The organism is Pseudoalteromonas sp. S16_S37, assembly GCF_014694405.1.
In the GTDB taxonomy this organism is placed as follows: domain Bacteria; phylum Pseudomonadota; class Gammaproteobacteria; order Enterobacterales; family Alteromonadaceae; genus Pseudoalteromonas.
The window spans coordinates 1-41,254 of record NZ_JAAUWV010000045.1; the positions used below are offsets into that span (position 1 = coordinate 1).

The 41,254-nt window shown below is 43.6% G+C and carries 30 protein-coding genes and 4 tRNA genes; 12 read left to right on the plus strand and 22 right to left on the minus strand.

Annotated elements, in window-relative coordinates; genetic code table 11:
* The first annotated feature begins 176 nt into the window (after window positions 1–176).
* Complete coding sequence (locus HC733_RS16665; RefSeq protein ID WP_203219216.1) at window positions 177–845, plus strand: hypothetical protein; 669 nt, start codon at window positions 177–179, stop codon at window positions 843–845.
* Between the two features lie 318 nt (window positions 846–1,163).
* Here the strand turns inward: HC733_RS16665 and nth are convergent, their stop codons facing one another.
* From nth to HC733_RS16725, 12 genes are all read right to left on the minus strand, one after another.
* Entirely contained in the window at window positions 1,164–1,796 is a 633-nt protein-coding gene (gene nth, locus HC733_RS16670; protein ID WP_190366144.1) for an endonuclease III, read from the minus strand.
* Between the two features lie 17 nt (window positions 1,797–1,813).
* On the minus strand, window positions 1,814–2,512 hold the full coding sequence (locus HC733_RS16675; RefSeq protein ID WP_190366145.1) for an electron transport complex subunit E: 699 nt from the start codon (window positions 2,510–2,512) through the stop codon (window positions 1,814–1,816).
* Window positions 2,509–3,147: an electron transport complex subunit RsxG gene (gene rsxG / locus HC733_RS16680; RefSeq protein ID WP_190366146.1), complete on the minus strand. Its 639-nt coding sequence runs from the start codon at window positions 3,145–3,147 to the stop codon at window positions 2,509–2,511. Before rsxG ends, HC733_RS16675 begins: the two co-directional genes overlap by 4 nt.
* Window positions 3,144–4,202, minus strand: coding sequence for an electron transport complex subunit RsxD (gene rsxD / locus HC733_RS16685; RefSeq protein ID WP_190366147.1), 1,059 nt, complete (start codon window positions 4,200–4,202; stop codon window positions 3,144–3,146). The genes rsxG and rsxD overlap by 4 nt, the downstream gene beginning before the upstream one ends.
* The gene (rsxC, locus tag HC733_RS16690) at window positions 4,199–6,715 is read right to left on the minus strand and encodes an electron transport complex subunit RsxC (RefSeq protein WP_190366148.1); all 2,517 of its coding nucleotides are present in this window, start codon (window positions 6,713–6,715) and stop codon (window positions 4,199–4,201) included. Before rsxC ends, rsxD begins: the two co-directional genes overlap by 4 nt.
* A gap of 9 nt (window positions 6,716–6,724) precedes the next feature.
* Entirely contained in the window at window positions 6,725–7,279 is a 555-nt protein-coding gene (rsxB, locus tag HC733_RS16695; protein ID WP_190366149.1) for an electron transport complex subunit RsxB, read from the minus strand.
* Between the two features lie 2 nt (window positions 7,280–7,281).
* On the minus strand, window positions 7,282–7,863 hold the full coding sequence (gene rsxA, locus HC733_RS16700) for an electron transport complex subunit RsxA (RefSeq protein WP_190366150.1): 582 nt from the start codon (window positions 7,861–7,863) through the stop codon (window positions 7,282–7,284).
* 195 nt (window positions 7,864–8,058) lie between these two features.
* The gene (locus HC733_RS16705) at window positions 8,059–10,002 is read right to left on the minus strand and encodes an EAL domain-containing protein (RefSeq protein ID WP_190366151.1); all 1,944 of its coding nucleotides are present in this window, start codon (window positions 10,000–10,002) and stop codon (window positions 8,059–8,061) included.
* A gap of 124 nt (window positions 10,003–10,126) precedes the next feature.
* Window positions 10,127–10,203 (minus strand) — tRNA-Asn (locus HC733_RS16710).
* A 28-nt stretch (window positions 10,204–10,231) separates the two neighbouring features.
* Window positions 10,232–10,308 (minus strand) — tRNA-Asn (locus HC733_RS16715).
* 18 nt (window positions 10,309–10,326) lie between these two features.
* Window positions 10,327–10,403, minus strand: a tRNA-Asn gene (locus HC733_RS16720).
* 20 nt (window positions 10,404–10,423) lie between these two features.
* Window positions 10,424–10,500 (minus strand) — tRNA-Asn (locus tag HC733_RS16725).
* 1,053 nt (window positions 10,501–11,553) lie between these two features.
* Between HC733_RS16725 and HC733_RS16730 the strand changes: the two genes are divergently transcribed.
* Complete coding sequence (locus tag HC733_RS16730; protein ID WP_190366152.1) at window positions 11,554–12,930, plus strand: MATE family efflux transporter; 1,377 nt, start codon at window positions 11,554–11,556, stop codon at window positions 12,928–12,930.
* Entirely contained in the window at window positions 12,930–14,942 is a 2,013-nt protein-coding gene (uvrB, locus tag HC733_RS16735; protein ID WP_190366153.1) for an excinuclease ABC subunit UvrB, read from the plus strand. Before HC733_RS16730 ends, uvrB begins: the two co-directional genes overlap by 1 nt.
* On the opposite strand, the gene HC733_RS23425 is transcribed toward uvrB, so the two are convergent.
* Window positions 14,939–15,070 (minus strand): hypothetical protein, encoded by a 132-nt coding sequence (locus HC733_RS23425; RefSeq protein ID WP_274602036.1) that lies wholly within the window; start codon window positions 15,068–15,070, stop codon window positions 14,939–14,941. The two genes, uvrB and HC733_RS23425, sit on opposite strands and share 4 nt — an antisense overlap.
* A 69-nt stretch (window positions 15,071–15,139) precedes the next feature.
* Between HC733_RS23425 and HC733_RS16740 the strand changes: the two genes are divergently transcribed.
* A complete protein-coding gene (locus tag HC733_RS16740; protein WP_238937591.1) occupies window positions 15,140–16,408 on the plus strand; it encodes a S41 family peptidase in 1,269 nt (422 codons plus the stop codon).
* Between the two features lie 185 nt (window positions 16,409–16,593).
* On the opposite strand, the gene HC733_RS16745 is transcribed toward HC733_RS16740, so the two are convergent.
* The 3 genes from HC733_RS16745 to HC733_RS16755 form a co-directional block, all read right to left on the minus strand.
* Window positions 16,594–19,260, minus strand: a complete 2,667-nt coding sequence (locus tag HC733_RS16745; protein ID WP_190366154.1) for an InlB B-repeat-containing protein — start codon at window positions 19,258–19,260, stop codon at window positions 16,594–16,596.
* Window positions 19,261–19,846: 586 nt separating this feature from the next.
* Entirely contained in the window at window positions 19,847–22,066 is a 2,220-nt protein-coding gene (locus HC733_RS16750; RefSeq protein ID WP_190366155.1) for a TonB-dependent receptor, read from the minus strand.
* Between the two features lie 570 nt (window positions 22,067–22,636).
* On the minus strand, window positions 22,637–24,964 hold the full coding sequence (locus tag HC733_RS16755) for a helicase-related protein (protein WP_190366156.1): 2,328 nt from the start codon (window positions 24,962–24,964) through the stop codon (window positions 22,637–22,639).
* Between the two features lie 104 nt (window positions 24,965–25,068).
* On the opposite strand from HC733_RS16755, the gene HC733_RS16760 reads away from it, so the two are divergent.
* Together HC733_RS16760 and HC733_RS16765 are read left to right on the plus strand one after the other, a co-directional pair.
* Entirely contained in the window at window positions 25,069–25,899 is an 831-nt protein-coding gene (locus tag HC733_RS16760; protein ID WP_190366170.1) for a M90 family metallopeptidase, read from the plus strand.
* A 107-nt stretch (window positions 25,900–26,006) separates the two neighbouring features.
* Window positions 26,007–29,183 (plus strand): amidohydrolase family protein, encoded by a 3,177-nt coding sequence (locus HC733_RS16765; protein ID WP_238937592.1) that lies wholly within the window; start codon window positions 26,007–26,009, stop codon window positions 29,181–29,183.
* A gap of 52 nt (window positions 29,184–29,235) precedes the next feature.
* On the opposite strand, the gene HC733_RS16770 is transcribed toward HC733_RS16765, so the two are convergent.
* The 6 genes from HC733_RS16770 to pspF are packed head-to-tail and all read right to left on the minus strand — an operon-like array spanning window position 29,236 to window position 35,595.
* A complete protein-coding gene (locus tag HC733_RS16770) occupies window positions 29,236–29,997 on the minus strand; it encodes an ATP-binding cassette domain-containing protein (protein WP_190366157.1) in 762 nt (253 codons plus the stop codon).
* Complete coding sequence (locus HC733_RS16775; RefSeq protein ID WP_190366158.1) at window positions 29,982–30,989, minus strand: peptide ABC transporter ATP-binding protein; 1,008 nt, start codon at window positions 30,987–30,989, stop codon at window positions 29,982–29,984. Before HC733_RS16775 ends, HC733_RS16770 begins: the two co-directional genes overlap by 16 nt.
* Window positions 30,989–31,882, minus strand: coding sequence for an ABC transporter permease subunit (locus HC733_RS16780; protein WP_190366159.1), 894 nt, complete (start codon window positions 31,880–31,882; stop codon window positions 30,989–30,991). The genes HC733_RS16775 and HC733_RS16780 overlap by 1 nt, the downstream gene beginning before the upstream one ends.
* Window positions 31,869–32,903 (minus strand): ABC transporter permease subunit, encoded by a 1,035-nt coding sequence (locus HC733_RS16785; protein WP_190366160.1) that lies wholly within the window; start codon window positions 32,901–32,903, stop codon window positions 31,869–31,871. The genes HC733_RS16780 and HC733_RS16785 overlap by 14 nt, the downstream gene beginning before the upstream one ends.
* The gene (locus HC733_RS16790; protein WP_190366161.1) at window positions 32,903–34,507 is read right to left on the minus strand and encodes an ABC transporter substrate-binding protein; all 1,605 of its coding nucleotides are present in this window, start codon (window positions 34,505–34,507) and stop codon (window positions 32,903–32,905) included. The genes HC733_RS16785 and HC733_RS16790 overlap by 1 nt, the downstream gene beginning before the upstream one ends.
* A 2-nt stretch (window positions 34,508–34,509) precedes the next feature.
* Window positions 34,510–35,595: a phage shock protein operon transcriptional activator gene (gene pspF, locus HC733_RS16795; protein WP_190366162.1), complete on the minus strand. Its 1,086-nt coding sequence runs from the start codon at window positions 35,593–35,595 to the stop codon at window positions 34,510–34,512.
* A gap of 186 nt (window positions 35,596–35,781) precedes the next feature.
* Here pspF and pspA point away from each other — a divergent pair, with 186 nt between their 5' ends.
* The 6 genes from pspA to HC733_RS16825 all read left to right on the plus strand — a co-directional run bounded on the left by pspA (window position 35,782) and on the right by HC733_RS16825 (window position 41,009).
* The gene (gene pspA / locus HC733_RS16800; protein WP_190366163.1) at window positions 35,782–36,444 is read left to right on the plus strand and encodes a phage shock protein PspA; all 663 of its coding nucleotides are present in this window, start codon (window positions 35,782–35,784) and stop codon (window positions 36,442–36,444) included.
* Between the two features lie 75 nt (window positions 36,445–36,519).
* Complete coding sequence (gene pspB / locus HC733_RS16805; RefSeq protein ID WP_194710083.1) at window positions 36,520–36,750, plus strand: envelope stress response membrane protein PspB; 231 nt, start codon at window positions 36,520–36,522, stop codon at window positions 36,748–36,750.
* Window positions 36,747–37,148, plus strand: a complete 402-nt coding sequence (pspC, locus tag HC733_RS16810) for an envelope stress response membrane protein PspC (protein WP_190366164.1) — start codon at window positions 36,747–36,749, stop codon at window positions 37,146–37,148. The genes pspB and pspC overlap by 4 nt, the downstream gene beginning before the upstream one ends.
* A gap of 71 nt (window positions 37,149–37,219) precedes the next feature.
* Window positions 37,220–38,626 (plus strand): YcjX family protein, encoded by a 1,407-nt coding sequence (locus HC733_RS16815; protein ID WP_190366165.1) that lies wholly within the window; start codon window positions 37,220–37,222, stop codon window positions 38,624–38,626.
* A complete protein-coding gene (locus HC733_RS16820) occupies window positions 38,623–39,678 on the plus strand; it encodes a TIGR01620 family protein (protein WP_190366166.1) in 1,056 nt (351 codons plus the stop codon). The genes HC733_RS16815 and HC733_RS16820 overlap by 4 nt, the downstream gene beginning before the upstream one ends.
* A 152-nt stretch (window positions 39,679–39,830) precedes the next feature.
* Window positions 39,831–41,009: a trans-sulfuration enzyme family protein gene (locus HC733_RS16825; protein WP_190366167.1), complete on the plus strand. Its 1,179-nt coding sequence runs from the start codon at window positions 39,831–39,833 to the stop codon at window positions 41,007–41,009.
* Window positions 41,010–41,254: the final 245 nt, after the last annotated feature.

Here is a 41,254-nt window from a genome sequence, read left to right on the forward strand (position 1 = left end):
TGCTTTAATTTGCTCTAATGATGTTGTGGTATTCATTGATCACACCTTAGTTGTTTAGGTTGCAATCAAGTATGCCGGATGGTTTTTACTTATTTGCGCTATCTTGCCGTAAGGTCACTTATAAACTGCCAAAGTGGGACAGCATAAGCTGTTAGCCATCAGAAGGAGAATCGAGTTTGCCTCAAGAATTGTATGTAATAAGCCTTGTTTTATCTTGCTTGGCGCTACTCGTCTCTGCGGCCACAGCGTGGCTGACATTGTTTCGCAAAGGCAAGCTGGTTATGACACAGCCTACATTCGTTTTCTTTGGCCCTGATGGTTCCCGATTTGACAGCCAGAAAAACAAAGTTTACTTGCGCACTCTGTTATATAGCACGGCAATAAAGGGGCAAGTTATCGAGAGCCTTCACATTGCTTTGCATCGCAATGAATCAAAGCAGAATTTCAACATATGGGTATATGGTGATAAAGGAAATCTGAAACGGGGAAGTGGCCTTTTTATACCTCAAGAGGGCGTCACTTACGATCATCACTTTTTATTGCCTGAGGATGGTGCCAACTTTCAGTTTTTGGCTGGCTCCTATAGTTTGGTGGTTTTTGCAAAAATGGTCGGTAATGCGTCTCTAAAACAGCTTTCATCGGTAAAGCTAAATATTTCTGAAGCGCAAGCTGAAAAACTTATAGAACCAAATACTGGAATTTATTTTGATTGGGGGCCTGACCAGCAGTCATACCATTCTTATATTGATAAAAGGCCAGAGCAAGAACCAGATTTGGAATCCCTGCTCGAAATAATGGCTAACAAGAAAATGCAGCCGCCGCAAAAAGCGCGCGGCTTATTTTAGCGTTACAGTTTTAGGTGAAATATTTGAATTTAGGTCACTGGAACAACGCGGTAAGTCGGGTTGTTTCTAAGTAAATTCATCATTTTTGTCGGATGGCGGCGCTGCGCGCCTTATCCCGACCTACGTCGATAGGTAGGTTGGATAAGCCGAAGGCGCCATCCAACAATCTGATATGTTACATATGACCATTAGTGAGTGCGTAATAAAGGAATTCGCCATCCGAAAATGGCACTAAAGTGCTAAAACGTTAACCTCACTGATTTAGTGTCAGCGCTAATAGTTTGCTTCTCACCTAACTCCAAACCCGCTAACATTTCGCTATTCTGTTTTCTCTTTAAACTCGCACAAGTCTTCAATCAAACACGAGCCACACTTGGGTTTACGTGCGGTACACACATAACGCCCATGTAAAATAAGCCAGTGATGTACGTCAACTTTAAACTCTTTGGGTACTACTTTTTCGAGCTTTTTCTCCACCTCAACAACATCTTTACCGGGGGCGAATTTGGTGCGGTTAGAAACGCGGAAGATATGGGTATCTACTGCGATGGTGGGCCAGCCGAATGCGGTGTTAAGCACCACGTTGGCGGTTTTTCGGCCCACACCCGGCAGGGCTTCAAGGGCTTCGCGGTTTTCGGGTACTTCGCTGTTGTGTTTTTCAACTAAGATCTGGCACATCTTATACACGTTATTGGCTTTAGAATTAAATAAACCAATGGTTTTGATGTAGTCGCGTAGGCCTTCGAGCCCGAGATCTAAAATACCTTGAGGGGTGTTGGCAACCGGGAACAATTTGCGAGTGGCTTTATTTACGCCCACATCGGTTGCCTGTGCAGACAAGGTGACGGCTACTAACAACTCAAACGGCGATGAGTACTCAAGCTCGGTTTCTGGATGCGGATTGTCATCGCGCAGGCGGGTGAGTATTTCAATACGTTTTTGTTTGTTCATAACTGCTTCTTTTTATTCTAGGTTAAGCTGGTAACACGGGCGCGAGGTGCTTTTTGTGGTTGTTCGCTCGGCGCGGCTTTGGCCTTTATTTGCGCATCAATCACGTTTTTAGCGGCGATCAATAGCCCCATGCCTAAGAACGCACCCGGTGGCAATATTGCGACCAAAAACTGGCTATCAAATTCAAATATTTCAACACGTAAGCTGGCAGCCCATGGGCCTAATAACAAGTCGGCGCCATCAAATAGAGTGCCTTGGCCTATCAGTTCGCGCATGGTGCCTAATACAACGAGCACGATGGCAAAGCCAAGGCCCATCATTACCCCATCCCAAGCACTTAGCAGTGCATTATTTTTTGAGGCAAACGCTTCAGCACGGCCAATAATGGCACAGTTGGTCACTATCAGAGGGATAAAAATACCGAGCGATTGATATAAACCAAATGTGTAGGCGTTCATCAGCAGCTGTATGATGGTTACAAACGCGGCGATGATCATCACAAATACCGGAATACGAATATCTTTAGGCACCCAATTACGCACCAGTGAAACGGTGACGTTAGAGCCTACTAACACCAGCAGGGTAGCAAGGCCCAAACCAAGTGCGTTGGTAATGGTGCTGGTTACTGCAAGCAGCGGACAGAGTCCTAAGAGCTGTACAAGCGCAGGGTTATTTGCCCACATGCCATCTTTGAATAAGGTTTTAAATTGACTCATTGCGACGCTCCATTACAGACGTTTTCACCTGCAAACAAGGTATTAAAGTTTTGCTGAGTATACATAACCGCTTGTTTTACTGAATTAACAACCGCTCTTGGCGTGATTGTTGCCCCTGTAAATTGGTCAATTTGGCCGCCATCTTTTTTCACTGCAAATTGCTTGGCGTTGCTATCGGAAATTGTCATGCCATTAAATGTGGTGATCCAATCAGACTTGGCTAATTCTACTTTGTCGCCTAGACCGGGGGTTTCTTCGTGGCGTGTTACTCGCACACCGGCAATGCTGCCATCTGCTTTAACCGCAGTTAATATATCAATATTACCACTGTAGCCTTTTGGCGTTATGTGGCGTACCAGCAATGCCGAGGGTTCACCCGCTTTGCTGGCGCGGTAAATAATGTGTGGGCCACCGGGGCCAAGCTCTGGTGCGTTGCTGGTGGTACAGTCTAAATACAGTAAATTATCATGTTCATCAGCATCGAGTACTTGACCAAGCAATTGCATTAAGTGCTGTTTTTCTTGTACGGCAATACGCTCGGCTGTCATTGATTGAACCAGTGCCACGGAGCCTGTGGTTGCTAAAGCAAATGCCATTAAAATCGCACCATTGCGATACATAGATTGCACTATCATTTTGCTGCTCCATGTCCGTAGGTTCTAGGTTGGGTGTAGTGGTCAATTAAAGGCACCGCCATATTCATGATCAACACAGCGAATGCAATGGCATCTGGGTAGCCACCATAATTTCTAATCACATACACGAGCACGCCAATACAAGCCCCATAAATTAGCCTACCTCGATTAGTGGTCGACGCCGATACAGGATCGGTGGCAATAAAAAATGCCCCCAACATGGTTGCACCGCTGAGTAGGTGAAAAATGCTCCCGCCGTGGGTGCCGGGGGCGATGATAAAACCGATGGCGGCGCAAAAGGCAAGGGCGGATAGCATGGCAACCGGGATATGCCAATTGATCACCTTGGTTTTTAACAGGAATAATCCGCCCGCTAAAAAGGCAAGGTTAACCCACATCCAACCAATACCTGCATACTCACCAAACTGTGGGCCTGACATGGCTTCGGTTACGGTGAGATTTTGTGATACCGCGGTTTTTACTGTGTCTAGCGGCGTGGCCATTGTGGTGCCATCAATACTTGTCATCGCGCTAATCAGACTTTGCCCAGCGCCATTCTCAGCAAAGAAAATCAGCGATAGTGTGTCGGCGACGCTGATTGGCTGCGACAGTAACTCAGTTGGCGCATTCCAGCTGGTCATTTGCACAGGGAACGAGATCAACAGCAATACATAGGCTGCCATGGCAGGGTTGAACACGTTAAAGCCAAGGCCACCATAAAGCTGCTTGACCATAGCAATGGCAAAGATGGTACCAATCACTACGACCCACCAGGGTGCTAATGGTGGAATACTCACGGCAAGCAAAACAGCTGTTAGCCAAGCGCTACCATCGCTTAAGCTTGGCCAAATAGGGCGGTTACGCAGTTTTAACATGCATGCTTCACTGACACTTGCGCTAATAAGCGCAATAAAAAGTTGCACGATAACGCCAAAACCAAAGAAGTAGCATTGAGCAATAATTCCCGGAATACAAGCCGCAATAACACTCAGCATCAATTTGCTGACATTTTTATGGCTGTGATTATGGGGCGATGAGGCCATGGTTAGTTTCATGACGGGTCATTTCCTTCTTGTTCTTTAGCTTGCTTTTTGGCTTTCGCTTTTGCAACGGCTGCTTTTATGGCTGCTTGGCGTTTTTGCTCGGGCGTTAGCGGGGCATTGTCGCTGGTGTCGTTATTATCAGTTGCTTTTTGTTGCTCGGTTGGTGCAGGGGCAGAGTCTGCATCTTGTGCATTTTCTTCGGCCTGCTTGGCGGCCTTTTTGGCTTTAGCACGGGCAATTGCAGCGGCTACGGCCGCTTTACGTGGATCGCTGTGTTCATCTGTGGGCGTTTGCTCAGCTTCTGCATTGGCATCAGAGGGTGCTTGCTCAGCTTCTGCGTTTGTATCTGATGGTGCTTCCTCAGTCTGCTTAGCGGCCTTTTTGGCTTTAGCACGGGCAATTGCAGCGGCTACGGCCGCTTTACGCGGATCGCTGTGTTCATCTGTGGGCGTTTGCTCAGCTTCTGCATTGGCATCAGAGGGTGCTTGCTCAGCTTCTGCGTTTGTATCTGATGGTGCTTCCTCAGCCTGCTTAGCGGCCTTTTTGGCTTTAGCACGGGCAATCGCAGCGGCTACGGCCGCTTTACGCGGAGCGCTGTGTTCATCTGTTTGAGCTTGCGAAGGCTCAACACTTGCCTCAGGCTCGTCACTTTGCTGCGCCGCTTTTTTAGCTTTAGCACGGGCAATCGCGGCAGCTACGGCTGCTTTACGAGGATCTGGCTTGGCATCCTCTAAGTTTGCTTGCTCATCTGGCGCTGTTTGTTCAGCTTGCTGTGCGGCTTTTTTGGCTTTAGCGCGGGCAATTGCTGCGGCCACGGCATCTTTTTTATCATCAGCCGTTTGCTCGCTATCTTGAGTATTTTGTTTTTGCTCTTTATACAGGCGTGCTTGCTCTTTACGTTTCGCGCGTTCTAGCGCTACTTCGCTATTGTCTGGTTCAAGTGAACCATCTGCCGCTTTTTTCGCTTTAGCGCGTTCAATTGCAGCTTGCACCGCAGACTTGTCGCCTTGCTTTTGTTTTACTCTTTCTAACGCATCTGCCACTTTGGCTTTTTCAGCATCTGGTTTTGCAGCTGTTACTGCCGAGCGTTTATGTCGGTTTTGTCGTTCTTGTTGCTCTCGCTCTAAGCGCTCTTTACGAGCTTCAAAACGTTCTTTGGCGCGCTCAGCTTTAATTTGGTCTAGTTTTTGTTCGCGGATCTCGGCTTTTGCAACACGATAATATTGCACTAACGGGATTTCGCTTGGACACACGTAAGAGCAAGCACCGCATTCAATACAATCGAACAAGTTATATTCTTCGAGCTTGTCAAAGTCTTTTGCTTTGGCAAACCATTGCAGCTGTTGCGGCAACAAAGTTTGTGGGCAGGCATCAGCACAGGCACTACAACGAATGCAGGCTTTTTCGTCACCGGGCTGCGCCAGCTCTTGGTTGTCAGGCGCTAAAATACAGTTGGTGGTTTTTACCACAGGAATGCGTACAGTTGGCAGGGTAAAGCCCATCATCGGCCCGCCCATCACAACACGCTGTTCAGCTACTGGCGTAAAGCCCTGACAATCAAGTAAATGCTTGATTTCGGTGCCAATCAGCGCCCATACATTTTGTGCTTTGTGAATGGTGTTACCTGTTACGGTTACAACCCGCTCAATCAGAGGTTTACCCTTGTAAACTGCTTCGCTAACCGCAAATAAGGTTCCCACGTTTTGTACTAACACACCAATATCGGCAGGAATGCCACCGCTGGGGACTTCTTTTGAGGTCAGTACGCGAATAAGTTGCTTTTCACCACCGGATGGGTATTTAGTCGGGATAGCGCGCACTAAAATTGTGTCGTTATGCTCACAAGCTTGCTTCATAGCAGCGACCGCTTGCGGTTTATTATCTTCAATACCTACTAAAACGCGCTTAGGTTTTAGCAGTTGTTGCATTACTTCAATGCCTTGCACTATCTCTTTGGCGTGCTCTTGCATTAATAAATCATCGGCGGTGATGTAGGGCTCACACTCCACACCATTGACAATTAGGTACTCAATGGGTTGATGGCTATCGGCTTTGATATAGGTTGGAAAACCAGCGCCACCCATACCTGCTATCCCCGCATTGTGCAAAACATCAATAAGCTGCCCATGAGTTAGACTTGCTAAGTCAGCAATTGGATGCAGTTCACACCATTTATCTTCACCATCGGGTATGATGATGATACTTAACTCTGGCAATGCCGATGGATGAGCTGAAGGCGCAGGAGTGACATCGAGTATTTCCCCCGAGGTTGGGGCGTGTACAGGCAATGACCAGTTGGCACTTGGCTTTGTCAGCGCCTGACCTTTTAGAACTTTATCGCCTTTATTTACCAGTAGCTGGCCATTGGCACCAATATGCTGTTTAAGCGGCAGCACAATTTTGTCGGGCAGAGGAAGTCGCGCAATCGGATGCTGGTTTGATAACGACTTTTGCTGAGGTGGGTGCACACCGCCCGGAAACTGCCACAGGGTGCCACGTTCAATTTGTTCAACTAACGAGTCCACTTAAACCTCTTAATCTATTTGCTTCACGGCGATGGCGTCGAGTTGCCATTTCCAAGTTTGCTTGGTTTGCTCAACAGGTAACATGTCTATACAGTCAACTGGGCAGGGCTCAACACACAAGTCGCAACCTGTACATTCATCATCTATTACGGTATGCATTTGTCTGGTTGCGCCGACAATGGCATCAACGGGGCAAGCCTGAATACATTTAGTACAGCCTATACATTCGTCTTCACGAATGTATGCAACTGTTTTAACTGGCTCTGCTTCTTCTCCGCCAGCCAGAGGTTTTGCCTCAACGCCCATCAGATCGGCAAGCTTTTTAACGGTCGCTTCACCACCTGGAGGGCACTTGTTAATTTCATCACCGTTAGCAATGGCTTCTGCGTAGGGGCGACAGCCAGGATAGCCACATTGCCCACATTGGGTTTGCGGCAAGATCGCATCCACTTGATCAACAATCGGATTGCTTTGTACACGGTATTTTACCGCGGCATAGCCTAAAATAAGGCCGAATATAAGCGCCAAAGAGCCAAGCGCAATTAAGGCATAAAACAAAGTCATGATTATAATTTCACTAATCCTGAAAAGCCCATAAAGGCCAATGACATCAAGCCAGCTGTGATCATGGCTATTGATGCGCCTTTAAAAGGGGTGGGCACATCGGCTGCAGCCAGTCGCTCGCGCATCGCGGCAAAAAGTACCAGCACCAAAGAAAAGCCAACGGCTGCGCCAAAGCCATAAACCGCTGAGCCAATAAATGTGTGGTCTTTTTTAATGTTGAGTAATGCAACACCCAATACGGCACAGTTGGTTGTGATAAGCGGTAAGAAGATCCCGAGCAGCCGATAAAGGGTTGGACTGGTTTTACGAACTACCATTTCAGTAAACTGCACCACCACCGCAATCACCAAAATAAAACTCATGGTTCTTAAAAAGGTGAGTTCAAGCGGCAGCAATATGTATTGGTTGACCAAATAGCTAGTTACAGAGGCTAAAGTCAGTACAAACGTCGTTGCCAGCGACATGCCAACAGCCGTGTCTAACTTGCCAGACACGCCCATAAAGGGGCACAGTCCCAAAAATTGCACTAGCACAAAGTTGTTTACCAGCACAGTACCGATAAGCAACACAATATATTCAGTCATTACAGCCCCTTTAGCGAAAAAACTGAGGTGTGATTTAGATGGCGGTGATTTTAACAATTTTGTTCACGAAGATCATAATAAAAATCGACGATTATAAATTACTTAACTATGCATAGTGCCATATTATGTTGACACCACAGCACAAAAACAAAGAAGGCCATTCAAGATGGCCTTCTTTATCGGTATTAAACACGGTTAAATCTCTTTTGGCTTTTCTATGTAGTAGCCTTGAACGCCATCTAGGCAGAGTGTTTCAACAATATGCTTTTCTTCTTGTGTTTCAACGCCTTCAGCAAATACATTAACACCAATGCGGTGCGCAAGGTCGACCATTAAGCGCATAAAGTATTGGTTGTTTTTGTCTTCTTCTAAACCGCGAGTGTAACTTGCGTCCATTTTGATAAAGTCTGGCTTTAAGTCTCTGAAAAACTTAAATGAAGTAAGCCCAACACCAAAGCGCTCTACAGTAATACGGGCGCCAACACGGTGTACCATATCAATAAAGCGTTTACTTGCTTTGATATTTTGCTGTAAACCAAATTCACTTACTTCAAACACTAACTTAGAAGCGATATTGGCATCTTTAAGTAATCGACGCTCTAACCAGATAACAAACTGGTCGCTATGGGCACTTGAAGCTGTAACGTTGATGCCAAAGTATTTTTCGGTGAAGTTGCGCGTTTTAATCAATTCAAGTGAAGTATCAATGATCAAACGGTCAATATCGATAGCCATCTCAAGCTTTTCAGCCATTGCCAAAAATGACGCGGTAGGCAACATTTGCCCTTCTTCGGTTTTAAAACGTGCCTGAATTTCTGCATATGCCTTGGTGTTTTTGCCAACCGGCATGATGTTTTGCATCATCAAAGCGACGCGTTTAGACGCAATGACTTCACTGATCACTTTACGCCAGTTTTGGTTACCAAAGCCCGCGCCAACATTATTAACTAAATCTGATTCGCGTTGAATATGCCAAGCATTTGCTTGCTTACTCTGTGCCATGCTCATTGCATTATCAACAACCGACAACAACTCACCCAACGGCTTACCAGTTTCGTAAGGAACAATACCCGTGTTGGCAACTGAGCTTAACTCTTGGTTTTGCTGGAACTGGGTAAAACGTGCTTGTAAGGTTTCACCAAAATGTTCGGCTTCTTTAGAAGGGACGTTTGGCAAGATAACGGCAAAGTCAGAGCTATTTAAACGAAAGGTTTGGCTGCCGGTATAGGTACCACTAACGTGTTTAATGATTTCAGATACAGACTTTATATACTCATCGCCTTTTTGATAGCCACGAGTTTGGTTGATGATCTGTAGCTCACTACAACGGATCATAGCTAAACTACCAAAGGTTTTTTTGGCGGCCGCTTCAATATGATGCTCGTAGTATTCAACAAACATATTACGGTTGCCAAGCCCAGTGATAACGTCTTTATAGGCTTCTTGTTTGATACTTTGTGCGGCGCTTTTGATATCGTGCTCTTTACTCTTTAAAAAGTGTGCAAGACGTTTGAAAGAGGGGGTGAGATCAGCGCCCAGCGATTGCATTTCTTCGGTATCAAACTCATTGTCAATATTGGCAGAGTTCTGATTGCGCGTGATGTACACATCTACGGCATCAGCAACTGTGGTGCTTACATTGCGGATCAGGCGTTGGTATATTGTCCGCATGTAAAAAATAGGAATAAAAGCGAGTAGGGCAGTAACTGCAAAGGTCAGTAACATGGCTTGCTGTAATAATTGACCTTGGCTTTGTGCATTTATTACAAACTCAATTTTTATATCTTTGCTTTTATTGACGGCAAACTGCGGACGTACCGCATTTATGTTCGATTCAATAATGCTACTAAAAAATGGTAAGTTAGTCGGTTGGCTGATATTTAAAATGGTCTCGCCATTAAAGTCACGCACGATAAAAGTTGAAAAGACCTTACCATCTGCAAGGGCGGTTTGAATATGTTGTGGCGTCACTTCAGCCATGGTTTTGTCTTGGATATATTGTGTGACAATAGATTGCGCGCTTTGCTGAGCTTTGCTCACAGCCGCATCAAAACTGGATGCGAAAAACAACACGCCGAGTAGGGAGAATACCAACCAAGAAAAAAATTGTAATAGTATGAGTTTTTTGAAACTAGCCATTATTCAGCCATTATTTTTTAATCTATCAACGGGGAAAAGTCGCTTTAAATCAAGCAATTTTATTTGTATTTAAGCAGTTGTAGGTTAGTTCAAAAGTGTTTGATTGTCTATCAAAATGTCATATTGGCTCCCCCTCCCCGACTCGAACGGGGGACCTGCGGATTAACAGTCCGTCGCTCTAACCAACTGAGCTAAGGGGGAACAATATATAAAGAAGGAAGTTGCAATTTGGCTCCCCCTCCCCGACTCGAACGGGGGACCTGCGGATTAACAGTCCGTCGCTCTAACCAACTGAGCTAAGGGGGAACAATTGCATAAACGATTTGGCTCCCCCTCCCCGACTCGAACGGGGGACCTGCGGATTAACAGTCCGTCGCTCTAACCAACTGAGCTAAGGGGGAATCGTTTTGATTAAGAAACTTGGCTCCCCCTCCCCGACTCGAACGGGGGACCTGCGGATTAACAGTCCGTCGCTCTAACCAACTGAGCTAAGGGGGAAGCGTGTGTCTCTCAACGGGGCGAAATATTAATGACCCCTTAGCAAGGTGTCAACCAATAAAATGACATAAAATTAAAAAACTGTCTTATTCGCTGCTTTTATATCCGATTTGTTGAAATTTATTGCAAAAATCCTCAGCTCGCCAGTAGGGGAGTAGTGCTTCTAAACTATCCTGACGAATATCTCTGAAGAATGTCCTGATGCTTAGATTTTAACTAAAACGTGTAATTATTGGTCTTTTGAGTCGATTATTAATCGAATAGCGTGTTTTATACACTTTTCTTTTTTGATCATAATTCCATAGACAAGATCGGTGCAGAAAGATCACCAAGCACTGCGTTAAATCTTTGCTCATTCTTGCCGAACAAGCGATTTTTGTGCGCGCACTCTTGGTAAAAAATGCATAGATTATCCTGCTAAATATAAAAAACAATTCAAAACAATGGCTTATGCTTTTATTTTGTTAATTGGAATAGGCGTAATAGTTTTAGGAACGCAATGATATAAGTTTATTGCGACCAATTTGTCTCGTTTTTGAGCAGTTCTGGTGCATGCGATCACACTGTCATTATCGACAGCTTGCAAATGATCGCTCGCTAGGGCCTTATTCTATTGGCGTTTATCGACTTATCCACGGAATCTGTGGATAACATTGTTTATTAATATTTAAGAAGTGTGTCAAAGCTATGAAAATAGAGCCCTGCGAGCATTTCAATATATTTTCTTGAATTATTTTTTATTAATAAAATCATACCGTTAATTATTGTGCATATAATTGGCGTGGATTTTGATGCAAGTGAACTTTTTATGACCAAAACGCCCTTTTGTTGTGCAAAAAAAATACGCTTGGTTGTTAAATATGTAACTAATTTGTCATTTAGGGGGCTTTTGTGCTTTTTTGAGCCGTATCTCGGTCTATTCAAAGCTAACTAGATTGATCTAAGTTTTACCTAGCTTAATAGAATGCGCACTAAAATCAGCTGTGAATTGACTGGGTTTAAGGCGGCTGATGATTTAAAATGCCAAGCTCATAATAGGAGAACACACATCATATGTCGTCTGTGCACAATCCAAATAAAGGCAATGATATCTTAAGTGCAGATATCCCAGCTACGTTGAAACGAATGACCATCCCTATGATTTTCGGCATGATCACCTTGATGATGTTCAATATTGTCGATACTTTTTTTATCAGTATGCTTGGTACTGAGCAACTGGCAGCAGTCAGTTTTACCTTTCCAGTCACCTTTACCGTTATTAGTCTTGCGATTGGATTAGGCATTGGAACGTCTGCAGTGATTGCCAAGGCGTTGGGTGCTAACAAAATAGACGAAGCTAAATTTGATGCCACTATCGCATTACTTATTTCAGCGGTGTTTGTGTTTGCTTTATCCGTTGTTGGTTTTATCTTCATTGAGCCTATCTTCAAATTACTCGGTGCCAATCATGAAGTAATGCCATATATATATGACTATATTTCGATTTGGTTTTTGGGCAGTGTTTTCTTAATTACGCCCATGATCGGCAATTCGGTGTTGCGAGCCAGTGGGGATACCAAAACACCCAGCTTTATCATGGGGTTTGCGGGTTTGATAAATGCGGTGCTTGATCCATTACTTATATTTGGCCTTGGTCCTATCCCTGCGCTTGGTATAAAAGGGGCTGCGATTGCCAGTGTTATTGCTTGGTCAGTGGCTGTGGCGATTATTTTATATCTGCTTGCAATCAAAAAACGGCTACTTAGTTTGCACAGTGGTCAACAGGGAGTGATTAGCGCAAGCCGTAAAATACTAAAAATAGGCTTTCCTGCTGCAGGTGCGAATATGTTGACACCGATGGCAATGGCTGTGATGACAGCTATCGTTGCAAGTTATGGTCCTGAGGCGGTTGCTGCATTTGGTGTGGGCAGTCGTATTGAATCGATAGCCAGCTTAGTGGTGCTTGCTTTGTCGATGACTTTACCGCCTTTTGTTAGCCAAAATTTTGGTGCAGGTAAGTACGATAGGGTCCAGCAAGCTTACAAACAAACATTAAAATTTGTAATGGTTTGGCAGCTTCTTATCTATCTTGTTTTGCTGGTTTTTTCTTCTCTGATAAGCCGTACATTCGGTAATGAAGCTGAAGTCGTAAGAGTGATAGAGCTGTTTATTTACATCATGCCACTTAGTTACGGCTTGCAAGGTATTATTATATTATCGAATTCTTCTTTCAATGCGTTACACAAACCAATGAATGCATTGGCGCTCAGTGTAGTCAGGTTGTTTATTTTTTATGTGCCTTTTGCATATATTGGCTCTTTGTTAGGCGACCTTCCTGGTTTATTCATTGGCGCTGCAATTGGCAATTTAGTGACGGCATTGGTTGCTTATAATTGGTTTAACTACAGTTTGGCTAAGATGCATGATGCGTCTGATAGGGAGTATGCTTGATGAGTGACGAATTTAAGTTAATATCACACTTTTCACCAAGTGGTGATCAGCCCACGGCTATCGCAAAACTATGTGAGGGTTTAGAAGCGGGCCTTGCCCACCAAACCTTGCTAGGAGCAACTGGTACGGGCAAAACCTTTACCATGGCAAATATCATCAGCAATCTTAATCGCCCCACAATTATCATGGCGCATAATAAAACTCTGGCAGCTCAATTATATGGAGAGATGAAAGAGTTTTTTCCTGATAATGCGGTTGAGTACTTTGTCTCATATTATGATTACTACCAGCCCGAAGCCTATGTGGTTGCCAGTGACACGTTTATAGAAAAAGATGCCTCTATTAATGAGCACATAGAGCAGATGCGCTTGTCGGCAACCAAAGCATTACTTGAAAGGCGTGATACCATTATTGTGGCTTCCGTGTCAGCGATTTATGGTCTTGGCGATCCAGATTCTTATATGAAGATGATGCTATTGCTCAAGGTAGGAGATACCGTAAACCAAAGAGATATGTTGCGCCGTTTGGCCGAGTTGCAATACACCCGCAACGATATGGATTTTAGCCGAGGCACCTATCGCGTGCGCGGAGAAGTGATTGATATCTTTCCTGCTGAATCTGATTCATACGCTATTCGAGTAGAAATGTTTGATGATGAGATTGAACGTATAAGTATGTTTGATCCACTTACCGGCGCGGTAGAAAAACATCTGATCAGAGCGACTATTTATCCCAAAACTCACTATGTTACGCCACGTGAGAAGATCCTAGATGCCATTGACAAAATCAAAGTTGAGCTAAAAGAGCGAAGAGCACAGCTACTTGAAAACAACAAGTTAGTTGAAGAGCAGCGCGTTGCTCAACGTACTCAGTATGATATCGAAATGATGACCGAATTGGGTTATTGCTCTGGGATTGAAAACTACAGTCGTTATTTGTCTGGCAGAGCGCCGGGCGAGCCACCGCCAACCTTGTTGGATTACTTGCCAGATGATGCCTTGGTGATCATCGATGAATCACACGTAACTGTCTCGCAAATTGGTGCAATGTACAAAGGCGATAGAAGCCGTAAAGAAAACCTAGTTGAGTATGGTTTTAGATTACCCTCAGCAATGGATAATCGGCCACTAAAGTTTGACGAGTTTGAAGCGATTGCCCCGCAAACGATTTATGTATCGGCAACCCCAGGTGATTTTGAGCTTGAGAAATCAAACGGTGATGTTGCAGAGCAGGTGATCCGTCCAACAGGATTACTCGACCCGCAATTAGAGGTACGCCCTGTTGCTACTCAAGTAGATGATTTGCTCTCTGAGATCTATTTGGCCGTAGAGAAAAAAGAGCGAGTATTGGTTACAACGCTGACCAAAAGAATGGCGGAAGATTTAACCGATTATTTGAATGATCATGATGTAAAAGTACGCTACTTACACTCAGATATCGATACGGTTGAGCGTATGGAAATTATTAGAGACCTACGTAAAGGCGTGTTTGATGTGCTAGTGGGTATTAACTTACTCCGTGAAGGATTGGATATGCCTGAAGTTTCCTTGGTGGCGATTTTAGACGCCGACAAAGAAGGCTTCTTGCGTTCAGCGCGCTCGCTCATTCAGACCATAGGTCGTGCGGCTCGACACCTCAATGGTAGAGCCATTTTGTATGGTGACGTGATAACCAAGTCGATGCGCAAAGCCATTGATGAAACTGAGCGACGTCGTGCAATTCAACAAGCCTATAACGAAAAGCATGGTATTGAACCGCAGGCTTTAAATAAGAAGATCACCGATGTGATGGACACCGGTGAGGAAGTATCGCAAGCTGATATCGCCAAAGCTAAACTGCACAGAAAACCAAAAGAGGCTGTGATTGACGCTGATCCTAAACAACTTGCTGCTAAAATTAGTGAACTTGAAGCGAAAATGATGCAACACGCTCGTGAGCTCGAGTTTGAGCAAGCCGCGAAAGTACGCGACCAAATTCATGAACTACAACAGCAGTTGTTGGGGATTTCTTAGTATTCGATGTGCGTGTGGCTCTCATTAATTTTTTGGGTGTACTCCAGTTGCAGCAATTTATAGCTGTAATCAATACGGCCAGTTAAAAGTTCATGCTTGAGAGGGACGTTATTTAGTCGTGTTTTCATCTTTTCAATACGTTCCTTTTACTGCTATGGTGTGCGCCTATCTAATATAGGTACTTGCTAGGTATATCAATGAAAAACAAAAAGTTCAGAATGGTGTTCGGTGGATTCTTTGCGCTTAGTTTATGTGCTTGTCAGCACGTTACAATACAAAACGTCGCACAGAGTTTTAATGCGAACTTAGCATGGCTTGAGCTTAAAAATACCCTTGAGCAGCAATATGCCTACCTCGATAGAAGCGGAGTTGATAAGGATAAGTTGTTTAATTTATTTGCGCCAAAACTTTTAGCTACGCAATCCAAGCAGGCTTTTGCCGACACTGCACAGCAATTATTGCGCAACTTTTACGATCCACACTTGAACCTTGGACCATACAATGAGCAAGACTTTAGTGTGTATCCTACAGGCTCCGATATTTATGTTAATTATCAAAATCAGCAGTTTATTGTAGTTGACGTTAAAGCAGGCTCCGCTGCCGACTTGGCTGGTATACGTGCAAATATGTTGGTCACAAAAGTGAATGGCCTATCTATGTCTCTGGCAGTAAAACAAGTGCTTGGCCGCGAGTTGTCACAACTACTACCTGAACAAGTGAACTATGCCGCGAATGTGAGTCTCGGTGGCTTAAGAAATACTGTGCGCACAATCACCGTGAATAATGGCATGGGTGAGAAGTACTATGAGCTTGCTGCGAGTTATGAGGCAATCAATGCTTTGCGAGATGGCCCTATGGTCAGTTATCGTAAAATTGATAACTTAGGCTACGTTCGTTTCAATAATGGCCTGGGCAACGCCAAAACCGTTGATGAATTCAAACAAGCTTTACTCGAATTGATAGATACTGAAGCGTTGATCATTGACTTAAGAAATACGCCAAGTGGTGGAAATACCTCTGTAGCAGAGCCTATTTTAGGTCACTTTGTAACGCATAAAACCGCCTATCAGCGTTACCAGACTCAGCTGAGTGATTTGCCATACATAGACGTTGAAATGTCTACGGCTTACGTGGAACCTAACCTGCCTTTTTATGATAAGCCTTTTGTTGTTTTAGCGGGTCACTGGAGTGGCAGTATGGGAGAGGGCATGACAATTGGTTTTGATGCCATTGGTGCCAAAGCGGTTATTGGTGCGCCGATGGCAGACTTATTGGGGGGCATAAAAACCGTGCAGCTTAAGCACAGTGACACGTGGTTAGAGTTGGGCTTTGAGCGTTTGTATCATGTGAACGGCAGCTTTAGAGAAGACTTTGTGCCGCATATTCGTTTAGATACCGCGGATAGAGATAGTGCAGGTAATGACCCAGCTTTAGCAAAAGCGCTATCGGTACTTGATAAAGTTTAGCTATTTAATAACGGCCTCTTTGATCTACTTAATTGGGGGGGCTTAATGAAAGTATCGGTTTTACATTTTTGGTAGCGTGCAAATAAGGTGTAATTCGTTAAGAGATCCGTATATAGAATAGGCTACAACTGGTGCTGTAGCCTATTATGAAGCATCTAAGCTGGTATTTTATAGATGATATGCGCTTAACGCTTAATCAGTGCTTTGCCATTCAACCTACGTGAAATAAATAGAAACGCTAATAAACTCATGCCAAAGCTCAATGAACCAGAACTTGATGAGCCAGCTTTATTGTTCTCAACTTTGGTGGTTTGTCCTGAGGTTTTGGTATATTGCGCTGTTATCGTAAGTGCGCCTGTTACTTTATCGAAAGCTTTATCCCAGCCACTAAACGTGTGATTAACGCGAGAGGGAGTCGCTGGCGCAGTAGCCCCTGCGCCGTGCTCAATTTCAAGTTTGGCAAGTTCTTTACCGTCCCAGTCTTTGAAAATTACTTGATACTTGTTTATCTCATATTGCGCAGTAACAGTAAGGTTTGCATTGATATTGCTTAGAGCATGATCCCAACCAATAAATGTATAACCTTCTCTTGTGATCTGGTTATCAAAGTCTGCTGTGGTTTGACCATGATTGACAATTACTTGTTTAAGAACAGTGCCATCCCAGTCTTTAAAGGTTACTTGATATTTGTTGATATCATATTGCGCTGTGATTGTAAGATTTTCGGTGATACTACTTAATTCATGATCCCAACCAGTAAAAGTATACCCTACTCGAATTGGAGGAATGTCAAGCCCCTGAGCTGTTTGCTTATATCCAACGACTTCTTGTTTTAGGGTGGTGCCATCCCAGTCTTTAAATATGACTTGGTATGTATTGAGCTCGTATTGTGCTTTAAAGGTTGTATCAACCGTAATCTTTGATAAAGCCTGATCCCAGCCAATAAAAGTGTATCCTTCTCGCGTTGGTGCAATCTGCGGTGCACGAGCGGTTTCACCTTCTTCTACTTGCACAGTAGCAAGTACCGTATTATCCCACTCAACAAACTTTACAGTGTACATTACAGGCTCATGACCAATGACAGACACGTTTAATTGATTATTTTCAAATTTTAGCTCTGGCTCATCAGATATGAATCGAAACTCTATTGTATCTTGTTTGGCTGTTTTTGGCGTTAGGTTAAATGTGACATTTGCTTCGAGTGTCTTTGCGGGGATTGAGAACGCACAACTTCCGCTGCCGTTCAGGAATTCACAACTTGATGCAGATGTTCCGCTTATACTATCTAACATAACTTCGACATGCTCATTACCAGTCACTGAAATAGAGAATTTTTCAGGTAACACTTTGCCAGCAAGTTCTTTGATGCTGAATTGATACGGTACTGGTCGTTCAATACGTGATTTTAAAGTTGTTATATTTGAATCGATATACAGATCTTTAATGTCTGCATTAGAGACATTCAAAAAGACATATGGATTGATTCTTTTAGCTATGAGATCACTTACCTTAGTACTGTCAAACTGGTTGCTACTCTTATCTTTTACAAACCAACTTCGCGCATACCATGCACCTACATGGTCGTTGTTCTGAATGGTGAAATTGGCTTTACCGATAAAAACATCCTGTTCATTGCTTGATTGCCAGTCACTGATACTGATGACTTTGTCATCTTGATAATTCCCCGTTGGAGAAACGAGGCTAATGTATCCGCTTGATATCCCTGATGGATCGTAAAACTTTGCTAACACGGTAACTTGTTGGCTGCCCTCAGTAATATTTATCTCATGGTCTGAGATACTGAGATCTATTAATCTAGGTGGTGTGGTATCAACAGCATTTGAATTGATAATTTCGATATCTGGAGTAAAGCTCAAATCTTTAATCTCTTGGTTAGATATACTGGCATAGTTTTTACTATCTGTATCATATGCTGTCGAGATCGATGCTCGCCAGATACCCGCAACGTCGTTGCTATCGAAAGTGAATTCAGCACTGGCTTTGTAAACGTTACTTTCTTGAGTTGCTTGCCAGTTACTCAAGTGTACTGATTTTCCCGCTGTCGAACTGTATTCTGCAGGTGGTGCAACATAGATATTCGCGCCTTTAACACCGGTTTCATCATGCAGTAAAACCTCTGCAGTTACTTTCTTTTGACCTGTGTTTACGTTGACTGATGAGTTAGACCAAGAGTATCCTCTTAACTGAGGCGCCATGGTATCTACCAAGGTGTCGTTGGTGACTATAACATAGGGCTTAAAGCCCATGCTTTTAAGGGTGGCGGCAGAGGTATAAACACTGTAACGGCCATTTTTATCTTTCAAAAACATCATTGCGGCTCGCCAAATGCCACCAATATCTTTGGCTGTATTTAAAGTGACACTCCCCGAAGCCTCATAGACATGTTCTTCACTGGTAGCTGTCCAGTTTTCTAGCTTTATTCTGTTTTGAGGAAATGGGTAGCTCTGATTAGGTGGAAGCAAGCCAAAAGAAACAGAGTCAATACCGCTTTCATCATATGCACGGACAGTAAGTGTTATTGTTTGATTATCTGTACTTATATCTACGTCATTACTGGACAATTGCCATGAGGTAATTTTAGGAGGCTTGGTATCATTTTGTTCGCTAGAAGTTAGCTTTTGGCCGTGTGGTTGACACTGAGTGTCAAGGTAGCTCAATGCGCTATTAAAGAGTTCTTTTCCTGATAGACCAAAATGTGATAACTCGGTATTGAGTTGTTGCTCATCTAACTGACAAAGTTGTTGATTGTCACTTTGTGCGCTGGTATGAGCGCTGATCACTAGTGCAGCAATAGCTACATTGCTAGCAAGTGGCTTGAGTATGCTTTTCATATTTGCAGTCCTTTTAATACTCATTTTTAGATTTGTTTTATACGCAGAGCACAGACCTAGGTTAGATTGGGTTGAGTACGCTCCTTGCATTTCTATTTACCAGTGCTAATGAGCACCTTATGGACCTAAAATCATACCATATTATTAATTAAATATTTCATATTCCATAAGATTTTATTTTTAAATTACTTAGATAAGAGGAAGTGAGAGCCCTTGCGGTATTTAAATACGAGTTGGAGAGGTTATAAACTAAATAACCTGAACGCAGGATAAGTAACATGCTACAGCACTGCGCTGTTTGCGTATTCCTGTGTTGAGTTCGCTAGCAATGGCTCGCTATTACTTACGTGAACTCGCCTTGAACTGCGCAAAAATAGCAGCACTGTATGACTTGGACTGGTAATAGATTGATGCAACTAACTTTGTCATATCTATTATCCCAAGTTCAGGCTAAATAAAGTGGCTATGAATTTGAACAGTTACTGCTGTCGTACTATCCCATTGTTAAAATTAGTATTTTTGTTTTTTAAGAGGAAAATGCCAGCATTGCGCTGGCATTTTCTTATTCAGTGTTTATAAGTATGGCTTAGAACGTCGCTTTGTAGCGTACACCAAACTCGCTAGCGTCATTGCTCTTGATCACTAAGATGTAGTCACCAGTATTTAAGCGAGCATCATCATAGCGCTCATCAAAGATGTTACGACCGTACAATGAGATATCCCAGTTGGCATTCATGGGTGAATAAGTGATATCAAAATTGGTCGTTGTACGTGAGTCAATTTGCGTCATACGGCGAGGATCTGAGCTTGGCTCTCCGTACATATCATCACGGTATGAAATATCCATGCGTGCGTTTATTGTAGCGCCACTGCTTAACTCAAACTCATAAGATGGGCTGATTGATGCAGTCCACTCGGGCGTTAGCGGTGCAACTGGCTTAACTCCGTTTTGCTCTTGTACATCAACATCCATAAAACCAAAGCTTGAATGTAGTGTAAAGCTATCAGTTACATAGTAAGTACTTTCAAATTCAACACCACGTGAGGTTTGCTCAACGATCAGGTTGTTGGTATCAAAACCTGCGTCTGTAACTACGTTTACTTGATATGGTAAGTCATCGTATTCAGTGTTGAAAAACGCCACACTCATGCTGAAATCATCTGTTAACTGACCTTTAAAGCCGGTTTCATAGTTGATTGCACTAATGTTGTCGCTGGCCATAAATGCGTTGTTTGCACGCACTGCTGCTGCCGCTTCCTCTTGTTTCTCAAAACCACCAGCACCGAAGAACTGACCGATTAAGAAATATGGACGGGCAGGGTATTGACCTGATTGATAACCTGTTTGCACAGTACCGTACCAGTTTAAGCCGTTGTCAAAGGTATAGTTTGCCGCTAGTTCCCAAGAGATCTCATCCCAATCACGGTGTGAGCGAATAGTGCCAACAGGGTCAAATACGTTGGTCGACGCTGACTTTTCATCTTCGGTGTAACGTACACCGCCTGAAATACGTAGGTCGTCAGTTACATCAACGCCAACGTTAACAAAGATTGCGCGGCTGGTAGTTTCTTGGTCTAGCTCAAGTTTAGTTGGACCACCATCAAAGCTCGCTTCAGACGAATCCTGACGGTTTGAACCTTCTTCATTGAACCAGTAAACACCCGTTACAAAGTCTGCACTGCCTAAGTAGCCAGTTAACTGTAATTCAACAGAGGTTTGGTCAGCAGTACCGCGCTCAGGGTAGTGATCAAGTTTAGCGGCTGTACTGTCATCATCAAGACCTGCTTTATATTCAGATGAGCGCTTTGAGAAGATAAACTTAGTACCAAAGTCTGGGGAGATGTCGTACTCAGCAGTCAGTGAAATGCCGTTGGCATTGTTAGACACAGTTGACGTTTCCACCGTGCTTGTTGCATTGTCATACGGATCAAGCGTTGTGTCTGAGTTACGCAGACCATTTTGGTATAAACGGCCATTGGGTAGCTCATCAATAAGTGTGGTGTAAGGGCGTGTGCCACCTTCACCGTCGTTCGCATCGGCAGTTAATACTAAACGTAAGTCTTCGCTTGCGTTATATTTTACTGAAACACGACCGTGGAACTCTTGGTTCTCGCCTACATCGTATTCTGCGTTAGGTAGGTTTACAAACTCACCTAAACCACCACGGCGGTTAAAGCCCATGTTAAAGTTAAATGATAGGTCTTCTGTTACCGCTTGGTTAGTGAAAATACTGCCTTTTAAGCGACCGCGAGTACCGACTTCTGCGCTTACTTTAGTTACGGCACCTTGATCTGGCTGTTTAGTGATGATGTTAATCGCACCACCAATTGAGTTACGACCATACAGCGTACCTTGTGGACCGCGCAATACTTCGATCCGTTCGATGTTTGCTAGGTTCCAGTTTTGGCCAACTTGGCGACCAAGGTAAACGCCATCAACGTATACACTAACACCAGGGTCTGTGGTGATCAGGTGATCTTGTAGACCGATACCACGAATAAACGGGTTTGCAGAAGAGTTGTGGCCTGCTGAGAAGCCTGTGATATTTAGGTTTGGAACAAATTTGCCCACATCAGTGATATCTGAAATACCTTGTGAGTCAAGGTCATCACCAGAGAATGCACTCATTGCAATCGGAACTTCATAAATAACTTGTGAACGCTTAGTTGCTGTTACTGTGATTGCTTCAATTTTTGACTTTTCTGCTTGTGCTTCTTCTGCCATAACAGATGTAGCAGATAAGCTAGTCAATGCGACTGCCAATGCGCCAGCAATAGGGGATAAGTTGCGTACAGTGATGCTCATACTTGTTCCTCAGAAACGGTTAAACTTTTAAATCTCGTGTGTGTGGTTTCTTGCGATTGATATCGCCGCGAGGGACTCGCCAACCGTGAATGCAACTGCCAAACAATTCAGTTTATAAAACGCGCGCGCAAAAAAACGCAATCATCCGTTGGAGACTGCTGATACATTTTTTATTTTTACGGCTAATTACAAAACTGAAAGGTCAGCAAAATGCTGCTATTCGATTGGGAGGGTATTATACATTGGACTTTATAAATTTGGCAATAAAAAACTAGGGAGGTTTTCCTTTTTGGGAGTCATTTTTGAATACATTTTTCACTTTTGTACCATATAAGGGATTTTATTTCCCCAGTATGTCGGGTTATAAAGTGGCTTGGTCGACCTTGTGTATAAACATGCCAAAGCGTTTTAGATTAACTATTTCTTTAATGAGTAAGGTGATGAAGAAAATAGCATCACTACGGGCCCATTTAAAGGCTTGTTGGCAGTACACAGCGCTAAGTGCGTATTATGAATTTAAACGAGGGACCGCCGCCTAACAGGTAAGAAAACTAAACACTCATAACGGCATTATTTCACATCCACCACTTTACTTGCTTTTTTGTAGCGAACTTTAAAGCCAGGCCAAGCAGGAAGCTCCCACTTTTTTGGCGCTTCCTTTCTGTTGCCGCTGACGTGGGTTAACAGAATGCGCTTGGCGGTGAATGAATACTCCACCTGCATAAGCAAGTCATTGAGTTTTACTTGCAATGGATGCTTTTCAATAAATGGCGCTAATTCCCAAGGCTCTAACTCTCGGTAGAACAAATCTTGTGGCTCAATCAGTGCGATATCGTCTTGTTCTTGAAGACCCAGCTCATGTAGCTTTGCTTGCAAATATTGCGTGGCGGTTGGCATTTCAATCGCAGTATTGTGAGCTTGATAGTAAAGCTGGTGCTCAGCCAACGATTGGTTAATTTGTGCGCCTGCAGGGGCGAGTAATTCCCCCTTTAAAATAAGGGCGATACAGGCGTCGATAAACAGCTGCCCAGAGGGTTCGATCAATTGTTCATTTAGCTCTAAACCCGCATAAACATAGCTCATTTTCGCCATGATCTTATCTTCAATAAGACATGCATCAATAAACTGCTGTTCACCTAAGCCAAGGGTCGAAATGATGTTTAAACTCAATGGCGCATTTAAAGTTGCTAGTGTCATGGCTTGTTTTGTGCCTTTACCTGCCAGCGCATAAGTATCAAGCACCAGCATGGCTTGGCAATTATCAACAATGCGAGTTTCTTTAGCTGGCACAACTTCGCTGTAACCATTGCCAAATGCGCCACGGCGATTGTTACGTTTGACGAACAAGCAATCCGGTTTAGCTTTGGCTATCGCTGCAACAAGTTGATTTCTATCATAGCTGGCTGCGTGTTTTCGCTCTGGTAAATCAAAAGCACTGCGCAATTGGTCGCTAAATTGCTTTGCTTCGTTAAGCGCATCGGGCTCAACTTTTATACACTCTAATTGCTCTCGCACTAACGCGATAACTAATTCTAAATCGCAGTGATTGGGGAGTTGTTTATTCAACACATCAAGTTGCTCAGCGCAGCTTGGTAATTGATACACTCGCGCGGGTACACTTAATACCGAAACAGCATCGACCATAGCCTGTTGTAGTGATTTACTGGGCATGGCGTTGATTAAATAGGCCAGTTCGGCATCTATAGGTAAAGGGTAGAGCAGTTTGCCAAGTTCAGTTGCTCGTTGCTGTTTATCTATGGCTTTTATGTGGGTGAGCTTTTCGATGGCAGCGGCTTTGGAAGCCTGTGGTAGCGGCTCAATAAACTCTATGCTATCAACGCCATTGCTTGAGCAACCTGCGGCTAACACTAATTCTGTGAGGTTTTCTCGGTGTATTTCCGGTGGCGTGGCGTCAATCAGTGGCGCATGCTCGCCATATAGCCGAATACATAAGCCCGACTGAGTGCGTCCTGCGCGGCCAAGACGCTGTTTGGCAGAGTCTTTTGCTATGGCTTCTAGGTTAAGCACGGTTTTACCCGCTCGCAGATGTGTGCGCCGCTCCAATCCAGAGTCTATCACGCAGCTTACATTGGGTATCGTCAAGGAGGTTTCAGCAACGTTAGTGGCTAATATGATGCGTTGTTGATTTTGCACATTGAGTGCGAGGCGTTGTTGCTCAGGATGACAGCCACCAAACAAACGCACTACCAGTGCATCTAAGAGTGATAATTTGCCTGCAGCGGCCTGGATCTCGCCCTTGCCGGGTAAAAATACCAAAATATCACCATCGGTATGTTCTAACGCGTATTCGCAAGCCTCACAAATACGCTCGCTTAAATCATATTTGCTGGGCATTGCTCGGGAGTCATTGGCAATAAAGCGCTCTTCTACCGGATACATTTTGCCATCTGAATGCAGCGCAGTTGCTTGTAAATAGTCAATAATGGGGGCTGTGTTTAGCGTTGCTGAAGTGACGATTAAACGATGCCGTGCATGGCTCTTAAGCAAAGCCAATAACAAGTCCATATCCCAGCGACGTTCGTGAAATTCATCGAGCATCACCACTTGATAGTCGTTAAGTTGGTTTTCAAAGTACCAGCGCAGTGCCACACCTGGTGTCGCAAAAACCACTTGAGTGCCCTCATCAAAATGATGCTCAAAACGGATCGCATAACCGATTTTTTCACCCACTTTTTGCTGCGCTTGAGACGCCAAATATTCAGCCAAAGATGTACAGGCAATACGTCTTGGTTCAATAACCAGCACCTTACCTAGCTCATTTGCCCATAAGGGTAAACAGGTTGACTTACCGGAGCCTGTCGCAGCACTGATCACCAAGTGGTTTTGCGCAAGCGCAGTTAAAAATTCAGGTTTGATGGCTTCAATCGGTAATGTCATAACTCGAAAACGTTGGCGAAATTGGCGCAAATATTATCAAAGCTGTATTGAAAATGCTGCTGTTTGTACCAACTATGTTTGAAAAGATGAATAAGTAAACAATGATGATTAATGTATTTTTAATGTCGGCGCTATTGGTGTTTGTGGTTGTTTATTGGCGCTGGCAAACCATCCAAAATATTCTTTGGCAAAAGAAATATCAAACACAAAGCTTGTCGCATATGGATAGACAAGTGTTGTTGACATATATGCCCATTTACCGAGCTATGACCGACGCTGATCGTGAAGCACTCGAAAAACACGTAGTGTGGTTTTTGGGCGAAAAGCGTATTTTAGGTCGCGATGGGCTGAAAACTAATCGTGCGATGGAACTAATTGTGGCCGCAGATGCCTGTCTACTTGTGCTCAAACAATCATGGCCTTTGTATCCAAACGTCAAAGAAGTGCTACTTTACCCCAGTAGTTACTACGCACCACAAACCAGCACAGACAGTGCGGGCCTTGTGAATTACCATACTTCTATCCGTCAAGGAGAGTCGTGGCCGGGTGGCACGTTAGTGCTCAGTTGGCACGATGTACTAGAAGGTAACCGTCTGCCAGGAGATGGTCATAACCTTGTGTTTCATGAGTTTGCTCATCAACTTGATCAACAAACAGGGCAAACTAACGGCACACCGCAATTAACGAGTAAGCAAGATTATGCCGACTGGGCGCGTGTATTTAGCCGAGCATATACAAATTTAAAAAGCCATGTGGCGTATCAAATGCCCCATGTTATGCACAGCTATGGCGCTACCAACGAGGCTGAATTTTTTGCGGTACTGACCGAAACCTTTATCGAAAAACCAGCAGCGCTAAAAAGTTATGACCCAGAACTTTACCGCCTGCTCATGCGCTATTTTCAATTTGACCCTTTAGATTGGCAGCGACATTAGCCTCTCAATTGCGCAACAGCCGCAAAAATCTGTATTTGATGGCATTTTACTGGCAACTTTAGCCGATTTTTGCTGTGATGGTGCAAATTTTAGTTGAGAGTATAACAATGAAGAAAAAACAGTTTTATAGCGCACTGTCGCTCTCTATCGCATTAGCGCTCGGTAGCGCCCAAGCTGAAGAAGCCAAATCAGAAAAATGGAATGTTGATGCACCGCAAGGTGAATTTTTAGACGCAAACATCTCAGTAACACAAGGTACTTGGATGAATGTTGATATCAGCCCAGACGGTCAAACTTTGGTATTTGACCTGCTAGGTGATATCTACACTATGCCTATTTCCGGTGGTGAAGCGAAACAGCTTACCTCTGACATTGGCTGGCAGATGCAGCCTCGTTTTAGCCCTGATGGTCAATACATTGCGTTTACCTCAGACCAAGGTGGTGGCGATAATATCTGGGTGATGAAAACCGACGGCTCTGAGCAAACAGCGGTAACCAACGAAACGTTCCGTTTGCTAAACAGCCCAGCATGGAGCCCTGATGGTAATTATCTTGTTGCGCGTAAGCACTTTACGGGTACACGTTCACTCGGTGCTGGTGAAGTATGGATGTATCACAAATCGGGCGGTACTGGTTTTCAGCTCACCAAACGTGATAACGACCAGAAAGACTTAGGGGAACCAGCATTTTCACCTGATGGCCGTTATGTTTACTTCTCACAAGATGCCACACCGGGTAAAACTTTTCACTATTCGAAAGACTCAGTAGCAGGTATCTACAAGATCAAGCGCTTTGACAGAGAAACGGGCGAAATCAAAGTTATTTTATCAGGGATGGGCGGTGCAATTCGTCCAACTCCGTCACCAGATGGTAAAACGTTGGCTTACGTAAAGCGCGACGATTTCCAATCAAGCTTGTATTTATATGACTTAGAGTCGGGTAAAGAAACCAAACTATATGGCAACCTTGAACGTGATATGCAAGAAACGTGGGCGATTCACGGCGTGTATCCAACAATTGCTTGGACACCAGATAGCAAGAGCTTAGTTTTTTGGGCGGGTGGTAAAATCCACAAACTAGCGGTTGCAAATAAAGCCATTGAAACCATCGAATTTGCAGTTAAAACGACGAAGAAAATCCAAAAAGCACTGCGTTTTGCACAAAATATCGATCAAGATCAATTTGATGTGAAAATGCTGCGTAACGTGCAAGTTTCACCCAATGGTGAAACGGCTGTGTTTGAAGCTATGGGTCATATTTATGCACGCGATTTAGAGTCGGGCAAAGTGAAGCGTTTAACTAAACAAAACGATCATTTTGAGTTTTTCCCGCAGTTTTCACGCGATGGCAAAAAGATTGTTTACACTACCTGGGATGATAATGAGCAAGGCAGTGTACGCGTTGTTTCAGCAAGTAACGGCAAAGGCAAAACGATTACTAATGAACCAGGCAAGTATGTAGAGCCGACCTTTAGCCCTGATGGTAAAACAGTGGTGTACCGCAAAACACGTGGTGGTTCAATTTTAAACCCTCAGTGGTCTTTAAACCCAGGGCTTTATCAGGTATCAAGTAACGGTGGGGAACCTGAACTTATTAGCGAAAATGGCTACCAAGCACAATTTGCTGATAGCAATGACACATTGTATATGATGGATCAGGGTAAGCATCCTGAACTGCATGCGATTGATCTTAAAACCAAAAAGACCCGTGTACTTTATGAAGCAGAGCATGCAACGGAATTTAGAGTATCGCCAAATGGTAAGTATTTAGCTTTTGCAGAGCGCTTTAAAGTATTTGTAACGCCATTGGTGCAAACAGGCAAAACCATAATGGTTTCTCCAACTGACAAACAGTTCCCTGTTGAGCAGCTTTCAGTTCGTGCGGGTGAAAACATTAGCTGGAGCAGCAAAGGTGATAAGCTATATTGGAGCCTAGGTCCAGAGCTTTATCATGCAAGTCTTGATGGTATGTTTGATATTAAACAAGACAAAGATGCTGATTTTAAAGTGAAAAGCGGCACCAACATCGGCTTTAAGCAAGATATGGCACAACCGCAAGGCATGATAGCCCTCACTGGCGCTAAAATTGTCACTATGCAAGGTGATAAAGTCATTGAAAATGGCGTGGTATTGACTGATGGCAAGCACATCAAAGCGGTTGGTACTGCAGCGCAAGTGAATGTGCCTAAAGGCGCTAAAGTGATTGATGTTGCAGGTAAAACGATTATCCCAGGGATTGTTGATGCGCACGCTCACGGCTCACAAGCCAGTGATGAAATTGTCCCGGAGCAAAACTGGAAAAACCTAGCAGGATTATCTTTAGGTGTGACCACTATTCACGATCCGTCTAACGATACCACTGAAATTTTCGCAGCCAGCGAGATGCAAAAGGCGGGTAAGATAGTAGGCCCACGTATTTTCTCTACAGGTACGATTTTATATGGTGCCAACGTACCAGGTTATACAGCACACATTGATTCTTTAGATGATGCTAAATTCCACATTGAGCGTTTACAAAAAGTGGGCGCATTTAGTGTTAAGTCATATAACCAGCCGCGTCGTGAGCAGCGTCAGCAAGTAGTAGAAGCCGCTCGCGAGTTAGGTATGATGGTTGTGCCTGAAGGTGGTTCATTATTGCAGCACAACCTCACTATGGTTGTTGATGGGCACACGGGTGTTGAGCACTCAATTCCTGTGGCAAACATTTATGATGATGTGAAACAGCTTTGGTCACAAAGTGAAGTAGGTTACACACCAACACTGGGCGTGGCGTATGGCGGTATTTGGGGTGAAAACTATTGGTACGATAAAACGGATGTGTGGAACCACCCACGCTTAAGTAAGTTTGTGCCTAAAAACCAACTATTACCACGTTCTATGCGTCGTATTAAATCGCCTGAGCATCACTACAATCACTTTAATAACGCCAGAGTGTCTAAAGAGCTACAAGACTTAGGTGTTTTAGTTAACCTAGGTGCACATGGTCAGCGTGAAGGCTTGGCCGCTCACTGGGAAATTTGGATGTTTGCACAAGGTGGTATGACGCCACTCGAAGCACTGCGTGCAGCCACGCTAGACCCTGCGAAATATGTTGGTCTAGATAAGCACATTGGTTCAATTGAAGCTGGAAAGTTAGCTGATTTGGTGGTGATTGACGGCGATCCATTGAGCAATATTCGCGACACAGACAAAGTAACTTACACCATGATCAATGGCCGTTTGTTCGATGCTTCAACAATGAATGAAGTAGGTAAAAAAGAACGCGATAAGTTGTTCTTTGAATAATCTCAACTAATCAAAAGGAAGGCTCAGCCTTCCTTTTTTATCTTGATACGTGTTATACGTTTAACAAACGCTGCATCACTTTTGATTTAGGCGCTGCAAATATCGATAAAGTATCACCATACTCCACTACCTTACCTTTATTTAATACCAATAATTGGTCGCTCATATGCTTAACCAAACTTAGGTGATGGGTGATAAGCACATAACTCAAGCCTGAGTCTCTTTGTAATTCTAAAAGTAAGTTAACGGTTTGCGCCCGAACTGATGGATCTAAAGAGGAAAGCGCTTCATCTAATACCACCACTTTTGGGTCTAAAATAAGTGCCCTAGCCAGCGCGACACGTTGTAATTGACCACCACTAAACATATGTGGGTAATACTCATAATGTTCAGTCAGTAGACCTACACGAGTCAGTGTGTGCTTAATTTTTTTATCGCGTTGCGCTTTGGTAAGCTCGGTATTGAGTCGCAGACAATCATCAAGCATATCACCGATGGTTAAACCCGGATTCAGTGAGCGAGTAGGGTCTTGGAAAATTAGTCGAATGTGACGACATTCTTCACACCGTAGTCCATCATCTTCGATGGTATCGCCATCTAGTAATATTTGCCCTTTATCTGAGTGATCGGCACCGGCGAGCACTCGCGCGAGGGTGCTTTTTCCTGCGCCGGTTTCACCAATAATAGCCAAGGTTTCACCATGACCAACGGAGAACGAAATATCTCTAAGTACTCTGGCATGCTTACGTTTAAATACGCCCGCTCGGGTACAAAACGATTTATTAAGGCCTTGAACTTTTAAGAGCGGCTGCATTTGGCTTTTTCCTTAACAAGTGGAAAGTGACAAGCATAAGTATGACTATGAACTTTACTTTGAGGTGGTGTGACAACGCATTGTTTTTGCGCTTGAGGACAGCGAGGGCCAAGGCGACAACCAATCGGTAAATGTTGCAGTGGTGGTATTGTCCCTTTTAGCGCATAAAAGGGTTCTTTGTGAGCTAAACCCTGCGCATAGTCAGGTAAGCTCTTCACCAGTGCTTGTGTGTACGGATGGTAAGGGGTGTTAAATACTTTATCGGTCGGACCTGCTTCAACCATCTGTCCGCAATACAAAACATGCATTGCATGTGACCATTCGGTGATCTCTTCAAGCTCATGAGAGATCATCAATATCGACATATTTTTCAATTGGTTAAGGCTTTTTAAGAGCCTGAAAACCTGCGCTTTTGCCACGCTTTCTAGGGCGGTAGTGGGTTCATCGGCAATTAACAGCTTAGGGCTACGTGCAATCGCCATTGCTATCATCACTTTTTGACAGACCCCTTCTGATAACTCGTGTGGGTAACTGCTGGCCACCTTTTTATCGTCTCGAATGCCTACTTTGTGAAGGAGCGCTTTGACCTTATCTTTGCGCTCATTACTGCGCGAAAAAAAGCTGCCTTTTAAACTGCTGTCTGGTAGTGATTCTGCAACTTGCTCATAGATTTTGGCCGTTGGGTCTAAGCTTCGGCTTGGCTCTTGGTAAATCATTGCCATATCTCGACTGACGATTTTTCGGCGTTTTTCAGGGCTCAATCTCATTAAGTCAACACCTTGCCAATGCATTCTATCTGCCGTGACCGTCCAGCGTTTATTCAACACCCCAACGATTGCTTTAGCGATTAGGCTTTTGCCAGATCCAGATTCGCCAACCAGCGCATGTACTTCACCTTCTTTAAGGCTTAAGCTTATGCGGTCAACGGCTCTGATCACACCTTCTTCGGTATGTAACTCTATGGTCAAATTACGAATGTCTAATAGCTGCATTAATCTACCTTTCGGCCCTTTAGCACTTGCCTTAAACCATCACCTACTAAGTTGGTAGATAGCACGGCGATAAATAATAACATACCCGGTAAGCCAACGGTCCAAGGTGCAAGGTAAATCAGACTGAGGTTTTCAGCCAAGATTGCGCCCCATTCTGTGGTAGGTGGTTGCGCGCCCAATTTCAAAAAGCCTAACGCTGCAATATCGAGTATTGCTGTTGACAGGGCCATAGTAAAAATAACCACAATATGCTCATAAATATTAGGTAATACGCCGCGCGTTAATATTTGCCATTTAGAAGCGCCATCTAAACGAAATGCGCTGATATAATCTTTATTTAATTCCTCTACCACGAGGTTCCTAACTGAGTGAACATGCTGCGGTAGCAACGCAAAAATGATGGCCCAAACGGTGTTGAGCAAGCCAGGTCCAAGCACGGCAATAATAATGATAGCCAGCAGCAAAGAAGGAATAGATAAGGTAATGTCCAACAGGTGATTGAGTAAACTTGAACGAAACCCCTTACTTATTCCAGCAAGTGTGCCAAGGACCACGCCAATGAATGTGGTCACTAAGGCTGCAACAATAGACAAGCCAAAGGTGAAGGTTGCACCGTTCATTAATCGAGAGAGCACGTCACGACCTAAGTCATCTGTGCCAAGAATAAAGCGTACATCGCCCAATTCATGCCAAGATGGTGGTAGTAAAAGCGCATCGCCATGCTGCTGGTTGATACCATAAGGCGCTATAACTGGAGCCGTGATAGCCAGTAATGTCAGGGCTACAAACACCCAAAGGCCAACCAATGCAGGGTGGTTTGATTTAAACTTACGCCACAATCGAGACAGTGGCGAGCGGTTTGACTCTTCACTAAATAAACTAAACTTTGCCATGGGCTTGATTTCTCGATAGAGGATCGAACAAGGTGTGGCTAAACTCTGCCACCATATTTGCTAAAATAACAAACATCGAAACGGCCAATAAGCCGCCTTGAATTGCAGGGTAGTCGCGCTGATAAATGCTATCAATTAGCCAGCGACCAACCCCAGGCCATGAGAATATGACTTCGGTGATCATCGCTAAAGTGATCAGCGTACTAAATTGCAAACCAATTTGTTTGATGACGGGTAAAAGCGCATTTCTCAGCGCATGATGCATGATCAACTGACGGCGGTTTAAGCCTTTAGCACGGGCTGTTTTGATATAGTTTTGCTCTAACACATCTAACATCGAGTCTCTGGTAAAGCGGATCAAAACGGTTGTAGGGTACATTGCCAACACCACGGTAGGTAAAGCTAAATGGTGCAGTGCATCTACAAAGGCCAGTCCTTCGTAAGGGAAGTCCTGCAGGATAATATCAAGCAAAATAAAGTTGGTAATTGGTTCAACTTCATACAATAGGCCAATACGTCCTGACATTGGGAATAGGCCCAATCCTAAGCAAAACACCATAATAAGCAATAGCGCGAGCCAAAATATGGGGACTGAAAAGCCTAATAAACTTAAAGAGTTAATTACTTTTTCTGGCCAGCGTTTGTGATAAGCAGAGGCGATAATTCCACCTGGAATACCAAAAATGATAGCCACAGCTAACGCGTAAATACATAGCTCTAGCGTTGCCGGAAAGAGTTTTACAACATGCTCAAAAACCGATTGGCCCGAAGACAATGATAAGCCCCAGTCACCGTGTACTATTCGTTCTAAAAAGGCGAGGTACTGAATAAATATACTCTCATCTAAATGATACTTGAGCGTAAGCGCCTTACTTTGCTCGTACGTAGGATGCAGTTGTCCTGTCACGTTGCTGAGTAATTCGCCTGGAAACATGTAGCTCAGCGAAAAGGTAAATACGGTGAGCGTAAACACCATAAACAGTAATAAGCTGAACCGTCTTAATAAGTATTCAAATAGCATTATTCACGCCTCGCTCTTCCTAAAGAGATCCCGCCAAAAGGGCGTAGGGAAATGTCTTTAAGGTCACTGCTGGTTGCTTGAAAGCGCATACCATGCGCGATGGGCACAAGAGGTAGTTGCTCAATAATCATTTTTTGGGCTTGTCGGTAGTACACCTTGCGCTGCTCTATATCTGTTACATCAAGCGCTTGAGTCAACAATAGATCAAACTCTGGATTACACCAGTTAGATGGATTTTTGCCACTAAATGTGGCTGTGCAGCTAAGCAGTGGACTAAAAAAGTTATCAGGATCAGGTGTATCCGCGGCCCAACCTAACAGCACACTGTCGTGCTCATGGTTACCAACGCGCTCCAAAAAGGTATTCCATTCATACTCAACAATACGAGCGTTGATGCCAATTTGTTTTAAATCACTTTGGATCAATTCGGCCATCTTACGAGCATTCGGGTTGTATATTCGAGAGACAGGCATGGCCCAAAGGGTCATGCTGAAGCCGTTTTCAAACCCCGCTTCTTTAAGTAGTAGTTTCGCATACTCTGGGTTATATGTGGGCATGTTGCTTTGTGCTTCAAATGCCCAAGACGAGGGGGGTAAATGTGAGCGAGCAATTATTCCATTACCATAAAACACCGCTTGCATGATTTTTTCAAAATCGACTGAATAAGCCAATGCTTTGCGTACGAGCAAATTGTCAAATGGTGGTTTTTCCGTATTAAACGCCCAATAGCCAATGTTTAGGTTCGGGGCTTTTTCAACCTGAATATCGTCACGCTCGGTTAGCACACTTAACTGTGTCGCACTGGGGTGAGCTGTAATATCACACTCTTTGGTAAGCATTTTAGCAATGCGACTGGTGCCATTGGTGGTGATGTCAAAGACCAGTTGTTGCATCGGTACTGTATGTTTCCAATAGTGTTCATTGCGGTGGTAACGGATCAGGTTGTCGCGTAAGTAGTTTTTGTATTTAAATGGACCGGTACCAACGGGATAAATATCAAATAAGTCTTTGCGTTCTACCTGCGCCAGATTGTCAGCATACTCTTTGGATAAAATGACCGCAAAGTCAGTGGCTAAATTAGATAAAAAGCTACTTTCAGCATTAAATAGTTCAAAACGCACAGTATAGTCGTCAACCTTGACGACTTGGCGTATCAACTGATCAAGGCCAACACTTTGAAAATAAGGATAGTTTGCATCACCTACGAAATGGTAGGGGTTATAAACATCAAAGAGTCGACCAAATGAGAATACGACATCGTCAGCATTCAATTTGCGTGTTGGTGTGAAATAGTCGGTGTTATGAAACTGCACATCTTGGCGTAAGTAAAAGGTGACGGTTTTACCATCATTACTAACTTGCCACTTGGAGGCAAGTTCGGGCTTAAACTCGGCGGTTTCGGGGTCAATACTGAGCAAAGTGTCGTAGAGCTGGCTGGCGATAATATCTATTGTGGAGCCAGTCGTTGTCACTTGTGGATTGAACGAGACAGGATTAGCTTCGGCACAATAAACTAACCCTTGTGTTTTTCTAATGGTTTGTTGGCTTGCATCAATACAGCCTAATAAGTACGTACACAGCGCACCTAGTAGCAAATTACGCACATCTATGCCTCTTGTTTTTGACCCGAGTCTAACAGATTGTATTTTTTCAAATATCCACGTAGCTGATGATACGTCAAACCAAGCATTTGTGCAGTTTTCTTTTGGTTAAATTGGCTATGTTTTAGCGCATTTTGTATTAAATTAATCTCATACTCGTTAGAGAGCGACTTAAGGTCGCATGGAAACGTGATATCGGCTTGTTGTTTTAATTGCTCAGGTGCTGCTGGTTGTTGTTCCGCGTCGCTGTAGATAATAGTTGGCGCTGGTTCATTTACCGTTTTTGCTTTTACTCGTTGTGTGGGTCTATGTGGGCTTTCGAAAGGGTCTAAAACGATATTGTGTACTGGCAGGCTTTCACTGCCATGGCGATACAAGCTACGTTCAACCACATTTTTAAGCTCGCGAATATTACCAGGCCAATCGTACTCTAATAGTTTGTCAGTCGCTTTGCGTGTAAAACCACTGAACAATGACCAATTTAAATCGCGTGCCATATTAATTGCAAACTGCTCTGCCAGTAGCAAAATGTCTTCTTGGCGAGCTCGAAGCGGAGGTAGAGTAATTACATCAAATGCGAGCCTGTCAAGTAAGTCATGACGAAACTCACCATTGTCGGCTAAGGTTGGTAAATCTTCGTTGGTTGCACATACCAAACGGGTATCTACCTTTACCGTACTTTTACCACCAACACGTTCAAACTCACCATATTCAATTACGCGCAGTAGTTTTTCTTGTACCATGGCTGAGGTATTTGCTAATTCGTCTAAAAAGAGTGTGCCGCCATTGGCTCGTTCAAAACGACCTTCGTGTCGTTTGCTTGCACCGGTAAATGCGCCACTTTCATGACCAAACAATTCACTTTCAAGTAAGTTTTCGTTGAGTGCAGCGCAATTTAGCTTAATATAGTTTTGCTCCCAACGCTCTGACAGATAGTGTAATCGTGCCGCGATGAGCTCTTTACCGGTACCGCGTTCACCAATAATGAGTACGGGTTTTTCTAACGGCGCCAGTTGCGAGACTTGGTCTAACACAGCCAAAAAGCTGTCTGATTGGCCGAGCAGATTATCCTGTTGGCGAAATTGGCTCATATTGCCTAACTCTTAGTTATTTTTGCTAACTGTTAGTGTATTTGAAAAAAGCACGTAACTAAAGATTTTTTTAAAAAGATATAACATCATGATAAATATTGATTTTTACGCTTTTGAAAAGTTGGCAAGCAATTTGATACATACCTGACCAGTGATTCAAATTTATAAACCAAAGAGGTAAAGATTATGGGAATTTTCTCTCGTTTTGCAGATATCGTTAATTCTAATATCAATGCCATTTTAGATAAAGCGGAAGATCCTGAAAAAATGGTACGCCTTATCATCCAAGAAATGGAAGATACATTAGTTGAGGTTCGCTCTACTTCGGCTAAAACCTTGGCAGAAAAGAAAGAGTTGTCACGTCGTGTTGAGCAGTTAAATGAGCAAACTCAGCAGTGGCAGGAAAAAGCAGAATTAGCTTTGAGCAAAGATCGTGAAGATTTAGCACGAGCAGCACTGATCGAACGACAAAAGTCTGAAGAAGCTGCAAACAGCGTTAAGTCTGAGCTGGAGCATGTTGAAACACACATTGATAAGTTGCAACAAGAAGTTGCTACGCTACAAGAAAAGTTAGCGGATGCAAAGGCAAGACAAAAAGCAATTGTGCTGCGTCAACGCTCTGCAGAATCTCGCTTAGAAGTTAAAAAGGCGCTTGATAGCTCAAAAGTTGAAGATGCGCTTAATCGTTTTGAACGCTATGAAAGCAAGATTGATGGTCTAGAATCTCAAATAGAGTCTTATGATTTAGGCAAAAAATCATTAGCAGATGAAATAGCAGACCTACAAAAAAATGAAAAAATTGACGATGAGTTAGCGGAACTTAAAAAGAAGCTAGCAAAAAGTAAGTGAACTTAAGTGGCATCTATTGCACTAAATCAATAGATGCCGCACAACCGAATACGCCCATTGTTTGGAGTAGCAATTATGGACTTAGATATTTTAGTAGCCCCGATCATTCTTTTTATGGTGGTAGTTGCCCCATTGTGGTTAATTTTACACTACCGCAGTAAAAAGCAGGTAAGTCAAGGTTTAAGCGAACATGAACACCGTCAGCTTTTAGAGCTTGCAAGCAAAGCTGAGAAAATGGCAGAGCGCGTAGAGACATTAGAAGCTTTGCTTGATCAAGAAGCACCTGAATGGAGACGCAAAGTATGAGTAGCAGCAAACGTGAATTATACCGCGACCCAAAGCGAGGCAAAATAGCTGGAGTATGCGCGGGCTTAAGTGACTACTTTAATATGGAGCTGTGGTTAGTACGCATACTATTTATAACAGCAGTGCTGTTGTCTGGCGGACCCTTGTTCGTTGTAGCATACGTTGCTTGTTGGTTTATTTTAGATAAGAAGCCGATGACACACTCTTCCTACAACAAGGAGCAGGACGAAGATCCAATTTCAGTTAAATTTAAAGTATGGCAAAAGGGTGAGCCGCCAAGACAAGCCTTATTTGACCTTAAAGAGCGATTAACGCGCCTTGATACACGCATTCAAAGTATGGAAACATACGTGACATCAAGTGAGTTTACAGTGAGCAGAGAAATCAACAAGCTGTAACAGTAGTAAAAAGCATATGTGGCGTATAAACGCCACAGCGCTTAGATCTTAAAGAGGGAACCGACGTTTTTATGAAAGCCAAATTTGTTACTCAAAAAGCCCTCGAAAAACTCAAAAGTAATACTCAAAAAGCATTCAACCGTAGTCTGGACCGACACATCAAGTTAGCCGTCACAGGTTTTAGTGGCAGTGGCAAAACCGCATTTATTACCGCACTTGTAAAACATTTAACCAGCCAAGCTACAAAACAAAATTTACCTTTTTTTGATGTCGTCAGAGAAGGGCGTTTAATTGCAGCAAAACAGGTGCCGCAAAGAGCCCTTGATATTCCAACCTTTGATTACCAATCAGCGAGTAGTTGCTTGTTGGCGGATGAACCCACTTGGCCCCCTTCAACACAACGGATTAACACGTTGACCTTAGCGCTGAAATTTCATTGTGAAAGCGGTCTACGTGCGCATCTATCCCCAATTAGCACGGTATATTTGGAGCTCATAGATTATCCGGGCGAATGGTTGGCTGATCTACCTATGCTCTCACAGGATTACCAAACATGGAGCAAAGCAACGCTGGAGTTGCTGCAGCGTGATGCCTACAAAGGTTACAGTGAAGCCTTTTTATCGTTGCTCGATACCTTTGATAGCAATGCCAAAGTCGATGAACAAGAACTAAAAAAACTGGCACAAAGTTATCAGCAGCTACTCAGTACACTTAAAAGCGAAACCAAATTAGCCCAGCTACAACCGGGCAGAATGCTTATTCCATCTGATTTAGCGGGCGCGCCAATACTGTTATTCTTTCCTACTAAAGCGCTCAATGAGGTCCGTGAGCACAGTCAATACCAACAGCTTCAAGCTCGTTTCGAAGCTTATAAACAACAAGTTGTGATGCCTTTTTACAAACAACACTTTTGCCAGTTTGATAGGCAATTAGTGCTGGTAGATGTTTTAAGTGCTCTCAATGATGGGCCTGACACGTTACAAGAGCAACGTGAGGCACTTGCGCATGTGATGCAGGTATTTGATTACGGAAAATCAGGATTTTTAAAACGGTTGTTTTACCCAAAGATAGATAAAGTGCTGTTTGCGGCAAATAAGTGTGATCATGTCAGTCCCTCGCAGCGGGCTGATATCGCCTTATTGCTTAACGACATGTTAGGGGAACAAGCAAACGAGCTGCGTTTTTCTGGCGTGTCGGTAGATACAATGGCTATTTCGTCTGTACAAAGCACTCAAACGAAGGTAATCAAAGACAATGGTCAGCATTTAGAGTGTGTTTATGGCAAGGTACTTGGTGAGCAGCAATGGACAACCTATTTACCTCCACAGCCACCAAATCACTGTTTATCAGCAGGTCAATGGCCTGAACACGGCTTTGAATTTTTGTCTTTTTATCCGCAAAAAGCGCAACAAGGTAATTTGCATCATGTTCGTCTTGACCATGCGTTGCAGTTTTTAATTGGAGATAAGCTAGCATGAATCAAGGTAATGAACTGCGCGCAGGTAGACGTATTAAAACACAGCATGCACCTGAAGATGAGCAAATTAGTGATGGCGTAAATCACGCACATGGCAAACGCTTTGACGGGCAACAAAGTCACGTTGAAAGCGCTCCAAGTACGGATGTGGAATTGCCCGAGAATAATGAAGTCGAATTGGAGCAGGTGTTTTCGAATGCTCCAAAACGCGTTAGTTTTGGCAAACTATTTTTTATCAGCTTGTTAGTGCTTGTGGTTGTAGAGAGTGTTTATAGCGTTATCGAGGCTATGAACGAGTCTTGGTTATTGGCTTTGCTGTATAGCAGTGTTTTGATCTTAGCGATAATTAGCGCGGCGGTATTTTTGGTGAGAGAATCCGTTGCACTTAAGCGTTTGAAATATCATCAGCACCATCAACAAGACGGACTGCGGTTACTTAATAGTACGCAAATCGGTGAGGCTCAAAGCTGGCTTGAGAGCGTGCTTAAGCATCATCCTCAGCAGCAAGTGGCTGAGTTTAAAGCATCAATTCAGGCACACCACACCGACAAAGAAGTATTACAGTTGTATGAGTCGAGCTTATTGCAATCACACGACCAAAAAGCCAAGCAAATTATCAATCAGCACGCCACAACTAGTGCGATGCTGGTGGCAATGAGTCCAATGGCGCTTTTGGATATGCTTGCCGTGCTTTGGCGTGGCGTGCATTTAATTGAAGCGATCACCAAGCACTATGGCATTAAACTTGGCTATCGGAGTCGTATCACCCTATACAAGTTACTCGTAAAACAAATGGTGTTTGTTGGGGCAACAGAGTTGGTATCAGACTTGGCTGCGACAAGCTTAGGTGCTGAGTTATTGGGGAGGCTATCAGCTCGCGCAGGGCAGGGCTTAAGTGCAGGCGTTTTTACCGCACGCTTGGGCTACAAAGCCATGGAATTATGTAGACCACTACCACGCTTAGAACATAAACCGAGTTTACTTAAATCTACGGTTAATCAGTTGGTCAATACGCTACTTAAACGAGCAGACCAAGCAGACAAAGTGAAATAACACAAAGTGAGGTGACAACAATTTTGTACACCTTGCTATATGCGAATGACATAAGCTAGCCATCTTAGCGTCTGGCTTGCTTGTGCATTTTAGCCTGCTGACTTATTTATTAGATAAATCAATTAAAGAATAATAAGTTAACAGGTTAATTTATGAAGAAGTATCATGACAACACGCAATGTATTCACGGCCCAGAGCACTTTAACGATCCACACGGTGCATTGACCGCCCCTCTATATCAAACTTCAACTTTTGCTTTTAAAGATGCAGCGCAAGGTGCAGCTCGCTTTGCCGGTGAAGAAGCTGGATATATCTATACGCGTTTGGGTAACCCAACAACGCGAGAGCTTGAACAAAAGCTCGCACAGTTGGAAGAAATGGAAGACGCGGCGGCAACCGCAACGGGTATGGGCGCTGTATCTGCATCAGTGCTGAGCTTTTTACAGCAAGGCGATCATCTTATTGCTTCTAGTGCTTTATATGGCTGCAGCTTCGCGTTGTTCGCGCACATGCTACCTAAATTCGGTATTGAAGTGACGTTTGTTGATATGACCAACGAAGCCGAGTTACAAGCCGCGCTCAAACCGAACAGTAAAATGCTCTTTGCAGAAACACCAATTAATCCGAATATGACGGTACTTGATCTCACCATGTTAGGTAATTTTGCTCAGCAGCATAAACTAATTAGTGTGATCGATAACACCTTTATGACGCCACTTTTGCAAAAGCCTAAGCACTTTGGCATTGATATCGTTATTCACAGTGCAACCAAGTACTTAAATGGTCACGGAGATGTGGTTGCTGGCATCGTATGTGGTTCAAAAGAGCACATTGAGCTTATCAAATTAACGGTGTTGAAAGACATCGGTGCCACTATCAGTCCGCATGATGCTTGGCTGATAAACCGTGGATTAAAAACCTTGGCCGTGCGTATGGCTCGACACTGTGAAAGCGCGCAAAAAGTCGCTGAATATTTGGAGATGCATCCAAAAGTCAGCAAAGTATTTTATCCCGGACTTAAATCTCACCCAGGTTACAAATTCCTAGGCGAGCAAATGAAAGGAGCAGGCGGCGTTATTGCATTTGAGATTAACGGCAGTCTAAAAGATGGCGAAGCATTTATTAACGCAACAGAGCTTTGTACCTTGGCTGTGAGCCTAGGTGACCCAGAGACCCTTATTCAACACCCTGCATCAATGACACACTCACCGTACACGCCTGAAGAGCGTCAAGCTGCAGGGATCTCAGATGGCTTGATCCGCATTTCTATCGGTTTAGAAGATGTGCAAGATATCATGGATGACCTAGATAACGCATTTAAGGTGTTTTAGTGTAATATTTATTTTACACTTGAGGTTGCTTCACCCCGCCTAAATGGCGGGTGTTTATTTTTAAATACAAATTTGTAATTTAAAATGTACATTTTTAGCCTTTATTCGAAAGGCGTTGTTTGCGCTGCCTATTAAACTTTCACTAACTTTTACATAGTATCTAGATCACAAGTTGAAGTGCGATCTGTGTAGGTCGACGATGTAAAAAGAAGGTTAAAATGGCTAAATCAAGTAAATATACCTCT

Coding starts and splice junctions, on each gene's coding strand:
- HC733_RS16730 (WP_190366152.1), top strand. CDS start 11,554: ATGTCGTCTGTGCACAATCCAAATAAAGGCAATGATATCTTAAGTGCA.
- rsxB (WP_190366149.1), bottom strand. CDS start 7,279: ATGACTTTGTTTTATGCCTTAATTGCGCTTGGCTCTTTGGCGCTTATA.
- HC733_RS16675 (WP_190366145.1), bottom strand. CDS start 2,512: ATGAGTCAATTTAAAACCTTATTCAAAGATGGCATGTGGGCAAATAAC.
- HC733_RS16760 (WP_190366170.1), top strand. CDS start 25,069: ATGATTAATGTATTTTTAATGTCGGCGCTATTGGTGTTTGTGGTTGTT.
- HC733_RS16770 (WP_190366157.1), bottom strand. CDS start 29,997: ATGCAGCCGCTCTTAAAAGTTCAAGGCCTTAATAAATCGTTTTGTACC.
- rsxG (WP_190366146.1), bottom strand. CDS start 3,147: ATGATAGTGCAATCTATGTATCGCAATGGTGCGATTTTAATGGCATTT.
- HC733_RS16740 (WP_238937591.1), top strand. CDS start 15,140: ATGAAAAACAAAAAGTTCAGAATGGTGTTCGGTGGATTCTTTGCGCTT.
- pspA (WP_190366163.1), top strand. CDS start 35,782: ATGGGAATTTTCTCTCGTTTTGCAGATATCGTTAATTCTAATATCAAT.
- HC733_RS16745 (WP_190366154.1), bottom strand. CDS start 19,260: ATGAAAAGCATACTCAAGCCACTTGCTAGCAATGTAGCTATTGCTGCA.
- uvrB (WP_190366153.1), top strand. CDS start 12,930: ATGAGTGACGAATTTAAGTTAATATCACACTTTTCACCAAGTGGTGAT.
- HC733_RS16705 (WP_190366151.1), bottom strand. CDS start 10,002: ATGGCTAGTTTCAAAAAACTCATACTATTACAATTTTTTTCTTGGTTG.
- nth (WP_190366144.1), bottom strand. CDS start 1,796: ATGAACAAACAAAAACGTATTGAAATACTCACCCGCCTGCGCGATGAC.
- HC733_RS23425 (WP_274602036.1), bottom strand. CDS start 15,070: ATGAAAACACGACTAAATAACGTCCCTCTCAAGCATGAACTTTTAACT.
- pspB (WP_194710083.1), top strand. CDS start 36,520: ATGGACTTAGATATTTTAGTAGCCCCGATCATTCTTTTTATGGTGGTA.
- rsxD (WP_190366147.1), bottom strand. CDS start 4,202: ATGAAACTAACCATGGCCTCATCGCCCCATAATCACAGCCATAAAAAT.
- HC733_RS16815 (WP_190366165.1), top strand. CDS start 37,220: ATGAAAGCCAAATTTGTTACTCAAAAAGCCCTCGAAAAACTCAAAAGT.
- pspF (WP_190366162.1), bottom strand. CDS start 35,595: ATGAGCCAATTTCGCCAACAGGATAATCTGCTCGGCCAATCAGACAGC.
- HC733_RS16785 (WP_190366160.1), bottom strand. CDS start 32,903: ATGCTATTTGAATACTTATTAAGACGGTTCAGCTTATTACTGTTTATG.
- HC733_RS16780 (WP_190366159.1), bottom strand. CDS start 31,882: ATGGCAAAGTTTAGTTTATTTAGTGAAGAGTCAAACCGCTCGCCACTG.
- HC733_RS16825 (WP_190366167.1), top strand. CDS start 39,831: ATGAAGAAGTATCATGACAACACGCAATGTATTCACGGCCCAGAGCAC.
- HC733_RS16820 (WP_190366166.1), top strand. CDS start 38,623: ATGAATCAAGGTAATGAACTGCGCGCAGGTAGACGTATTAAAACACAG.
- HC733_RS16755 (WP_190366156.1), bottom strand. CDS start 24,964: ATGACATTACCGATTGAAGCCATCAAACCTGAATTTTTAACTGCGCTT.
- rsxA (WP_190366150.1), bottom strand. CDS start 7,863: ATGACTGAATATATTGTGTTGCTTATCGGTACTGTGCTGGTAAACAAC.
- pspC (WP_190366164.1), top strand. CDS start 36,747: ATGAGTAGCAGCAAACGTGAATTATACCGCGACCCAAAGCGAGGCAAA.
- HC733_RS16775 (WP_190366158.1), bottom strand. CDS start 30,989: ATGCAGCTATTAGACATTCGTAATTTGACCATAGAGTTACATACCGAA.
- HC733_RS16750 (WP_190366155.1), bottom strand. CDS start 22,066: ATGAGCATCACTGTACGCAACTTATCCCCTATTGCTGGCGCATTGGCA.
- HC733_RS16765 (WP_238937592.1), top strand. CDS start 26,007: ATGAAGAAAAAACAGTTTTATAGCGCACTGTCGCTCTCTATCGCATTA.